This is a genomic window from Nostoc linckia z4, assembly GCF_002608075.1.
GTDB classification, from domain to species: domain Bacteria; phylum Cyanobacteriota; class Cyanobacteriia; order Cyanobacteriales; family Nostocaceae; genus Nostoc; species Nostoc linckia.
Map to the genome: position 1 here is coordinate 1 of NZ_LAHA01000037.1, position 57,671 is coordinate 57,671.

The 57,671-nt window shown below is 40.1% G+C and carries 46 protein-coding genes and 1 pseudogene (1 of these 47 running past the window's edge); 19 read left to right on the plus strand and 28 right to left on the minus strand.

Annotated elements, in window-relative coordinates; genetic code table 11:
* Positions 1-197: 197 nt before the first annotated feature.
* The 11 genes from VF06_RS24585 to VF06_RS24635 all read right to left on the minus strand — a co-directional run bounded on the left by VF06_RS24585 (position 198) and on the right by VF06_RS24635 (position 11,250).
* Positions 198-590 (minus strand): hypothetical protein, encoded by a 393-nt coding sequence (locus tag VF06_RS24585; RefSeq protein WP_099066016.1) that lies wholly within the window; start codon positions 588-590, stop codon positions 198-200.
* Positions 591-659: 69 nt separating this feature from the next.
* Complete coding sequence (locus VF06_RS24590) at positions 660-1,541, minus strand: STM4011 family radical SAM protein (protein ID WP_099066017.1); 882 nt, start codon at positions 1,539-1,541, stop codon at positions 660-662.
* Positions 1,542-1,578: 37 nt separating this feature from the next.
* Positions 1,579-2,349: a hypothetical protein gene (locus VF06_RS24595; protein ID WP_099066018.1), complete on the minus strand. Its 771-nt coding sequence runs from the start codon at positions 2,347-2,349 to the stop codon at positions 1,579-1,581.
* A gap of 183 nt (positions 2,350-2,532) precedes the next feature.
* Positions 2,533-2,787, minus strand: a complete 255-nt coding sequence (locus VF06_RS24600) for a hypothetical protein (protein ID WP_099066019.1) — start codon at positions 2,785-2,787, stop codon at positions 2,533-2,535.
* 45 nt (positions 2,788-2,832) lie between these two features.
* The gene (locus tag VF06_RS24605; protein WP_099066020.1) at positions 2,833-4,272 is read right to left on the minus strand and encodes an STM4012 family radical SAM protein; all 1,440 of its coding nucleotides are present in this window, start codon (positions 4,270-4,272) and stop codon (positions 2,833-2,835) included.
* A 15-nt stretch (positions 4,273-4,287) separates the two neighbouring features.
* Positions 4,288-5,088, minus strand: a complete 801-nt coding sequence (locus VF06_RS24610; RefSeq protein ID WP_099066021.1) for an STM4013/SEN3800 family hydrolase — start codon at positions 5,086-5,088, stop codon at positions 4,288-4,290.
* 1 nt (position 5,089) lies between these two features.
* Entirely contained in the window at positions 5,090-6,280 is a 1,191-nt protein-coding gene (locus VF06_RS24615; protein ID WP_099066022.1) for an STM4014 family protein, read from the minus strand.
* A gap of 61 nt (positions 6,281-6,341) precedes the next feature.
* Complete coding sequence (locus VF06_RS24620; protein ID WP_099066023.1) at positions 6,342-7,301, minus strand: hypothetical protein; 960 nt, start codon at positions 7,299-7,301, stop codon at positions 6,342-6,344.
* On the minus strand, positions 7,301-8,509 hold the full coding sequence (locus VF06_RS24625; RefSeq protein ID WP_099066024.1) for a WD40 repeat domain-containing protein: 1,209 nt from the start codon (positions 8,507-8,509) through the stop codon (positions 7,301-7,303). The genes VF06_RS24620 and VF06_RS24625 overlap by 1 nt, the downstream gene beginning before the upstream one ends.
* Before the next feature lie 104 nt (positions 8,510-8,613).
* Positions 8,614-9,978 carry a leucine-rich repeat domain-containing protein gene (locus tag VF06_RS24630; protein ID WP_099066025.1) on the minus strand — a complete coding sequence of 455 codons (1,365 nt, stop codon included), beginning with the start codon at positions 9,976-9,978 and terminating at the stop codon, positions 8,614-8,616.
* Between the two features lie 18 nt (positions 9,979-9,996).
* Positions 9,997-11,250 (minus strand): STM4015 family protein, encoded by a 1,254-nt coding sequence (locus VF06_RS24635; RefSeq protein ID WP_099066026.1) that lies wholly within the window; start codon positions 11,248-11,250, stop codon positions 9,997-9,999.
* Between the two features lie 260 nt (positions 11,251-11,510).
* Here VF06_RS24635 and VF06_RS24640 point away from each other — a divergent pair, with 260 nt between their 5' ends.
* From VF06_RS24640 to VF06_RS24680, 9 genes are all read left to right on the plus strand, one after another.
* Positions 11,511-11,759, plus strand: coding sequence for a DUF2997 domain-containing protein (locus VF06_RS24640; RefSeq protein WP_257208139.1), 249 nt, complete (start codon positions 11,511-11,513; stop codon positions 11,757-11,759).
* A gap of 11 nt (positions 11,760-11,770) precedes the next feature.
* The gene (locus VF06_RS24645) at positions 11,771-12,430 is read left to right on the plus strand and encodes a molecular chaperone GrpE (RefSeq protein WP_180267536.1); all 660 of its coding nucleotides are present in this window, start codon (positions 11,771-11,773) and stop codon (positions 12,428-12,430) included.
* Positions 12,431-12,562: 132 nt separating this feature from the next.
* The gene (locus tag VF06_RS24650) at positions 12,563-14,122 is read left to right on the plus strand and encodes an Hsp70 family protein (protein ID WP_099066028.1); all 1,560 of its coding nucleotides are present in this window, start codon (positions 12,563-12,565) and stop codon (positions 14,120-14,122) included.
* Between the two features lie 67 nt (positions 14,123-14,189).
* A complete protein-coding gene (locus VF06_RS24655) occupies positions 14,190-15,386 on the plus strand; it encodes a WD40 repeat domain-containing protein (RefSeq protein ID WP_099066029.1) in 1,197 nt (398 codons plus the stop codon).
* Between the two features lie 111 nt (positions 15,387-15,497).
* Positions 15,498-16,118, plus strand: a complete 621-nt coding sequence (locus tag VF06_RS24660) for a hypothetical protein (protein WP_096534786.1) — start codon at positions 15,498-15,500, stop codon at positions 16,116-16,118.
* Between the two features lie 122 nt (positions 16,119-16,240).
* Positions 16,241-18,331, plus strand: a complete 2,091-nt coding sequence (locus VF06_RS24665) for a WD40 repeat domain-containing protein (RefSeq protein WP_099066030.1) — start codon at positions 16,241-16,243, stop codon at positions 18,329-18,331.
* A 65-nt stretch (positions 18,332-18,396) separates the two neighbouring features.
* Entirely contained in the window at positions 18,397-18,999 is a 603-nt protein-coding gene (locus tag VF06_RS24670; RefSeq protein ID WP_099066031.1) for a hypothetical protein, read from the plus strand.
* Between the two features lie 8 nt (positions 19,000-19,007).
* Positions 19,008-19,796, plus strand: coding sequence for a GUN4 domain-containing protein (locus tag VF06_RS24675; protein ID WP_099066032.1), 789 nt, complete (start codon positions 19,008-19,010; stop codon positions 19,794-19,796).
* A gap of 37 nt (positions 19,797-19,833) precedes the next feature.
* On the plus strand, positions 19,834-21,021 hold the full coding sequence (locus VF06_RS24680) for a WD40 repeat domain-containing protein (protein ID WP_099066033.1): 1,188 nt from the start codon (positions 19,834-19,836) through the stop codon (positions 21,019-21,021).
* A 68-nt stretch (positions 21,022-21,089) separates the two neighbouring features.
* Here the strand turns inward: VF06_RS24680 and VF06_RS24685 are convergent, their stop codons facing one another.
* Complete coding sequence (locus VF06_RS24685) at positions 21,090-21,464, minus strand: DUF1257 domain-containing protein (RefSeq protein WP_099066034.1); 375 nt, start codon at positions 21,462-21,464, stop codon at positions 21,090-21,092.
* Between the two features lie 75 nt (positions 21,465-21,539).
* The gene (locus tag VF06_RS24690; RefSeq protein ID WP_099066035.1) at positions 21,540-23,177 is read right to left on the minus strand and encodes a Ycf46 family AAA ATPase; all 1,638 of its coding nucleotides are present in this window, start codon (positions 23,175-23,177) and stop codon (positions 21,540-21,542) included.
* 440 nt (positions 23,178-23,617) lie between these two features.
* On the opposite strand from VF06_RS24690, the gene ilvD reads away from it, so the two are divergent.
* A complete protein-coding gene (gene ilvD / locus VF06_RS24695) occupies positions 23,618-25,309 on the plus strand; it encodes a dihydroxy-acid dehydratase (RefSeq protein ID WP_099066036.1) in 1,692 nt (563 codons plus the stop codon).
* A 56-nt stretch (positions 25,310-25,365) separates the two neighbouring features.
* Here the strand turns inward: ilvD and VF06_RS24700 are convergent, their stop codons facing one another.
* Positions 25,366-29,541, minus strand: a complete 4,176-nt coding sequence (locus tag VF06_RS24700) for a GAF domain-containing protein (protein WP_099066037.1) — start codon at positions 29,539-29,541, stop codon at positions 25,366-25,368.
* Positions 29,542-30,125: 584 nt separating this feature from the next.
* Between VF06_RS24700 and VF06_RS24705 the strand changes: the two genes are divergently transcribed.
* On the plus strand, positions 30,126-30,806 hold the full coding sequence (locus VF06_RS24705; RefSeq protein ID WP_099066038.1) for a RibD family protein: 681 nt from the start codon (positions 30,126-30,128) through the stop codon (positions 30,804-30,806).
* 273 nt (positions 30,807-31,079) lie between these two features.
* Here the strand turns inward: VF06_RS24705 and psbA are convergent, their stop codons facing one another.
* The 3 genes and pseudogenes from psbA to VF06_RS24715 form a co-directional block, all read right to left on the minus strand.
* Entirely contained in the window at positions 31,080-32,162 is a 1,083-nt protein-coding gene (psbA, locus tag VF06_RS24710; RefSeq protein WP_099066039.1) for a photosystem II q(b) protein, read from the minus strand.
* 100 nt (positions 32,163-32,262) lie between these two features.
* Positions 32,263-32,397: pseudogene (locus tag VF06_RS39465) on the minus strand (photosystem II q(b) protein); the annotation flags it as partial.
* Positions 32,398-33,077: 680 nt separating this feature from the next.
* Positions 33,078-34,031, minus strand: coding sequence for a Rieske 2Fe-2S domain-containing protein (locus tag VF06_RS24715; RefSeq protein ID WP_099068374.1), 954 nt, complete (start codon positions 34,029-34,031; stop codon positions 33,078-33,080).
* Between the two features lie 407 nt (positions 34,032-34,438).
* Here VF06_RS24715 and VF06_RS24720 point away from each other — a divergent pair, with 407 nt between their 5' ends.
* Positions 34,439-35,095 (plus strand): TetR/AcrR family transcriptional regulator, encoded by a 657-nt coding sequence (locus VF06_RS24720; RefSeq protein ID WP_099068375.1) that lies wholly within the window; start codon positions 34,439-34,441, stop codon positions 35,093-35,095.
* A gap of 147 nt (positions 35,096-35,242) precedes the next feature.
* On the opposite strand, the gene VF06_RS24725 is transcribed toward VF06_RS24720, so the two are convergent.
* From VF06_RS24725 to topA, 5 genes are all read right to left on the minus strand, one after another.
* Positions 35,243-37,930 carry an HD family phosphohydrolase gene (locus VF06_RS24725; RefSeq protein WP_099068376.1) on the minus strand — a complete coding sequence of 896 codons (2,688 nt, stop codon included), beginning with the start codon at positions 37,928-37,930 and terminating at the stop codon, positions 35,243-35,245.
* 525 nt (positions 37,931-38,455) lie between these two features.
* A complete protein-coding gene (locus VF06_RS24730) occupies positions 38,456-39,394 on the minus strand; it encodes an ADP-ribosylglycohydrolase family protein (protein WP_099068377.1) in 939 nt (312 codons plus the stop codon).
* Positions 39,395-39,592: 198 nt separating this feature from the next.
* Positions 39,593-40,057 carry a type II 3-dehydroquinate dehydratase gene (gene aroQ, locus VF06_RS24735; RefSeq protein WP_099068378.1) on the minus strand — a complete coding sequence of 155 codons (465 nt, stop codon included), beginning with the start codon at positions 40,055-40,057 and terminating at the stop codon, positions 39,593-39,595.
* Between the two features lie 11 nt (positions 40,058-40,068).
* Positions 40,069-40,206, minus strand: coding sequence for a hypothetical protein (locus VF06_RS41210; protein WP_180267495.1), 138 nt, complete (start codon positions 40,204-40,206; stop codon positions 40,069-40,071).
* A 348-nt stretch (positions 40,207-40,554) separates the two neighbouring features.
* The gene (topA, locus tag VF06_RS24740) at positions 40,555-43,221 is read right to left on the minus strand and encodes a type I DNA topoisomerase (protein WP_099068379.1); all 2,667 of its coding nucleotides are present in this window, start codon (positions 43,219-43,221) and stop codon (positions 40,555-40,557) included.
* A gap of 189 nt (positions 43,222-43,410) precedes the next feature.
* On the opposite strand from topA, the gene VF06_RS41215 reads away from it, so the two are divergent.
* The 5 genes from VF06_RS41215 to VF06_RS24760 all read left to right on the plus strand — a co-directional run bounded on the left by VF06_RS41215 (position 43,411) and on the right by VF06_RS24760 (position 47,848).
* Entirely contained in the window at positions 43,411-43,644 is a 234-nt protein-coding gene (locus tag VF06_RS41215; protein WP_100793677.1) for a hypothetical protein, read from the plus strand.
* A gap of 76 nt (positions 43,645-43,720) precedes the next feature.
* Positions 43,721-44,014, plus strand: a complete 294-nt coding sequence (locus VF06_RS24745; protein WP_099068380.1) for a DUF8820 family protein — start codon at positions 43,721-43,723, stop codon at positions 44,012-44,014.
* Complete coding sequence (locus VF06_RS24750; RefSeq protein ID WP_180267494.1) at positions 44,001-45,068, plus strand: DUF6745 domain-containing protein; 1,068 nt, start codon at positions 44,001-44,003, stop codon at positions 45,066-45,068. The genes VF06_RS24745 and VF06_RS24750 overlap by 14 nt, the downstream gene beginning before the upstream one ends.
* Before the next feature lie 463 nt (positions 45,069-45,531).
* A complete protein-coding gene (gene rbp / locus VF06_RS24755) occupies positions 45,532-45,846 on the plus strand; it encodes an RNA-binding regulator (protein WP_096535928.1) in 315 nt (104 codons plus the stop codon).
* 397 nt (positions 45,847-46,243) lie between these two features.
* A complete protein-coding gene (locus tag VF06_RS24760) occupies positions 46,244-47,848 on the plus strand; it encodes an NAD(P)H-quinone oxidoreductase subunit N (RefSeq protein ID WP_099068381.1) in 1,605 nt (534 codons plus the stop codon).
* Positions 47,849-48,068: 220 nt separating this feature from the next.
* Here the strand turns inward: VF06_RS24760 and VF06_RS24765 are convergent, their stop codons facing one another.
* The 5 genes from VF06_RS24765 to VF06_RS24785 all read right to left on the minus strand — a co-directional run bounded on the left by VF06_RS24765 (position 48,069) and on the right by VF06_RS24785 (position 53,957).
* Positions 48,069-49,433, minus strand: a complete 1,365-nt coding sequence (locus VF06_RS24765) for an ATP-binding protein (protein WP_099068382.1) — start codon at positions 49,431-49,433, stop codon at positions 48,069-48,071.
* Positions 49,434-49,515: 82 nt separating this feature from the next.
* Positions 49,516-50,058 carry a methanogen output domain 1-containing protein gene (locus tag VF06_RS24770; protein ID WP_099068383.1) on the minus strand — a complete coding sequence of 181 codons (543 nt, stop codon included), beginning with the start codon at positions 50,056-50,058 and terminating at the stop codon, positions 49,516-49,518.
* A gap of 324 nt (positions 50,059-50,382) precedes the next feature.
* Positions 50,383-51,426 (minus strand): sensor histidine kinase, encoded by a 1,044-nt coding sequence (locus tag VF06_RS24775; protein ID WP_099068384.1) that lies wholly within the window; start codon positions 51,424-51,426, stop codon positions 50,383-50,385.
* Between the two features lie 6 nt (positions 51,427-51,432).
* The gene (locus VF06_RS24780; protein WP_099068385.1) at positions 51,433-52,584 is read right to left on the minus strand and encodes an FIST signal transduction protein; all 1,152 of its coding nucleotides are present in this window, start codon (positions 52,582-52,584) and stop codon (positions 51,433-51,435) included.
* Between the two features lie 56 nt (positions 52,585-52,640).
* Positions 52,641-53,957, minus strand: coding sequence for a hybrid sensor histidine kinase/response regulator (locus VF06_RS24785; RefSeq protein WP_099068386.1), 1,317 nt, complete (start codon positions 53,955-53,957; stop codon positions 52,641-52,643).
* Between the two features lie 745 nt (positions 53,958-54,702).
* On the opposite strand from VF06_RS24785, the gene VF06_RS24790 reads away from it, so the two are divergent.
* Positions 54,703-55,689, plus strand: coding sequence for a terpene synthase family protein (locus VF06_RS24790; protein WP_099068387.1), 987 nt, complete (start codon positions 54,703-54,705; stop codon positions 55,687-55,689).
* A 27-nt stretch (positions 55,690-55,716) separates the two neighbouring features.
* Positions 55,717-57,108 carry a cytochrome P450 gene (locus VF06_RS24795; RefSeq protein WP_099068388.1) on the plus strand — a complete coding sequence of 464 codons (1,392 nt, stop codon included), beginning with the start codon at positions 55,717-55,719 and terminating at the stop codon, positions 57,106-57,108.
* A 168-nt stretch (positions 57,109-57,276) separates the two neighbouring features.
* Here VF06_RS24795 and VF06_RS24800 read toward each other — a convergent pair whose 3' ends face one another.
* Positions 57,277-57,671: the final stretch of an ATP-binding sensor histidine kinase gene (locus tag VF06_RS24800; protein ID WP_099068389.1), read on the minus strand. 5,398 nt of this gene lie beyond the right edge of the window; only the last 395 of its 5,793 coding nucleotides appear in the window; its start codon lies beyond the right edge, outside the window; its stop codon occupies positions 57,277-57,279.

A 57,671-nucleotide genomic window follows, 5' to 3' on the forward strand; every position in this document is an offset into this window, starting at 1 on the left:
AGGGAAGGGGGAAAGGTGAAAGGTGAAAGGGGAAAGGTTTTAAATCACTTACCGTTTCCTCAGCCCGAAAGAAGCGCATTTTTGGGTTGGCAGAGTACTAGGGTAGCCCGCAGGGAATAATATGTTATCTATAGTAATTTAAATAGGACTTACGCAACGCCTATAAAAGTGGGCAGCGAAGGTTTCCCCATTCTCTTTTATTCCAAACTAATTTTCCACAAGCCAGACAGTGGATTCGACTGTTGGAATTGATTATCGCTGCCCCCTAGCCAATTATTGCCATATACTAACCCAAGACTGAATATTGCATTGATGGGATATTGCCCTAGCATTCCAAAGCCTTCAATATTGTTTGAGTCAGCGATCGCTTCCTGGTTCAACTGTATAGTTATTTGATTGCCATCGTCAAAATAAATTGTCGCTCGTTTTTTGTGAAAGCGTACCTGGACTTTGTATACCCCACCAGTTGCATAATAGTAAGCTTTGGCGGGTAACTTTTGACCATCGATATTCTGCCCTTTGAATTCAACTGCCATAGCAGGGGTGCTTAGTAGTAAGAGAAATGCTAAGACTAACTTTAAAACTTTCATAATTCTTGCTGTAGGGAGATGGAGAATAGAAATTATGAAATTACGTTTGGTGAATGCAAATTGGTATAATTATAGTCTACCGTTCCTTAAGGCTAAATTAGTCCATTGTTCGGGTATTCTTTCTAAAATACCAGAACCGAACACCTGATTCATGTTTAAATAATCGAGATGAATGTAACCAATATGACAGTGACAAGTTTGGTTAGTACAAGGTTGGTCAGATAAAGCTGTTGCCCAATCAGAATCATAAATATTACCAATTGGCGATTTAATAAAATGACAACGACGCATTGTCCCATCGCCATCAACAGAAATTACTGATTTTCCAGCCCGACAAGAATGACCAAAGCTAGGATAATGTTTGGTATTTAATTCATATAATGGGTCGATAAATTGGAAAAACTCTCTGTCTGATGGTGATAAATTGGGGAGTTCAGCTTTGACAGCATTAATCCACAGATAAACTTGATTTGGTAATTCTTGACGTAAAGCGGCTATTTCTGATTTAAACTTAGGAAAGCCCACAACTCCGACGCTAAATTTAACATTTTGGTGGTGTAATTGAAGGCATTTGGATAAAAAGCGATCGCGTGACACCCATTCTGAATGAAAAGTCGCCCAAAGTGCCAATTTTTCTTTATTACATTCCTCTACCCAATCTAGCTGACAAGAAAGATTAGTTTGAATTGCAGCTTTATTAACATTGGGTAAATTCGTTAATTTTACCAAAGCTTGCTGATACCAAGAATGGATTAAAGCTTCTCCCCAAGGGGTAAACAGAATTGAAAATTGATGTTGGGGATGTTGGGAAATCCAATTGACAAACCGTTCTAAAGATTGTTTATCGATTGCTAATTCTGCGGCTGTTTGTTGGCGTTTAGCAAAGGGGCAATATTCACAGCCGTAGTTGCAACTGATTAGAGAACCGCGATAGAGGATGGTGAGGTGCATATTAATTTAATATCTAAATAAATTTATTTAAAATTGATTACTCAGAAACAGAACAATAGCGGTCTTCTGGACTCTTTAATGTATCTGTGATGACTTCAACATCTAACAGTTTCAAGCGTTCAATCATTTCTTCAGTTAAACAACTATCATAAAGGTTAAGAATATCTAGCTGATTCACAGCAGGACAATTTAGTAAAGCTTCAGCACCATCATCACCTAAGTTTCCTAACGAAAGGTCTAAAACTTTGATTGTATTGATGACAGGAGAGTTAGCAAGAGTAACGGCAATATTATCGCTATATTCACTGTTACGCAGTCCCAAATAAGTCAATTTGGGAAATAGCTCGCCTGAGAAAATTGGCATTAAATCATCAATGGAAGAGTTACCACCATATTCCTCACTACCTAACCATAATTCTAAATGTTCTAATGCTGGTAGTTCCAGAGAGAGAATTTGAGCAATTTTGTCACGCCCTAATCCTCCAGTTTCTACAATTAGCGTTTTCAAATGCTCGTGACGTAAAGAAATAAATTTTTCCCAAGGCTCACCGTATATGTGGCGTTCATCTCCACCACGAACTAGCAACATTTCTAGATTAGGAAAAGCTTTTAAAATTAGGCTAATATCCTGAATAGGTGTCCAAGATATCTGGTAATCTATGTCATAAGGCCCGTAAAAAAGTGCTTTAATATTTTTTAAAATATTTGTAGGTAAAATGCGCCATAAGTCATAGTAACCTCTAAATATCAAAGCTTCTACTTTATGGATTTTTGGTTCTTTTAAAAAGTTCGTAACATCATCATCCATAACATAAGCTTTTTCAGCATGATTTTGCAGACCTATATTAGGGTCATAGCTTTCAACTTCCCGATAGTAGAATTCTGTAAAAGTATTATAGATATACCCCTCAATTAAGGTTTCGTCTATTCGCTCAAATAAGTCCCAATATTTATATTCTTGTAAAACTTGTTTAACTTGAGGTTCAATGCGTTAGCATAATAAATTATAGGCTGCTTGACGTACTTTTCTTGAAGAATCTTGCAATGACTGAATTACCAAATTTAAACCTTCTGCTTGATAATGTAATGCATCTTGAACAGCCGCTACCCGTATCTCAACATCAGGATTTACTAAACGTTTTCTAACACCTTCAATTCCACCTAAAACAGCACCTTGTATTGGTGGCGGTGCTTCTCCTCCAAGTACTGCATCAAATTCTCTAGGTTGATTTTGATTGTCTGTCATATTTTCCTTATTACTTGCTTCTATACAAATATGATTGAAAATCCACTATTTCAACTCATAATCCTGCATTAATTCCTGAACTTTCTCAGAAAATAACCATGCGCCGATAGTATCAGAACGTTCAATGCCAAATTCAGTTAAGTGTAAACTATCTTCATCTTTTATCGCCAAATTTAAAGTCAGCAATTCTGAAAGTTCTGGAAAATCAGCGTCTACTTGACTAGCAAATCGCTGACGATAATTAACGAAATTTAATCCTTCATCAGAAAGTAAAGATAATAAAATATATCGCCGACGTTGTTCTTCTGCATTTAGTTGAAAGCCGTAATGCGCGTATTCAAATAACTCATCGGCTGTTTGAATATATGCTTGCAAAATATCACGAATTCCCTTTGCACCCACCGCATATTCGTTGGAGTAGTGCAAAGTATTTGTGTAGGAACGTGCGCCACAACCTAAACCAACCATACCGTCGGCTTGACAGCAGTAGATGGGAGAGGGGGGAGACAAGGGAGACAAGGGAGAGGGGGGAGACAAGGGAGAAAGATTGCTACCTTGTCCCCCTTGTCCCCCTTGTCCCCCTTGTCCACCTTGTCCCCCTTGTCCCCCTTGTCGAAACATCCGCATAGATACTTGAGTATACCCTTCAGACAACAGGAGCGATCGCCCCTCGCGGTAACAAGCTAAACGAATATCGTCCCATTCTTTGTCTGTGCGTCCCAAACCTGTTAACGGCCGTACATACAAGGGATACAGATAAATTTCTTCTGGTTGAAAGCGCAAAGCAGTATGTATTGATTGCAACCAAGTATCGACGGTTTGACCGGGTAAACCGTAAATTAGGTCAATATTCAAAGTCGGAAATCCAGCTTCTTTTATCCTTGTCAAAGCTGCTTCTACTTGAGTATTAGATTGACGGCGCTGGGTTGCTAAGACTTCCGACTCGATGAAACTTTGGACACCAATGCTAACACGATCTATAGAGTGCGATCGCAACAGTTTTAACTTTTCCTCAGTTGCAGTTTCTGGTGAAACTTCCACAGAAATCGGAATTTCCTGTAACTTTGCACCCATAGTATTTTCAGCAATATCGAGAACAGTTGCGAGATGCTGAATGGGTAACTGAGTCGGAGTTCCCCCACCGATAGCGAACCTTGCAAATGACGCATCACCCAACACCGCTTTCATCCGTTGCGCCTGTCGCTGTAACGTGCGGACATATTGACTGATAAAATCTTCATTGTGGCTGACTGTGGTAAACAAATTGCAGAAACCACAACGCATTTCACAAAACGGTATGTGTATGTAAAGAAATAGTGCTTGTCTATCTTGCTGCGTCCAAAGTTCCGGGAGATATATAGGTGGGTTGAAAGGACGATAAGCTGTTTTATGGGGATAAGAATAAATGTATGCTTGATAGGGAGACTGGGCAATTTTAGATTTTAGATTTTGGATTTTAGATTGAGGATTTTGGGTTTTAATCATAAATTTTCAAGGTTTTCATAAAATAAACTCTGCATAGGGAACAGTCCAAACAACGGGATGGCTGAGTCGATGTCCAGTGTAACCATCTTCACCATAAGTTGTCCCGTGGTCGGAACAGAGAATGCAAAAAGTAGAATGTCTTTGGCGTATAATATTCCAGAGTTTGGCTAATTGACCATCTACATATTCCAAAGCTGCGGCGTGAGATTCAATGGTGTCGATTTTATCCTTTGCGTTGGGAAGGTAAAAGTAATTTGGTTGATGCAAAGCGGAAATATTTATAAATAAAAATATGCGTTGATTATGTGGCGTTTTTTCTAAAATTTCCTTCGCCAAGTTTACCTGATTTTCTGTAGATTCGGGATTAGTAACACCTAACTCTGGACTCCAGTAACTTTCGGCAAACATTGAAGGAAATACATTACCTATAGGATTGCGTTTGTTAAAAAAACCAACTCCACCAATGCAAACTGTATGATATCCCTTGGCAGCTAATCCACTAACAATATTTGAGCTATCTAACACACAAGTTTTATCAGTTGTGGTGGTACTTCCTTCAAATCCCAAAGCAAAAATCCGGGGGTGAATTCCTGGCGTTACAGGTGTAGGTAAAAAGCCTGCGAAAAAAGCATGATGCGCCGCGTAAGTGAAATTTCCAGGTGAATGACGTTCTTCCCAACCTGTTTTAGGTAAAACTTTTTCTAAATTAGGAGTCCGTTTTTGTGCGAGTAATTTTTTGGCTACATCGTAACGTAGTGTATCTAGAGTAATAAATAAAATATCATAAGTTCCCACGATTTGATTCATATTAAACATATTAAAAATTTTTCTTTATTCTCTGTGTTCTCTGCGTCTTTGCGGTTCGTTCCAAAACTGCCTTAACTTCACTCGTATAAGTATCCATCCCATCCCACAAAATTCCCGGTAGTAAATCGCCAAAAGCATTAATCTCTAATATTGCATGAGTTTTCCAATCTGGTAAAATTAGTAAATCAACTCCGCAATACAAACTATCAAGAAATAACGCTGCTGCTTGTTCGCAAGTTTGCTTCATCATCTCCCAATTTTCTACACCAACTTTTGCTAAAAATTCATCTGTATTTCCCCGTTCATTCCCTAAATGCAAATTTGTCATGGGACTTTTACCAAGGCGAACAACGATATGCTGTGCTTCACCATTGATAACCACGATACGCACATCAAAACCGCATCCTTGTAAATGTGCTTTGGGTAGCCATTCTTCAACTTGTACGCCTTCTGCTGTCAAAATGTTGATGATATCGGCGATTTCTTCATGATGAGTGTAGTGACTAATTTTACGGGAGTTGTAGAGTAGAGTTTCGCCATTTTCCCGCACTCGTTCGACGGTGGTAATAGCTGATTCAAAACGGGAATTTGCGCGATAAGCAACAACTCCAGAAGCGGCGGAACCGTGGGAAAGTTTGACGAATACTCGTTCTATTCCCTGGGTTTGCATTTGTTCGCGCAAATGTTCGTAATTGTGAATTTTACCTAGAGAACGAGGAACGGGGATATTATGACGGCTGAATCTTTCGTGACAAGCTGGTTTGTCAAACATCACAGCGATGTCTTGGGGATGGTTCATGAAGTACCCCTCCCCGCAAGCGATGAGGGTAGTAAGTTGTGTTTCCCATTTTTGCAACAGATACCGCCAGCCTAAATACCACTGTCGCGGATAGAGGATGAGTCCTTTGTCAAATTCTAATTTTGTCGCGGCTTCTGCACTGATATGTTGATGACTGGAAGTAGAAAAAATTTCCCTACTCCCTTCTGCGATGATGGCTTTATCGACATCAAAGTTTTTTTCTGGAGAGTCAAAGCGGATAATAGTATTGGGTGTATTGAATTGTTCGAGGGTTTGTTTTCCTGCTATTAAGTCGGCGTAATCTACTACGGTAGCTGGTGGTAAGTTGAAATGGGCGATCGCTTCTTGGAAGAAACCGACACGGCGGTTTTCAGGGTTGGCGATGAGGATGAAATTTAGCATTATCTAATATATTTTTTATTCGTGGAGGGCAGAATAGCGATCGGCAAATTCAGATTCTTCATTACTCATACAAAGCACAGTATCGTGACACGCTACATCCTCCTTCGATTTCATCCTGTTGTTCGTCTGCAATCACCTGACAATTAAGCTGTAACAATCGTTGAACCATACCCTCTGATACGCAATTATTAGAAATGTTGAGGGTATGAAGTTGATTTATCGCTGGACAATTTAACAAAGCGTTTGCCCCATAATCGCTTAAATTACCCATTGATAAATCAAGCACTAAGAGACGTTCAATCATTGGCGATCGCACTATATTCTCTGCAAGCAAGTCAGAAAACTCGCTGCTACGAAGTCCTAAGTAAGCCAAATTTGGAAATGATTCACCAAAGAAAATTGGTATCAAATTATCAATAATAAATGTTTCATTCCTTAGTTGCCTACCTAGCCACAGTTCCAAGCATTCTAGATTTGGTAATTCTAAAGCACAAATTTGAGAGAAATTTCTATCATCGATATCTGCTGTTTCGATGATTAGTGTTTTGAGATTTTTATGGATTAAAGTTTCGCATTCTAAGAGATATTCATAAAATTGACCGCGTACTTTTAGCAATTGCAAATTAGGAAATGCTTCTAGAATTGGACGAATATCAAAAATTGCTAGCTTAGATTTGCGATATTCATGTTGTTCTGCATCTCCTATAAATAATGCTTGAAGATTAGGCAGTTTTTCATAGGCATCGCAAAGTGCTTCTAAAACTATCCCAAAACAGATATTATTATTGTTCCAGTAATTTTCATATTCTATTTGACAAATCAAAGCTTGAATTTTGCTAGATTGAGGGTCTTCCAAGAGATTATAAAAACTCTCTAAATTTATATTTTTACTGCGATTTTCTGGTTGAATTTGAATCGCATAAGCATGATTTTCAGGGTTGCTAATACCAACTTGAGGATTAAATTGTTGGAATTTCCAGTTTTCCAGATTGAGAAAAAGTTGACTAATACTTTCTGACATTAAAACCTCCATACTTTGACTGTGTGATCTACACCACCACTCACTAATATTTGCCCATTAGAACTTAGTGCTAATGAACGAATAGCTCCTGCATGACCTTGAAATGAGAAAATTTTCTTTCCTGAAGCTAAATCCCAGACTTTGATATTTTGGTCTCCAGCAGTCAGAAAAGTTTTACCATCGGGACTGAATACGATAGAACGAACCCAACCAGCATGACCGTAAAAAGAAAAAATTTCTTCCCCAGTTTGCATATCCCAAATTTTAATTCTCTGGTCACTACCACTTACTAATGTACGCCCGTTAGGGCTAATTGCTAAAGACCGTATTGAATGGGAATGTCCTATAAGACTCCAAATTTCACGTCTAGAATTTAAATCCCAAATTTTGATACTTCTATCTTCACCGCCACTGATTAAAAGCTTGCCATCAGGAGATATACAAAGAGCATAAATTGAGCGACGATGCCCTTCTAAAATAGCAACTTCTTCACCCCAATTCCACTGCCAAATTTTGATACATCCATTTCCATCTGCACTTACAAAGCTTTCTCCATTAGGATGTATAGCCAGAGCATAAGTTATAGTTAAATTATTGCTTAATTTAGCAATATATTTACCTATATTTATATCCCAAATTATTATATTTTTATCTGCACCAGCACTAATCATCTTTTCTCCATCAGGACTAATAGCTACCCAATTAATATCAGAAGTATGATGATGATTAAACCGCAGATCAAATTTTTCTTGTCCTGTCTCTAAATTCCAGACTTTCGGCGAATTGATACTGTTATAGCGGCTATCACCTGAACCACATACCAAAGTTTTGTTATCAGGACTAATAGCTACAGAATGAACTTGTTGGTAATATGCTTTTAATGTATGAACGCACTGAAAAAATTCATAAGGATTAAAGTCTTGCAGTGCTTGTTTGACAGATAATTCCGTGCGCGATTGCAAAATCTTATAAGCCGATAATCTCACCTGTCCCGACTGATTATGTAGGGCTTGAATTACTATCTCCAAACCTAGATCGCCGTAATTCAACGCTTCGGAAAGTGCATTCACTTGTACCTCAACCACCGAACTTCTTAACCGGCTTCTTACCCCCTCAAGTCCTCCTAAAATTACACCATGAACTGGTGGTGGTACTTCTCCACCAAGTACTGCATCGTATTCTCTTGGTTTATTTGGATTGTTGTTCATCTTAGATAAACTGTATTATTTTATTGATTTATTCCCAGACTGAGTAATAGCGATCGCTAAACTGAGAATCTGCAATGACTCGACATTTCAAGTTTGAAAGTTGCTCATTCCCAAGTTGGAGAATAACGATGGTAGTATTTTTGTGACTTAGCATTTACTTTGCACTTTAATTTAGATAACTTTTGAACCATTTCTTTAGTTAAACGATTCTGACTCAGATTTAGAATTTGTAAGCGATTTATAGCCGGACAATTTAATAAAGCTTCTGCTCCTTTGTCGCCTAAATTTCCATCTGATAAGTCAAGCCCTATCAAGCGATGGACTAACGCTGAACGTATAAGTGCAGTGGCAATTTTGTTATAATCTCTACCTCCTCGGAATCCTAAGTATTTTAAATTAGGAAAAAAGTTACCTGAAAACATAGGTGCTATTTCAGTAGCATTTGGTTGAGTATTGTTAGGGCCTTTGAAGAAACCTAAATCAAGATATTCTAAAGCTGGTAATTCTAGTTTATAAATCTGCTGCAATGTTTCTTTATTTAAATATCCATCGACAATTAATGTCTTAAGATGATTATGTCTTACTGGGCTAAATTCTAGATGACCACCATTACGGATTTCTAGGAATTCTAGATGAGGGTAAGTTTTCAAAATAGCGCTAATATCACCAAGTCCTCTTGGTGATATACTAGTGTCGATCCATACAGCCTTTAAACCGCTTAAGTATTCATGAATATCAAACAAAACATCAACAACATACTTAAATTTCTTACCATAGCCAAATTGTTCATAACTAAGTTGAGAGATTAATACTTTTATCTGACTGATTTGTGGAGATTGCACTAATGATTGAGCTTGTTCGATACTTTTTAAAACATAGACATTTTCCGATGAATTAATTATGCCTAGTTTCGGGTTAAATTTATCGCTTTGCCAATCTTGTAACCTAGTAAATAACTGCAACTTATCAAAGTTTGACAATGCGTGCTTTGTTTTTAAATCTGACCTGTTCTGCAATAATTTATAGGCATAACTTCGCACCTGTCCAGAGGAATCCTGTAAACCAGCAATTACTAAATCTAAACCTGGTGTTCCGTAATTTAATGCTTCCGAAATTGCTGCAATTCGTGTCTCTATAGTTGCACTTTTCAGACGATTTTTAACACCTTCAATTCCTCCTAATACTACACTTGTCATAGGTGATGGAGTGTTACCGCCTAAAATAGCATCAAATTCTTGGGGTTGATGTTGGTGATTGTTAGAAAGCAGCGATCGCTCTTTTCTGGCTGCTAAAATAGCATCATAAAATTCCGAAATATTCAGTTGTATTTTTTGTCGTCCGGAACTTTGAATTACACTATAATAACCACATTCTTTTGCTCGTTCGCTATGAGGTAGATGATATAAGAAGTTTTCAAGCTTTTCTAAGAGAGCTTCGCCTTTAAGCTTTTCATATTTAAAATTAGACATGATGCACCTAGTGATAAATTACTCGGCAACAGAACAATAGCGACCATGAATGTAGCTATCATCATCTTCTTTTTTCTGATGATTTGCCAAAACACGCACATCCAAGCCAGATAATTTATGAATCATTTCCTGAGACAAAAAGCTTTCTGAAACATTGAGAATATCAAGATAATTAATAGCTTCGCAATTCAGTAACTCTTCAGCACCCGCATCACTCAACGTTCCCATCGACAGGTCAAGTACGCTGATAGAATTAATAATTGGAGAAGTAACAATGGCATTGACTATTTCATCAGTAAATTGACTATTGCGTAACCCTAAATAAGTTAAGTTGGGAAACTTATCTTCAAAAAGAATAGGATGTATATCTTCAACCCAACAGTCTCCACCGTAATCTTCACTGCCAAACCATAATTCTAAATGTTCCAATGCTGGCAGATTCATATTACAAATTTGTGCGACGGTATCCCGACTTAATCCCCCAGTTTCTACAATTAAAGCTTTGAGGTTATTGTGTCGCACTGGTGGACTAAAATGTAAACCGTCGCCACCACGAACTTGTAAAATTTCCAGTTTAGGATAAGCTTGTAAAATCGGGCTGATATCACTTTGCTGAATCCAAGAAATTTCGCATTCATTATAAGCAATATTGCCAATAAAAACAGCTTTGAGATTAGTTAAATATTTTTTGGCATCAACTAAAGTTTGAACAATCTCACTTGAATCGCGTTCATAAGATTCTGCCCACAAACCAAAGACTAAAGCTTCTAATTTGTCAGCGTTGGGTTCTTGCAAAAGCCTACTAATTTGACTCGGTAAATCCTCTTCATTATCATACTCATATCTGAGCGCGTAAGCTTTGTTAACAGGTTCAAGAATACCTATATTTTTCTCAAAATCTACAACTTGCCGATTAGCAAATTGAGTAATGTCAGACTCTTGATACTTCTCAAATCTTTCTTCCAAGTTCCAAGGTTTATATGTTTGCAATGCTTGTATAACTTGCGGTTCTATTCTTTGCTTTAATACTCGATAAGCAAAACGCCGCACTAATTTCGATTTATCTTGCAACGCTTGAATCAAAACATCCAACCCTGCATCACCATATTTCAAGGCTTCGCTGAGTGCAGCAATTCGCACATTAGCTACAGGATTTGATAAACAACGCTTAATTCCCTCAATTCCTCCAAGAACAACTCCATCTACAGGAGGCGGCGATTGTCCGCCAAGTACAGCATCATAATCTCTGGGTTGATTTTGATTGTCAGTCATGTTGCTTTACCTTTCAAGTCTTAATTAGGGTTCCCAAAAACTTTATTACAAGTTTGCTCAAGTTGCGATCGCCCACAATTTGTAACAAATAACACACTCATTCTCTTGACTCAGTTTCTTTGAGGCTTGTGTAATCTCATGAAAAATAGTACATTTGTTTTAGTAAATTAGTAAAGCCCTGACACATTTATTTGTTTGTGCTAGTGCCAGATGGTAATTGCAGTTAACTAGCAAAAGTGATACAACGGAATAACTGCGTATTGCTTGAAAACCTTGAAAATATAGATATTTTACTTATGGCTGAGTATCAAAAAATTGAGTATCGCATCGGTAAAGATGGAAAAATTACGGAAACAGTGATTGGTGCTTCTGGTGCAAGTTGTACCAGCACAACGTCTGGAATTGAAGATGCTTTAGGAGACGTAGAAACTCAACAACTGCTTCCTGAATATTACGAGGGAGAAGAAAACGTCACAGGAACAGAACAACAGTCTCTCAAACAACAATAGGAGAGATACAGATGCTTGCAGACATCATATCAGACCTCCAGGGAACCGGAATGTTTTCTCTGGAAAGTATTTTAGCGATCGCAATCGGATTTTTGGCGTTACTTTTGATTATTCCAGTAATTAACGCGGCGATCGCTTCTCAACCAAACAAGCGAATTGATAAGTTAGGGTTGGCGCAATCTCAAATCAAATTACTAGAAGATGAACTCCAAGCATCTCAACAAAAATACTTAGAATTAGAGCAAAAAATACAGCAACTTATTTCTGAAAAAGCCGCACTGCGTCAAGAAGGTGTGCGACTCCATGAAGAATTGCAACAGCAACGTCTACAACTAACAGAAGAATTTCGCACTTCCACATTTGAGCAATTGCAGACATTACTGACAAACTATCCCAGCATTCACCAAATGGTGAGTGTGAAACCAGAATTGCCCGTAAAAAATCTGCTTTCGATGTTTACTCCTCTAGATAATCTTCTTAGTAAATGGGGTTACGAACAGATAGGCAAACCTTGGCAACAAGTCCCTTATAATTCCCAACTTCATCAACCAGACAATGCTGATATTACCGAAGGCGAATTAGTTTACATTCGATTTATTGGCTATCAGCATCAAGGAAGAATTCTTTGCCCTGCTAAGGTTAGCCGGAGTTTGCCGGGAGGGGGGAAGTAGGGAAGTAGGGGGATGGGGAGATGGGGAGATGGGGAGATGGGGGGACACGGAGACGCGGGGACGCGGGGAATAACCAATGACAAATGACAAATGACAAATGACTAATGACTAATGACAAATGACAAATGACAAATGACTACAGTAATAATTGATTTTGGTACTAGCAATACTGTTGTTTGTACGACTGATTTGATTACGCAAAAACCACGGACGTTGCGATTTGATTCGATGTCGCGGCGGTTTGAGGTTGGGGGCGAACAAGTTAGCGTTGTGCCGAGTTTGGTGTTTGTGGAAGGGCAAAATAGCATTTTGTTTGGTGAATCTGTACGTGCCAAACGCTTGGGGTTTGCCCAACCGGAACGCTGTTTTCGTGCTTTCAAACGGGATTTAGCAGCGGATTTTGTGCCGCCTCCGCGACTTTTGGATGGTAATAGTTATAGTGCTGAGATTATTTCAGAACTGTTTTTGTTAGAAATTTGGCAACAAATTGAACAGCAATTGCAGCCAAGCCACGTTATTTTTACGGTTCCTGTTGGTGCGTTTGAACGATATCTTGACTGGTTTCGCAATTTAGCCGATAAGCTAAATATTCCCGCAGTGCAAATTGTCGATGAATCAACAGCAGCAGCCCTTGGTTATGCTATCAAGCGTCCTGGTACTGTGGTTTTGGTAGTGGATTTTGGTGGCGGAACGTTGGATTTAAGTTTAGTACGGACTGTCAGCGTCGCTTCCGAACAGCAAGCAGTACGCGCTGAAGTTCTTGCTAAATCTGATGCTTTTATTGGCGGTGTAGATATCGATACTTGGATTGTCGAACATTATCTGCAAAAAATCAATTCCTCCCGCGCTGAAGTAGGAGAAATCGGTTTTATGAATTTATTGGAAGTAGCAGAAAGGGTAAAAATTCAACTTTCGACAACAGATGAAGCGAAAGAAGCTTGGTTTGATGATGAAAATTTTATGTCCCATGAATTGCAGTTACATCGGGACGATTTGGGCGAAATTTTAGAAAATCAACAATTATTAGAACAGTTAAGACAAGCGATAGATGAAGTGTTAGCGATCGCCCTTTCCAAAGGTATCGCTAAATCTGCCATCGAACAGGTTTTATTAGTCGGCGGTACTTGCCAAATTCCGGCGATTCAACAACTAGTAATTTCCTATTTCGGCAGACAAAAAGTTAAATTAGATAAACCCTTTGAAGCTGTGGCACATGGCGCATTAGCATTAAGCGAAATGACAGCAGTTGATGATTACCTGCGCCACAGTTATGCTATCCGGCTTTGGGAACCCCACAGCAAAACTTATTCTTATTTTACTTTGATTGAAAAAGGAGCAAAGTATCCAGGGGCGCGTTCTGAAGCTTTAACTTTGCAAGTAGCCACCGAAGGACAGCGAGAAATTCGCCTTGATATTGGCGAAGTTGCAGAAGTTTCCCAAGCAGAAGTTGCTTACGATTCTCAAGGCAGAATGACTAGTAGCCACTTAATAAAACAAGATAGCTATCGTTCTTTAGAAACTCATCACCAACAAGTATGCGTCGCCCATCTCGAACCGCCCGGACAAACAGGAGTAGACAGAATCCAAGCACAATTTGAAGTCAACGAACAACGGGTATTAGTAGTAACGGTAAAAGATTTATTGACGGGGAAAATGTTAGTGGAGAGGGGGGCGATCGCCAAACTCAAATAATCTCCTCTCTGCGTCCTCTGCGCCTCGGCGGTTCGTTTAAAAAATAATCGTAATTTGGTAAATTGCAATGGCAAAGAAACAGAATCAACCTAAACAATATGATGCTGTATTAGGAACTCAAAATTCTGCCCCAGTTGGTAGTATGATTTTAGGGGGGCTGGAAGGTGTTAAAAGCCGCTTGAAAAGTGTAGATATAGAAGCGCAAACTGCCGCACTAAAAGAGGCATTAAATTATGGAGAACCAGGTTTAGACTTAGTAATTCAGGCTTGGCAATATGAATCAGAAAAATTAAAGTGGGCTGCTTATTCGTTACTTCGCCACCGAGAAGAAGCAAAAGTTAAACAGTCGTTACAAGAACATAATCCCTGGTTAAAAATCACTTGCCTCCGCACTTTACAGCAGAAGATACTGGTCACAGCTGTTGCCATTAGTCGAGATGGGAAAACTCTTCTCAGTTCTGGAAGAGGCATCACTGCTTGGGATCTGCATACCGGACAACTCCAAGCTTTTTCTATAAATAATTTTGATGTTAATTCTTTAGTTATTAGCCAAGATGGAAAAACTTTAGTTAGTAGAGGAGGAACTTATGACGGTGACCATAAAATCAAAATCTGGGATTTCCCAAGTGGAAAGCGTAAACAAACTTTAGAAGAATTTACTTACAGAGTTTTTTCTCTAGTTATGAGTCCAGATGGAAAGATGCTTGCCTGCGGTAGTGAGAATAGCGGAATTAATGTTTGGGATTTGCAGACAGAACAAATTATACGTACCATGAATGGACATTCACACTACTTAGTTCAAGCGTTAGCTATTAGTGGAGATGGAAAAACTCTTGTTAGTGGTAGTAATGACGCAACTATTAAAGCGTGGAATTTTGAAACTGGAGAACTTATACACACTTTTAAAAAACATTCAAATGGTGTTGAATCTGTAGCTATTAGCCCAGACGGACAGACAATTGTTAGTGGTAGTAAAGACAAAACAATTAAAGTATGGAATTTACAGACAAAACAGCTTCAGTTCACACTTGAAGGACATTCTGGGTGGGTTTATTGGGTAGTTATCAGCCCAGACGGAAGCACTCTTGTTAGTTGTGGTAGAGACAAAACTATCAGAATTTGGGACTTGCAAACTGGGGAATGCCTACGCATTCTCAAAGAACATACTGATTGGGTTTATTGTGTAGCTATCAGTCCCGATGGAAAAACTCTGGTTAGCAGCAGTAGAGATAAAACTATCAAAATCTGGGGTATTAAGTCCTAGAAAAAGCGAGTCGAGAAAAATGTCTATAGACTTCAGCCTTTTTGTACTAGCTACTTAAAACGCTAAAATTGAATAGTAATTTTTAAATGTGTAGCTGCAAATAAAAAAATTATGACTCGTCGTCATCTTTTGCAAGAAGGGCAATCTTACACATTTCGCTCCTATTTTGAAATGCCTTATGAAGCAGACGAAATTTTAGCGGAATTGGGTTATGGTTTGCTAAAAACACGAATGGAGTTACCACGTAGCGATCGCAATTTAGAACGTTTGCCGGAATTACAACAGCGAATTGATGAATCTTTACCACTAGTTAGCTTGAGCAGCGAGACAGCACGACGTGAAACACTGGTAGCACCTACATTGCTGGAAGTTGCTCGTTATTGTCAATGTCAAATCAGGATTGAGTATCCATTGACAGTAAACAACTGGTTAAAGGGTAATTTAGATTATTTCTTGAAAAGCAATCTAAGTTTATTGGTAGTTGAAGCGAAAAATGATGACTTAACAAGAGGCTTTACGCAGATGGCAGTAGAATTAATTGCTATTTCTGAAGTAGAAGAAGGTGAGATTTTTTATGGTGCAGTAACAATTGGTGATGCTTGGCGTTTTGGTCGCTTAGAAAAAACCAAGCAGCAGATTTTTCAGGATATTTCGCTGTATCGAATTCCCGATGATTTGCCAGATTTAATGAAGATTTTGGTAGGAATTTTAGAATCAAGTAGTAGCGTTTGATATAATTCGTGCTTTTACAGGGAAAAAGTTGAATGAAAAGTGCGATCGCTAAACTCAAATAATCTCCTCTCTGTGCCTCGGCGGTTCGTTTAAAAAAATAACTATCATTTTATATTAATACAATGGATAAAAAACAAAATCAACCTAAAGAATATGATGTTGTGTTTGGTGGCGATAATCCTTCACCATTAGGCGGTTTGGTATTAGGAGGCTTAGAAGGAGCCAAACACCGTTTATCAAGTAATCTTTTAGAAGAACGTATTGCTGCACTTTCTGAAGTCTTGAACTATGGAGAACCTGGTTTAGATTTGTTGATTCAGGCTTTAAAAGATGAATCAGAACAGGTTCAGAACAAAGCCTACCCTCTTTTGTTATCAAGAAAGGAAGAAAATGTCAAAGAGGCACTGAGCCAATACAAGCCTTGGCAATTTTTTGAATACTTACGCACCACAAGCGGACATTCACATCCAGTATATTGCCGTGCAGTTAGCCCGGATGGACAAATTTTAATAACAGGTGCAAGTGATGGTATTAGAGGTTGGAATCTAAAAACAGGAAAACAACTTTATTTTTTGTCAAATCCCTATCCTAGATATGTGAGTATTAGCTCTGATGGAGAGAATATTTTAAGTGTATTTTATGATTATAGTATACAATTTTGGGATTTAAAAACTGGTCAATTTCTTCAAAGTATTAACCTAGAAGATTCACGTCGTTCTACTTCTATAATTGTTAGCTCAAACTGGCAGATTGCTGTAGGTTTCAAAAACAAAAGCATTGATATCTGGGATTGGAACACAAAACAGCTAATCCGAACCCTCAAAGTTTATTGTGGTAAGCTTAGTTCTATAGCTCTGAGTTCAAATGGAAAAATTTTAGCAGGAGGTAGTTTTGACAACCGCATCCGAGTTTGGGATTTGAATACAGGAAAAGAAATTCAGACACTTGAAGGTCATGTACAAAGTGTTTGTTTTCTTGCAATTAGTCCCGATAATAAAACTATTGTTAGCTGTGGAGATAAAACTATAAAAGTATGGAATTTAGAAACAGGTAAGTTAATCAATACCTTTATAGGTCATAAACGTCGTATAGTTTCTGCTACTATTAGTCATGATTGGCAAACGATTATTAGTTATAGTACAGACAAATCTATCCTTCAATGGAATTTAAATACAGGACAGAAATTAGGCACATATCAAGAGACTTTTGAAAATGATTTCTCTTTATTAATCACTGAGCAAGGACAAAATTTTATTACTATCAGCGATCATATAGTGAACACATGGAATTTATATACAGGACAAGTAATCAACACATTCTCAGTAGCAGGACATTTAGGTTCAATTAGTTCTCTCGCCCTCAGCCCTGATGGATTAACTATTTATAGTTGCGGAGGTGGTGATGCAACCATCAAGTTATGGGATGCTAGAACAGGGGATAAAATTTCTACTCTCTTTGGTCATTCAGCACCAGTTCATTGTTTAGTTACTAAGCAAGATGACAGTATTTTATTTAGTGCTAGTAGCGACAAAACTATCAAAATTTGGAATGTAAAGCATCAGCAAGAAATAAGTACACTTGTTGGTCATTCCAATAAAATTTTTGCTTTGGATATTAGCCATAACGGAAAAATTTTAGCTAGTGGAGATTTAGATGGCAATATTAAAGTATGGAATTTGGAAACAGGAAAAGAAATTTATAATTTACAACAAAAGGCATACTCAAATCCTGTTATAAATAGAGTGTTTAGCCTAGCTATTAGTCCAGATGGTAAAAAATTGGTTAGTTGTACCGAAAGACTTTATCCAGTATTGCAAGTTTGGAATTTAGAAACAGGCGAAGAAATTTATTCACTAACAGATATATCCGTTGAGCATATCAAGATTAGTCCCAATGGAAAATATTTAATTAGTGGAGCGTATTATCGACAAAATATTGAAGTACGTGATTTACAAACAGGAGCAGAAATTCGTACTTTTCCAGGACAAGTAGATTGCTTAACTATTAGCCAAGATGGAGAAGCAATATTTGTCGGTAGTAAAGACAAAAGCATTCAAATCTGGAATTTAAATACAGGAGAACTAGTTCGCTCGCTAAAACCACACCCATTTCATTATGACAAAAAAGCAATAGCTATCAGCCAAAATGGGCAAATTCTTGTTAGTGGGAAGGGGGGTAATATTAATATATGGGGTGTACGAAAAGTTGAGTGAAAATTGCGATCGCCTCACCTCAGTGATTGGGAATACTAAGTAGTAGGCTCAACAGTAAAAACCTGATGAAAGAAAATACCAATCGCCCAAGAGTTTATGATGCTGTTCTTGGCGGTCAAGAAAAAGCGCCTCCTGGTGCTGTAGTATTAGGAGGACTAGAAGGTGTTAAAAGACGCTTGGCAAATCCGGTAATTGAACAAAGAATCGCAGCACTAGAAGAAGCACTCAAGTATGGCGAAGCAGGTTTGGAATTGGTAATCTGGGCGTTAGACGATAAATTATGGAAAGTACGCCAAGCAGCTTATTCACTACTAGCTTCTCGACAAGAACCTATAGTACAAGAAATACTTCAGGACTATAGTCATAAAATTGACAGATATGATGCTTTCGTAGCGATGGCGCGTGCTGGCGGAGTGTCCGATATCGATACACTAATGGAGAATCTAGAAAATGACCGCACTAGCGCCACCTACAAGTTAGTTGACTTTACACTGGGCTTAGTTGATACCCCTCAAGGTCAAGACCGAATTCGACATTACCTGTTCAATGGCACCCAGATACAACGTAATTATGCAGCACTTTATTTTAAACGACGCGGAGCAAAAAATATTTTAAAAGAAGCAGTAAACCAAGGGTGTATTGATAAATTGCAAGCATTTTCTAAATAAAAACAGCAATGTCAGAAAATCGCAATCAACCAAGAGAATATGATGCTGTGCTTGGCGGACAAGTACCACCTCCTGTTGATGGTGTAGTTTTAGGAGGTATTGAAGGTGTTAAACGACGTTTAAGCAGCGCCACATCTCCACAACAACAAATTCTCGCCGTTGCAGAAGCCCTAAAGTATGGCGAAGCCGGTATCAAGTTGGTGTTTGAGATTGTAAATACTGAATCTGAAAAGTTGCAATCTACAATATCGTCACTCCTGGGACAACAAGCATTAGCAAAAGTGCAGTCCCATCTACACAGTGAAATACCATTAATCTCTGCGGTTGATTTAAACTACAGTCGTTTGCAAAATTTACTTGCTTCGGGAAAGTGGAAAGATGCAGACCAAGAGACTGCTAGTATAATGCTGCGGGTATGCGATCGCCAACCACAAGGATTTTTAGATCCATCAGACATCGAAAAATTCCCTTGTGCAGACTTAAGCACGATTGAAACTCTCTGGCAAAAATATAGCAATGGACGCTTTGGTTTTGTTGTCCAAACCCATATCTGGCAAATCGTTGGCGGTACATCAAATCCTGACTGGGAAGTATGGTGTCGCTTTGGTAAAGGTGTGGGATGGTTTTCTCAAGGTGGTTGGTGCTATTGGAATGATTTGAAATTCGATTTGAGTGCGCCGGTGGGAAACTTACCCCGTGGCGGTGCATTTATTGGTTGGGGGTTAGGCGACTTTTGGACGGGTTGCAGAACCCTGTCTGCGCTTGCACAGAAATTAGCCAACTGCAAAATAGCTTAAGTTTGGGAACACTGATATAAGTCAGAGGTAAAAAGCGATGCCAGATAATACCAATCAACCCAGAGAATATGATGCCGTACTTGGCGGACAAGCACGACCTCCTGTAGATGGGTTAGTTCTAGGCGGAATTGAAAGTGTTAAACGAGGCTTGAATAGTCTATCTGAAGAAACACAGATAGCATCTCTTTATCAGGCATTAAAATACGAAGAAGCTGGCTTAGAAATAATTATTCTGGCTTTGAATAGTAAATCAAAAAAATTAAAGCTTTATGCATATAATATACTCCAAAATAGAAGAGAGCGCAATGTAACAGAAGTATTAAAAAATTATAGTCATTATCAATTTTTCGAGTGTCTCAGTACCATTAATCAGCATTTGGCATGGGTGAAATCTGTAGTTATTAGCCCAAATGGACAAACCCTTGTCAGTGGGAGTGGTGATAAAACTATAAAAATTTGGGACTTAAAAACGAAAGAAAAAATTTGTATTAGAACTCATAATTTTGATTACCCTACTTCTCTTGCTATTAGTCCTGATGGACAAACTTTTGTAAGTGGGAGTGGAAACAATATTATTCAGGTATGGAAATTAGATACAGGTAGAGAAATCTTTACCCTAAAAGGGCATGAAGACTCTGTATATGCGCTAGCTATCGCTCCAGATGGGCGAACTCTATTTAGTGGTAGTTGGAAATGTCTTAAAGTGTGGAATCTTGAAACAGGAAAAGAAATTTACACTCTTAGAAGACATCCATCCTGGGTTAGAGGAATTGCTATTAGTCCTAACGGTCGGAATTTTGTTAGTAGCGGTGATGACAAAATAATTAGAATTTGGGATTTGTATACAGATAAGGAATTAAATATCCTGACAGGACATTTATCTCACGTCAGTTCTATTGCTATCAGTCCAGATGGGCAAACTCTTATTAGTGGTAGTTGGGGTAGCATTAAATTATGGGATTTTCACAAAAGATGCGAAATTCACACATTCAGAGCGCATTCATCTTGGGTTAGAGCAATTGCCATTAGTCCAGATGGAAAAATAGCGTTTAGTGCTGGAGATGACAATACTATAAGAATTTGGGATCTTCAAACCAAACAAGAAATAAATACTCTTATAGGTCATTCTGGATCGGTTTATAGTCTTGCTCTTAGCCCTGATGGACAAACTTTAATTAGTGGTAGTCAAGATAAAACTATTAAAATATGGAGTATACCAGAGTAAATTAAATAAAAATCAAGTATCTGGCTCTGAATATCTAGGACGGGCAAGATGCCCATCCTACAAAGTTTTTACACCCAACGTCCTACAACTACTCGGACAGTTCCATCTGCTAATACTTCTTCGTCTTCAACATTAAAACCTTGTTCTTGGACTGTTGCCATCAAGGTTTTATGAGCATATTTTTGACTGATGGAATTAACAAATTGTTGTTGATTAATTTTTGCTCCCCAAAAGTCTGCAACTATTTCGTAACTCTCTCCATTACGGCGAAAACCCAAGTCATAACCGTTTTTTTGACGAATTACATACTCGGCTTGAGTTGTATCGCCCCGATATCCACGTACATTGGTGTTAGACTCCACTTGATAACCCAATTCTTGCAACACTTCATGAAGAATTTCACCGCGTTTGATTTGAACTTTAATAGTTGTGAAATGAGACATGATATCAATTTTGGATTTTAGATTTTGGATTTTGGATTAAAAAACTAGGGGCAGAAAACACATAGTTTTTCTATTTTAATCAACTTCTAAAGGGCCGATTCCTTGTTGAGTTGAGTAGTGCTTTAATTCCTGCACTAACTGAACATCATTGGAAGCTGGCCTTGCGCCTGCTTCTGCTGCCCATTGCTTTAAGGCTTCAATTTGATTGCGGGCGATCGCAGCTAAGGGTACTGTCTGCGCTACAGCCTGTAAAATATCTTCTGTATTGAAGTCTCGCCGCTGTCCCTCCACTCTTGTGGAAAATGCTTGGTGCATGGCATCAATAATTACTTGTTCAATTTCTGCACCGCTGAAGTTCGCAGTTTGTTTGGCTAACACAGCTAAATTAAATTCTCGCAGGCGGTTGGGACGTAACCGCTGCAAATGCACTTTAAAAATCTCTTGGCGTTCGGCTTGCGTAGGTAAATTCAAAAAGAAAATCTCATCAAATCGTCCTTTGCGTAACAACTCAGCTGGTAATATTTGCACGTTATTTGCGGTGGCGACAATAAACACTGGGCTGGTTTTCTCCTGCATCCAAGTAATTAAACTGCCAAAAACCCGGCGCGATGTCCCCGAATCCCCATCAATACCACTGGTAATATTGCCAAAGGCTTTGTCAATTTCATCAATCCACAAAACGCAAGGTGCCATCGCTTCAGTTAGCTGTATCATTTGGCGGACGCGGCTTTCACTTTCACCAACAATCCCGCCAAATAAACGCCCAGAATCTAACCTGAGTAAAGGTAAACGCCATTCATGGGCGATGGTTTTGGCTGACAGGGATTTACCCGTTCCCTGTATCCCCACCAACAGCATACCTTTAGGATTAGGAATACCGTAGCGTCTGGCTTCTTCAGTAAAAGCATCTTGGCGCATCTGTACCCATTGTTTGAGTTGATCTAATCCTCCCACTCGTTTGAGTGATTCTTGCGGTGTGAAAAACTCTAAAATCCCAGTTTGGCGGACTGCTTGCTTTTTTTCTTCCAACACACCATCGATGTCAGATTCATTTACTTGCTGTTTGGCTGCTAAGGCTTTTGCTAAAACTCTAGAAATACGAGTGCGGCTTAAACCTTGACAGGCTTTAACTAATTGTTCCCGCGCCAAACCGGAAACATTTAATTTCTCTGGTACTACTAACTGTTGAATTAAATAATCGATTTCACCGACGCTAGGTAAAGGAAAATCAACCACTGTTACCTCTTGCAGTAGTTCATCGGGAAGTTCTAAAGTATGACTGGTAGTGATGATGGTTTTACGCGATCGCTTTAACTCCCGCGTCAAGTTTCGTAACTCCCTGACAATGGGCGCATTCTTCTCTGTGGTGGGGTTTTTCACAAATGGATGCAAATCTCGCAGCACAAACATCGCAGCTGTTTGCGAGTCAGCTTTAGTAATGCGTGCCAATGCAGCCATCACCGAACCTTTATCTGCACCATTGTCACTCCAACCCCGCACAATATCCCAAAATAAAATTTGTCGTTTTGGCACAGAAAGCGATGCAACTTGCAACAGCACTTCCTCCACAGGTTCTTCTTCCACACAAATCACATACACTAAGGGATACCGTGCCCGAATCATCAAATCGAGTTGTTCTACCAAGGAGGCATATTGTTGATTCTCTCTGTGATGAGTTGAATCTTCTTTTCCATGTTGATGAAAGTTGCTCATTTTTCTTAAAAATAAGTTGAATCCAATACCAATTTGGGATTTGAGATTTGGCGCTACTTGAGATTAAAAGCCTTCGCTACAAGGGTGTTCCATGAATTTCAAACAACATTTCCTATACCAATTCAAAATTCACGCATTCAGAAATTTGAGCATCATCAGTAATATCTCATAAATAATTTAATAACAATGTATAAAGCCGCACTAAATCTTTACCTCTCTTTTGTTTAGCGTTCTTGGCGGTTCTTTTTCAAACTTAAGTGGATTTTTATAAATTATTAGTATTAATTATAACTAATTTGCGCTTTGTAATCAAGTAGCACGGTGTCGTAGTACCAAGTTTTTGATATTTTTAAAATATCAATTTTAACTAAACATATATTAGACATCTCAAAAAAAATTACCTATGATGCTTGTACAGCAATTCCCTCAAGGCCAAAGCAATGTCAGAGAATTTCAGAAGTAAAGTTGTTACACAAGGAGTGCAGCGATCGCCAAATCGGGCTATGCTGCGTGCAGTGGGTTTTCAAGATGAAGACTTTCACAAAGCAATTGTGGGTGTGGCTAATGCTTATAGCACCATCACACCCTGTAACATTGGTATCAATCAGCTAGCACAAAGAGCGGAAGCGGGAATTAAACTAGCCGGGGCGATGCCGCAAATCTTCGGCACAATTACCATTAGTGATGGGATTTCTATGGGAACCGAGGGGATGAAATATTCCCTAGTGTCACGAGAAGTAATTGCTGACTCCATTGAAACCGTTTGTAATGGTCAAAATATGGATGGTGTCATTGCCATCGGTGGCTGTGATAAAAACATGCCAGGAGCGATGATTGCGATCGCACGGATGAATATCCCGGCTATCTTTGTTTACGGTGGCACAATTAAACCAGGACACTACAATGGCCGCGACTTGACTATTGTGAGTTCCTTTGAGGCTGTGGGTGAATACAGTGCTGGCAAAATTGACCACAACGAACTGATGGAAGTAGAACGCCATGCTTGTCCCGGTGCTGGTTCTTGCGGTGGGATGTACACAGCCAATACTATGTCCTCAGCCTTTGAAGCGATGGGTATGAGTTTACCCTATTCTTCCACAATGGCGGCACAAGATGACGAAAAAGCCGATAACACCGAAGAATCAGCCAAGGTATTAGTAGAAGCAATTCGCCATCAACTGTTACCCCGGCAAATCATCAACCGCAAATCTATAGAAAATGCTATTTCTGTAATTATGGCTGTGGGTGGTTCAACTAACGCCGTGTTACATTTTTTGGCCATCGCTAGTGCAGCTGATGTAGAACTTAATTTAGATGATTTTGAGACTATCCGCGCTCGTGTCCCTGTTTTGTGCGATCTCAAACCTAGTGGTAGATACGTAGCCACAGACTTACATCAAGCTGGTGGTATTCCCCAAGTGATGAAAATGCTATTAGTGCATGGATTACTTCATGGAGACTGTATCACCATCACAGGTAAAACCATCGCCGAAATTTTAGCAGATGTCCCCAATGAACCACCAAGCAATCAAGATGTGATTCGTCCTTGGAATCACCCAGTGTATCCCCAAGGCCACTTAGCAGTTCTCAAAGGCAACCTTGCAACAGAGGGAGCAGTAGCAAAAATTACCGGAGTAAAAAATCCCAGCATTACCGGTTCTGCAAGGGTATTTGATTCCGAGGAACAATGCTTAGATGCCATCCTCGCAGGTAAGATTAAAGCTGGTGATGTAATAGTCATCCGCTATGAAGGCCCCAAAGGCGGCCCTGGTATGCGGGAAATGCTTGCACCCACCTCAGCAATTATTGGTGCGGGTTTAGGTGATACAGTGGGGTTAATTACCGATGGACGCTTTTCCGGCGGTACTTACGGGATGGTAGTGGGACATGTGGCTCCCGAAGCTGCCGTTGGTGGTGCGATCGCTCTGGTGGAAGAAGGTGATAGCATCACCATTGATGCTCATGCTCGCCGATTGCAAATCAACATAGACGATGCAGAATTAGCCCGTCGCCGCGCCAAATGGCAACCCCGTCCACCACTTTATACAAAAGGCATCCTAGCCAAATATGCCAAGTTAGTTTCCTCTAGCAGTGTTGGTGCTGTTACGGACTTGGATTTGTTTAATGAGTAGGGAAGGGGGAAGGGGAAAGGGGAAGGGGGAAAGGGGAACATTTAGCCTCCTTCAACCTAATTTTTGAGAAATTTTGCAATGGTTTCTATTAGTTCTTCTGGTTCCATAGGCTTAGATATATGGCAGTGGAATCCTGCTGCTATTGCCTGCTTTTCATTAATTTCGCCAGCATAGGCAGTTAAAGCGATCGCTATTATATTTCCCCCTTGTTCTGGTGGCAGATTTCTCACTTGTTGCACGAACATATAGCCATCTATCTGGGGCATTCCGATATCACTTAACAACACATCTGGTTGAAAATCTCCTAACATTTTCAGTCCTGCCATTGCAGAATCCGCCATCATAACATTTGCGCCTGACTGCTCTAGTACGAAGGCCACAAACTCGCGGCTGTCAGTATCATCATCTACTATTAAAATCTTGATTCCACTTAAATCTAAAGTTTGCTCGGTCTGGCTAACATCTTGATTGATTGTTCTTTGAGTCAGCATCAGTGGTAGTTTAACTACAAAAGTAGCTCCTAATCCTTCCCCTGGGCTTTGTGCCTCAACAGTACCACCATGTAATTCCACTAAGCGGCGTACAATTGCTAGTCCTAATCCCAAACCACCAAATTTTCTGGTAGTGGTACTATCAGCCTGACGGAAGTAATCAAATACATAGGGAAGAAACTGGGAAGGAATACCTTTGCCATTATCACTAACTGTAATTTCAGCTAACCCCTGACACTGTTCGAGCTTGATTTCCACTTGCCCTGATGATGGTGTAAATTTAATCGCATTTGTCAGCAGATTCCACACTATTTGCTGTAAGCGGTTGGCATCACCAGCTATTTGTCCGACATTTGGCTGGAGCATGGTCTGTATTTTAATTGACTTAGCTTCCGCCGCCAGTCTGACTGTTGCCATTGCATCACTAATTATTAAGGTCAAATCCACTGGAGTTACATCGAGATTCAGTTTGCCTTGCAGTATGCGAGACACATCTAATAAATCTTCAATTAATTGGGCTTGTAACTTGGCGTTACGCTCGATGGTTTTTAAAGCTTCAGTTGTTTTTGCCGAGTCTAACTTTTGAGACTGGAGTAGGCGCGACCATCCCAAAATAGGGTTGAGGGGTGTACGCAACTCATGGGAGAGAACCGCCAAAAATTCATCTTTGACTCGGTTAGCGGTTTCTGCGGCGCTTCTTGCTGTTCGTTCTGCTTCGTAGAGGCGGGTACGGACGATGGCCTGGGCACATTGTTGCGCCAGGGATAAAATAAACACTCGTTGCTCCTCATCTAACTGTTGCGGTTCGATGAAACCAAAGGACATACCTCCCACTGCTCGGCCCTCAACCATCAGGGGAATGGAAATCCAAGCATGGAAGTTGTACTCTTTGTACTGTTGAGACAGGTGTGGATAGCGGATTGCTCGTGTTTGTGATGGTTCTGCCCAAATGGGTTGTCCAGTCCGCACGGCTTCTGCCAAAGGTACAGGCTCATTGAGAGAAAATCGCTGCCAAGCGTTGATTTGGTCTGGTTCACAACCAACAGTTCGTAGGACTTCGAGTTCAGTACCAGTGTCGTTGAGTAGCGCAATCATGCCAAAGTTAGCACCCAGAGCCACAATTCCTCGATCTACAATTACATCCGCCACTTGCAAAGGAGTTAGCGATTCTGAAAAAGCAGCCGTCACGGACTGAAGCAGGGTAATGCGCTCAGCAGATCTGGTGGCGGCTTTTTGTGACTGCTGTGCTTCTAAGTAAAGGCGGGCATTATCAATGGCGATCGCCGCTCGATGGGCTATATCTTCTGCCAATGCTAAATCTGCCTGAGTATAACGGCGATGGTTTTGGTCTGTAATAAAGGAAATTGCGCCTAAAATTTGTCCGCGGGCAATTAATGGCGAGATAATGCCAGATTTTAACCTTAGTTGGCGTAAAATTCCCAAATGTTCGGCGTCTTGAGCCGCCACCACCAATGCGGCATCTGGAATTTCTGCCGCTATCTCAGTTTTTCCAGTCCGCAACACCCTACCAACTGCCTGAGAAGCGTCAATTTGTCTGGGATATTGCTGATTAATTGCCCAAGCCAATGCTACTTTTGTGCGATCGCGGTGAGCTACAGCAACCTGATGAATGAATTGATTGTCTTCTAACAAATCGATGACACACCAATCTGCAAAAAATGGCACTACCAAATTGGCAACACTGGCCAGAGTCAATTCATAATCCAATGATGATGCCAGTGCCGTGCTAATTTCTGCCAAAAATGCAGATCTTTGTTGGTCGGCTTCTGCTTCTTTACGGGCAGTTTGTTCTTGGACTTGCTGGCGCATCAATTGGGCGCGTTCTGCTTCCGCTTGTTTGCGTTCGCTAATGTCTTTATTGATACAAATTAAAAATATGGGGTTGCCAGCTTTGTCAGACACAGTTTTGGCTGTTGTCTCGATGTGTACTGGGGAGCCATCTTTTCTGAAGCAGGGAATTTCTCCACAAAAGTCTCCTGTGGCTTGAATAGACTGCATGATTTTAGCCATGATTGCAGTTTTCATGTCTGAGGGATAGAGAAAGTTCATTGGTTTGGCGATCGCTTCTTTTGCTGTATAGCCAAAGATTTGCTCGGCATTGCCCAACCAACGTTGAATCTTACCTTCCAAATCCGTCAAAAATACGGCATCGGGCATTTGTCGTAAAGCAACATCGGAAATCAATAGCTCTGCTTCGGCAAGTTTGCGTTCGGTAATGTCGTGCATCACCACAACTGCCGCCAGTTTTTTGCCCTGGCTATCCCAGATGGCCTGGCCGCTGGCAAGTAGGGTCTTGACTTTTCCTTGTTTGGGGGCGATGACCATTTCAACATTTTCTACTATCTCACCCTGTAAGGCTCGAAATAGGGGAATCTCATTTTTGGACATCCGCGTTTTGCCATCAGGCAAATACAGATCGTAGTACTGTGCCCATTGTTCAGGTGGTAGTGGTTGCTCCGGTAAACCATGAAATTCTCGTGCTGCGCGATTAAATAAAGTCAAAATTCCTTGAGCATTACAAGCCACTATTCCTGCCTGGACATTATCAAGCAACACTCTGAGTAATTCCTGTTCTTTTTCCAGGGCTGCTTCGGCTTGCTGTCGTTCTGCAATTTCCAGGTACAGTAATTCGTTTGCTTGGGATAATTCCGCCGTTCGTTGTTCAACTAAGCGCTGCAATTCATATTGTGCTTGTTGTCGTACTGCTTCTGTTTGCTGTTGCTCCAGTTCGGCGGCGATGCGTAGGGCAAAGATACTCAAGAGAAATTCTGCAAGCTGAACATTTGTTAAAGGCTTGGTATCCATAACGCCCAGTAGGCCCAGGGGTAAACCTGTGGTGTCAAAAAATGGAACCGCTACATAGCTTTCTATCTTGAAACGTTCCAAAAAGGGCGCATTGGGAAACAAGGCTCGGACTCGATTAGGATAGCAGCATAATTTTCGTTGCCGGAGTACTTCTTGGCAGGGGGTATTATCCAGCAGGTATCTAAAGTTGTCAATAATCTGCCCCTTGGCGCAGGTGGCCATTGTCCGGATTGCTTGTCTATCGTCTCCGTCCACCAAACCAATATACGTGTAATCAACCTCCAGCACTTTGCTCACATACTGTACTAAAGCAAAGAAAAAAGCTTCACCCGTAACAGCACCAAGACCTCCACTGACTTCCAGCAACGCTGCATCGATTTGAGCAATTTTATGGGTTGCCAATCGCAGTTCTAGTTCATCCATTACCATTGCCGCAAGATCCGCCAGCAGAACTTTTTGCTCATTTGTGAAGGCATCACGGGGTTGTGTATCCAACAAACAAACAGTGCCTAAATTCAAGCCATCTGGGGTCAGCAATGGCGCACCAGCATAAAATCGCAAATCTGGTTTATTGTGGACTAATGGATTTGATGCCAGAGGATGGTTTTGCTTGATGTCAAGAATGACTACTACCTCCTTAGATAACAGCCCCAAGCTGCAAATACTCGCATCTCGCTGCACCTCACGCATATCTAAGCCATAGGCAGATTTAAACCAGCCTCTCGATTCATCGATTAGGAAAACCAGAGCCATTGGTACATTGAATAAGCGCGCTGCCAAGGAAGTGATGCGATCGAAGGCAGCTTCCGGTGGAGTGTCGAGAATGTTATATCGTCGCAGTGCCTCTAAGCGTTCTACTTCATTTGCAGGTAAAGAGGCGGTTGTGACAATGGGTTTCGAGGGAGTTTCACTCATGAACTTGGAGACAATAGGCAACTAGAAAGCTAGGAATACAACGGCAATGACATTGCATGATTTATAAATGCTTAACCAAGCTAGTACCGCTGCGCGTAAGTCAAAAGTCAAAAGTCAAAAGACTGTGATTTGAGGCTTTTAGGCTGTTTTGTCTGTTTATTTACGCCGTGCTGCACTAGCCTTAGCAGAGCTTAAGGAAGTTATAACTTTAATTAGGTATTCTAGCTGTATAGATTTGGTAATGTACCATCGAAAAGCGCCACTAGTAGTACGCCAAGGCAACTTGGCTCTTTAAAGGGCAAAGGTGAAAGGGACTCATGTTTTTTATCCCTTACCCTTTTCCCTTTAACCTTTACCCAACCTCCACGTAACATTTTTGGGTTGGCAGACTACTAGAGCTTATCTTAAATTCTCATAGCAATTTGCATTCAAAAACGTAATTTCAAAATTTCCCAACTCCACCTCCCCACCTGTTCGGAGTTAGAATTACGTTCTAGATGCTTGCACTAAATGATATTCGTAATTAGTTTACTGCTAGTGTATTCCACTGAGTTGAAAACCGCTATAACTCTCACAACATAATTATGTCAACTATCCAAACAACTGTAATTCTTGCTATCACGGCTGACGGGAAAATTAGCCCTGTAGATTCTAAAGCACCGCGTAATTCCTATCCAGTAGATCAAGAACACTTGGAATATCAAGTTTCTTTGGCCGATTTAGTTTTAATGGGAGCAGGGACGGCTCGGAATGAGGGAATAGCTTTTACAATTGAGAATCCCGAATTGTTAGCAGTACGTCAGTTTCGGGGCCAGCCTCCCCAGCCAATTACTTGTGTTGTCACATCTTCACTGAATCTATCGCCAGATATGGATTTTTTTCGTCAGGATCTTGAGCGGTGGATATTTACAACAGGAGATGCTATCAAGGGTAGTTCTGATGCAACAACCTTAGACAAGCTCGCCAAATTAATCGAACTTGGCGATACAGACTTGGATTGGGATAGAGCATATGACTTAATGGCACAGCAGGGTATCCGGAAAATATTTGCTTTGGGGGGTGGCTCTTTAATAGCTTCTTTAGTGCACGCGGGGCGAGTCGATGATTGGTGGCTGACAATTTTGCCCGTCATCTATGGAGGAGCAAGTGCGCCTACTCTTGTGGAGGGTGAAGGTTTTCTTCCGAGTGATGCACCTAAACTAGAACTCATTGAAACTCGCCAAGTTGGAAGTGAATTATTCTTGCACTACCGCACACTCAAGTGAAAAAGTGTTGACTGTTGACCGTGAACTGTTAACAGTCAACAAATACAGGACTTACGCAAGTGTCACAAAAAATAAATTTTTTTTGCTTGTAGTAAGGACTTCAGTCCTTATTAGAGGACTAAAGTCCTTACTACAAACTTAAAATAATATGCGAGTTGCGTAAGTCCTAAAATATTATGTTCTGATATGAGTCCCGACACTAAAAAGCACCCTCCATCAAGGAGGGCGCTTTTGATTCTATTTAATTTTCAGTTCAGTTGACTAGGGCAACGATTAACCGTTGATAGCAGGAGCGCTGATTGCAACAGGAGCCGCTTCGGCAGATGCCAAGTCTAAGGGGAAGTTGTGAGCGTTACGCTCGTGCATTACTTCCATACCCAGGTTTGCACGGTTGATGATGTCTGCCCAGGTGTTGATTACGCGACCTTGAGAGTCAATGATGGATTGGTTGAAGTTGAAACCGTTCAAGTTGAAAGCCATTGTGCTTACACCCAAAGCGGTGAACCAGATTCCAATTACAGGCCATGCTGCTAGGAAGAAGTGCAAGGAACGGCTGTTGTTGAAGGATGCGTATTGGAAGATTAGGCGACCGAAGTAACCGTGTGCTGCTACGATGTTGTAGGTTTCTTCTTCTTGACCGAATTTGTATCCGTAGTTTTGAGATTCGCTTTCGGTGGTTTCACGAACTAAGGAAGAGGTTACCAAGGAACCGTGCATTGCAGAGAATAAAGAACCGCCGAATACACCAGCCACTCCTAACATGTGGAAGGGGTGCATCAAGATGTTGTGTTCTGCTTGGAACACGATCATGAAGTTGAAGGTTCCGGAAATACCCAAGGGCATACCGTCAGAGAAGGAACCTTGTCCGATGGGGTAAATCAAGAATACTGCTGTTGCTGCTGCTACAGGAGCGGAGAACGCTAGGCAGATCCAAGGACGCATTCCCAAGCGGTAAGATAGTTCCCACTCACGTCCTAAGTAGCAGAATACGCCAATCAGGAAGTGGAAGATTACCAATTGGTAAGGGCCACCGTTGTAAAGCCATTCATCTAATGATGCTGCTTCCCAAATTGGGTAGAAGTGTAAACCAATGGCGTTAGAAGATGGTACTACTGCTCCGGAGATGATGTTGTTTCCGTAGAGTAAGGAACCTGCTACTGGTTCGCGGATGCCGTCGATGTCTACTGGGGGTGCTGCGATGAAGGCGATTACGAAGCAAGCTGTTGCTGCTAGTAAGGTGGGGATCATCAGGACGCCGAACCAACCGATGTATAAGCGGTTGTTGGTGCTGGTTATCCAGTTGGCGAAGCGGCCCCATACGTTGGCGCTTTGGCGCTGTTGAATGGTTGCTGTCATTGTTTTATGATTGCGGTTAAATTTGATGTATGTATCAGGCGGTTTTGTTTTCGCCTGTGAGTATACTTTACACTGCTTTACAAAAATTAATCAAGTGCTGTGTTGCTGCTAGTAAGGTGGGGATCATCAGGACGCCGAACCAACCGATGTATAAGCGGTTGTTGGTGCTGGTTATCCAGTTGGCGAAGCGGCCCCATACGTTGGCGCTTTGGCGCTGTTGAATGGTTGCTGTCATTGTTTTATGATTGCGGTTAAATTTGATGTATGTATCAGGCGGTTTTGTTTTCGCCTGTGAGTATACTTTACACTGCTTTACAAAAATTAATCAAGTGCTGTGAATTTTGGAAAACTAGTTTTAATCATTAGTTTTACTTATTTAAACGTAAGCATCGAAGCTCAAAATATGCCGCATCTACCCACATACATAGAAATTTATAGTTCTATTTTGGTTGGATCGCCTACTTACCTGGGAATAATAACTTTGTAGATTACCGCTATTCCAAAAAATTAACCCTCAGGTTACCACTGGGGGCTTTTTTGTTTGGCAAAATGGCAGATGGGTCAATTAGAGGCTTGCTATGGTATGGAAGTAGGATACATTCCATGCGAAAAGTACTGACTTGCATTACCTCTGGTTAACCACCAGGGGTTTTTATTCTTCGTAAAAAACATTGTATGGAAGACTGTTGACGGTTGAGAGTCAACAACCTGAACCTGAATAATTTATTTTTTGGAGTTCCTTAAAACAAATTCACTAAGCTCTTACGCATTTGAATTACATATATTTTCATGTTAGCTGTTGACTGTCAAGTGTCAACAAACCTAATGAATGATTGTGCAATCGGCAAGCTGCTCCGCGTGTACGTTTATTCATACTTTTGCGTAAGTCCTAAAATAATCAAATTAAAAAAATAATTACCAATTACGATAGAGGTTTTCTGCGTAAAACATCACCTCTTCATTTGGCAATCGAATTTTTGGTTTTTGTCGGGGATACAAACTTTCAACTGCACCAGTATCCTGTTCTATAACTGTGGCTGCTGCTTGTAAAACTGAATTTTTAAAGAATAATTTCATCAAGTAATTTTTGATTTTAGCATACATCAAAATAAAGGTTTTAGTTCTTGTTTCTGTTTCTGGATAAAGAATATGAATTTGAGCAATATCACCAATGGGTGTTTTTGCAAAAAAAGCTGTAGTGGAAGGAAAAGCATATTCAAGTGTGTTACTGAGGTTTTGAGGAAATATCCCCAAAACAGGATTTTTAATAATTTCTCCTGGCGTGTTTTTTGCTCTCTTCAAATCTTGTGTTACTTTTGCATAATATCCTTTTTCTTCAAAGGAGCTTACATGACAATATGTGATTTTAAATAGCTCTCTATGAGTACCATTTTGGTGATTATAGTCGTAGTTAACCATTAGATTACTCAAAAAATCTCCATGAATACTTTTTTCACCAGTCACTCCTATAAACTCGTACTCATCTACAATCCTTTGATGCAAATCTGGGATAGGTAATCTAGGTTCAAATCCGCCATATGTCCAGATACAATCGTGACTAATAACTACCTCCAATGGCTTGACAATTGGCTGAGTGTCTTTTTTATCCCCCTGATAAAGTCTGCCTTGACTATCAAATTCCAGTGCATGAAAAGGGCAAGCGATAGTATCTCTTTCTTGACAAACCCATCCAGATGATAAGGGTGCTTGCATATGCGGGCAGATATTGTCAAGGGCAAACACTTTGCCTTTTTGGTTTTGCCAAATGACATAATCCTGACCATTTAAAGTGATTTTATGAGGTTTATTCACTCCTAATGTAGATTTATGTGCGATTAACCAAGGCGCACCAGGTAAAATTGGTTGCATTTTTCCTCCAAAATATTAGCAAATTATTTATCAACACAGAATTCAACTCCCTGTGTCTGAGGGAATACGTAAAGGAACTCCAAAAAATCAATTATTCCGGTGAAAGCTTTGACTGTTGACAGTTAACAGTTAACTGTTAACCGTCAAAAATCTTCTATGGAATATTTTTTTACTTGGAAGTCCCTCGCTGTTCGCTGTTAATTGGGATAATTAAAGCTTGTTTGTTAACAAACGAAGTACTACCGAGCATTGCTCGGCTAACTTCAACTATTGCATCGCTAGATTATGTAAAAAATCAACTAACTAAAAAATTAGTTAATAATCATTAATTTAATCAAGTTCCCCTTCTGTGTCAACTACTAACTAATTTTTTAGTTAAGATGTTTTCGTTAAACTGATGGAGTACTGTGGGTCGTTCAACACAATCAAAACTTTCAGGTAAAAAACCTCGCCAAGTGCGGGACGCAGAGGCTACAAAAAAGCAAATTCTCGATGCAGCGGAAGCGGAGTTTGCGAGAAATGGACTGAGTGGGGCGCGGACAGAGGCGATCGCCAAAGGTGCAGGCGTCACCACAGCGATGATTTACTACTACTTCCAAAGCAAGGAAGGATTATATCAAGCTGTGTTGCAACGTCCGGCTGTGGAAATGCACGAAGGATTGGGACAGCTAAATTTAGATAAGTTACCGCCAGAGGAGGCTTTGAAGCTGCTTGTTACAGAAGCGATCGCCTACGAAGCAGCCCACCCACACCGAGGAATGCTGTGGTTCCAAGAAGCAAACCAAAATCAGGGAAAGTATTTTAAACAGGGAAATTGGCAAGAAAATTTTGCGTATCTCATCAAAATTTTAGAACGGGGCATGGCAGAGGGTTGCTTTCGTCAACTCGATCCATTTCTCACCACCATACATATTATTGGCGTTTGTAATTTATACTTCAATGCTTACGAAAACATCAAGCACACTAGACCGGATTTAGAACTGCTAAGTCCAGAAATGATTCAACAGCATACCCAAGCAGCAGTCAATTTTATTTTGGCTGCTGTGCGATCTACTGAAAATTAATGAGTAAAAGGGACTGTTAGGGACTTTGGATTAGGTTTGAAATGTAAAGTCCACGAAAAGAAATTTTTTCTGGTTGTTGATGAAGCTTGACTTACTAAAACTAAATCTGGCGATCGCTAAAATTGTGAATAACATCAGTATTAAGACTTACGAATTCCGCACAGTGCTAGTAGCCTTCAACTTAGGATAAGCAATGCGCTTGTGATTAAATTGCTGCCAAACATCCACAAATATCTGAGCAATTTTTGACATTTCTTCCCGCGTTAACCCAGAATCTATGAGTTGATTGTCTTGCCATCTGGCACGCAAAATATTGTTCAGCATTGTTAAAGCTTGTTCTACGGAGACATCTTTAGCCGATCGCTTTTCTTCTCCTTCACCTACCTTGCTTCCCTTCACTGGTAGCGGACGTTTACTAGATGCTTCGAGCGATCGCAGCGCCGCTTCGCAAGCATCCGCCAGCATGACAATTCCTGTTTCCCGTGACTGGGGAATCGGCCCGTCGTAGCGGAAATCTGCTTCATTTACCCTTACATTTGGATCTTCTTGAGCCATTTGCTGGGCTTGGTGATAAAAATAAGCAATCAGCATTGTTCCCTGATGTTCTGGAATAAAAGCTTGAATTGCTGTAGGTAAAAGGTGTTTACGCGCCATCACCAACCCTTCACTGACGTGCTTTTTGATAATTTCTGCACTTTTCCAAGGGTCTTTAATTTCTGTATCGTGTTTATTTGGCCCCCCCATTTGATTTTCAATAAATCCCAGAGGGTCGTGCATTTTTCCGATATCATGGTACAATGCACCGGCTCTGACTAATTCAACATTGCATCCTAATTGTTTGGCAGCAGCTTCAGCCAGGGTAGCCACAAATAGCGTGTGTTGAAAAGTTCCCGGAGTTTCAGTGGCAAGTCTTTTCAATAAAGGACGGTTTGGGTTTGCCAACTCTGCAAGGCGGATGGGAGTGACTAAATCAAAAAATCTTTCCAAATAAGGACTCAAACCTAAAGCGATGACACTCCAAACAAAGCCTGACGAAGCAAATAACCCTGCTTCTCGGAGGACGATATACCAAGTTGAACCAAATACTTGGCCAATTAAGACTTTGACAATCAAGTAAATACCGCCTTGAGTTAAAGCGATAGCCACGCCTAATAAAGCCAATTCCTCACGCGATCGCAGTCTTTGGGCGATGCAACTACCTAAGATTCCTCCGCCTACACCAGCTAAAAGCGCAGCTTTGCTCATATCCAAGCTGATGGCTAATATTGGTGACAGCAGTGCCACAACTGTCAATCCCAAAGTATGGCCGTAGAAGCTACCCAACAGTAAACCAAGGGCACTCCAAGTAGTGTAGGGCAATCCCATAACGATGACTCCTGGTACACTCAAAGTGAGGAGTAACACCAATAGGCGATCGCGTTGTCGTAATTGGCAATCAATATGTCGTTCTACCCAGACAAAAATGCCAATGGCAACAGTAATAATGCATCCTAATTTCACCAATTCCACCCACTTCACTTGACGGCGAATCAGGTGATAATGCTGTAATACCTCAAAATCCCAGGCACTAATCTGCTCTCCTTGTTTGACAATCACCTGACCTTGCCGTACAGTTTCCATCACAGGTGACACCCCAGCGGCAGCTTTTTGAGCTTTTTCTCTGGTTTTTTCCTCATCTTTTTGCAGATTTGGCTGAAGTACAGCTAATAAGACTTTGCTGGCTAATGGTTCGGCATCTTCTGGGACAAAGGTCTGGATTTGTAAGTTGATTGCATCTTGTAGGATATTTTGTGGTAGTCCTTGGGGAATGCCTTGAGTGAGAATCCGCTCTGCACTTTGATGGATTCCCAATTGTGTATTTTCCCAGTTAGCATCTGACAAGTTTAAGAGCAAAGATTCCTCATATATTGTTTCAGGGCTAACACTCTCCAACTGTAAGAGTTTTGCAGTAGCTTGAGTGTATTTTTGACGTGCTGCGGAAATTTGGGCAATCAGTGAGGCAAAGCTTTTCTCAGAATTTGTCAGTTGGTAAGCTTCTAGTTCTTTTATTGCTTGAATAGAGTCAGTGTTTTGACTGACTTCGCTCCAAAGAGAATTTTCTTTGGCTGGTATTTGATTGGGTACAGCAGCGCTTCGTCCTGTGATTTTTCGTTGCTGGTTTCGATGATTTTCGAGAGCTAGTATCACTGCTTGCCATTCCGACTCAGAACAAGAACGGAGGTAGTGCTGGCTAAATTGAGACAAAGCTGTAGTATCAAAAAACGGAAAGGCTCCTGCAATGGTACGAATTTCATTACCATCATCTAGAAGTTTTTGTAAATTTTCATTGATGCGATCGTTGATTTGTACATTAATCATCAATACTGCTATAAAGCCTTTACTAGCAGCTCTACGCTCAGCTTCGGTTTTTTTCTTATCTTCAATGCTATCTGTATACGGCGCTCTAATTGTCTGTGGTGCTGGATTTCCAATTTGTATTTGAGTTTGGTTGTATAATCTATTACCAATTACACCTGTAAGAGATACTATAGCGATCGCTAAAATGACAAAGCAACGCTTTCCATGTATCCAGTTGCAAACAACTGTATAAATAGTACTGTGAGTGTTAGCTGATTTTGCCATTAAATTTAGCGCTCTTTTTTGTTTTTGGCGATCGCTTTTGTCATTGCTTTTTGAGACAAACAAGATTACATTTCTGAAGATAGCTTTTACAAGTTCCCTTCTATGGCTTGTGCCTTTAAATAGCTTTCCTTTACGGCGTAGCAATCTGTACCATCGCCGCCAGTAAGACAATTGCTGGGTCAAGAACTGCAAAAATGGCTCTGTGGTTTTCATTATCTCTGCCTGCAATTGCTGACTTTGATAAGTTAACGATGTTGATTTTTCCAGAATGGTTAAATCTATCCTTGGGAACCCTAAGCAAACAAGGGGGCTAGACCATCAGCATTTAACTTTAAAGTTTTTGCAGCCATGCAATCACGGTAGGGCTACCGGAAGTTAAAGCTTGAAAAAAGAACCACCTCTGGCTTGAGTAACGCCGTTGAAGCTAGAATCTCCTGTTGTTGTAGGCACAAGAGTGTCAATTAAGTTTCTGAACTTTAGAGCGTCAGCCCTAATGATAAGTTTTCAACCGAACATAAAGTCAGCGGCTTCAAACCTGGTTATATGAAACTTGAATGTTCATTAGCTTAGCTCAAGACAAAACAATCATCAGGAAATTTAGATCTGCCGCTACTACTGCAACTACGGTTGCGGAAGTTAGCTACAGAAACAAATCGAGGGTTTACTGAAAAATATTAGTATAGGATACTTTCAATATTGCGAGTTTGGCATCCGCACTGTTGTTCGCTGAAAATAGTATTAACGCAACCGAATAACACGAGGAGCTGCGTAAACTGAAAGCAAAGCTGCCTTGGAGATGGCACATTCCTCCTCTGTTAACTTTTTAGGATCTAAGCGGATGCTATTATACAATCCAGACCACACAGCCACAAGTGCATCAGCCAATTCTAACATTTCCTCAAAGCTTGTTAATTCGGACGTTGGAGAGTTGTTTTCTAAAAACAAGACTCGCCAATTTAAAGGCATTCCTGCTGTAGTGTTATACGCACCTGATAAAGCAGCTGTAATTACACCCGTAGAGTATGCTGTGGGATGCGTGGCTTGTTGTTTGGAATCACCTTTGTGAGTCGCTCGCAAAACTGCAAGACGAAAGTCTTCTAATGTACTCAGAAAACAATAAAATGCGATGGCAATTGTGTTACTGAGCGTTTCTTTACCAGTAAACTCAGCTTGTACCCTTTCTAATCCAGCGCCTTGTGCTAGTAAATTCTGAATTCTTAATAATTTTTTCGGTATTGAGGTAGGCGTTTCTTGCAGGAAGGCAATTATTTCGGGAATCAGTGTCAGGGGATCGAGTTTTTCAGTCAAAGCCAAAGCAATGGTATATCCTACTGCTAAGGTTCCATCCCTAACTACTGGATCTTCACCCCAGATTTTTAGGAGACTTAGCAAGTTTTTTCGTAACTTAATTGGATTTTCATGATAAAAAAGTGCCACTGGTAATGTGGCAATAATTATCTCTGTTGGAGTTAAATCAAGAGAAGCTTGTTGTTGACGGGCTATCCAATCATCTATATCTAATCTACCCAAGTTAATTAAACTTTGGGTACCGAGAATTGCCATTCTACCAAAATTGGGGTAGTTCTGAGGCTCTATTCCACCACCAGAGGTTACACTTCCTCCCAGGAATGCTCCGAATAAAGTACCTCTAAACCGACTGATAAGAGAGTAACGCATTAAATAAAGCTAGGAGTGAGGAGTTAATTATCAAAATTTATAATTCCTGACTTTGCTATCAAGATTTTAACTTCTAACTCTTAAATAACTCTTAAATAATTCACTAGTGCTTGTAAGCCCAACACCATCCATATCTTAACTCCAAACTCCAAACTCCAAACTCCAAACGCCTAACTCCTAACTCCTAACTCCTAACTCCTAACTCCTAACTCTTAAATAATTTACCAAAGCTTGTAAGCCCAACAAGTAACTTTGATGGCCAAAACCACTGATTTGACCAATTGCTACTGGGGCTATGTAAGAATAATGGCGGAAATCTTCCCGACGATAAATATTACTTAGATGTACTTCTACTGTAGGCAAGTTTACGGCAGCGATCGCATCTCGCAATGCCACACTTGTGTGGGTATATGCCCCTGCATTAATTAAAATTCCTTGATGTTGCCCCCATGCTTGATGAATAGCATCCACCAAAATTCCTTCATGATTCGACTGCAAGGGAAAAATTTTCGCCTGTAATTTTAATCCTTCTTCTTCTAACAGGCGGTTAATTTCCGCTAATGTCAACGAGCCATAAATTCCTGGTTCTCGCTGTCCTAGCAAGTTTAAGTTTGGCCCGTGCAGTGCCAGAATACTTAAGGGTTCTAAAGTCGAGCTTACCACTTTCGGGGCTACTAGCGACGGCGTGAGCGATCGTTCACAGGAATCGGAATCAGTTCCGGTTCCGGCTCAACCTCTGGCCCTAAAAGGCTCTCAATTAGCCTGCGTGCTAATTCCTTAAGCTTTTCTAGCACCTTTTCTATATAGTCCATGAACTGACCGCTCCTGAGATACTACCTCAATTTTGATTAACAATTACGCATTAAGTTGCGTACTTTTGCACCTCTAGCTTTTAACGTAGCTCATACACAATCCCGTTTTTGGGACATTAGCCACTTCTAAAATTTGGGGTTGTGTTTTCCCATACTTTTTAGAGTATCACACTTGCAACCTATAGAACTGCATCCTACCAGGGATGGGTATCTAGGGTCAAGAGTCAAGGGGAGCTGCTAATTTATCAAGCTAAAATCTGCTGGTTACAGATTGGGGGATGGATCAAGAAAATTTTGAACTTTGCAAGGTTGCTCAGTAAATTATCCAAAATCTCAAATCTTCAATTGTTAGCCTTCCGCCGTCTTTTTCTTCGTCGCTGTGGTCGATGACTTCGCTGTTGACTTAGATGCAGTTGACTTAGATTTAGAAGTTGTTGATTTTGTAGTTTTGCGAGTGGATTTTCCTGTCCCAGCTTTAGCAGCCAACAATTCCAAAGCCATAGCCAGCGTTATATCTTCTACAGATTGACCCTCTGGGATTCTGGCATTAGTTTTGCCATGCTTGATGTAAGGGCCATAGGGGCCGTCGTAGATATTCACTGGGTCGTCGTCTTCTGGATGTGTACCCAATTCGCGTAAAGCTGCCTTGGACTTGCTGTTGGTGGAACTGCGTCCCTTTTTTGGCTCGGATAATAACTCCAATGCACGTTCCAGGGTGACTGTCAATACATTATCTCCAGCTTTCAGGGAGCGATAATCTTTTCCTTCCTTACCCTGGTCGTGAACGATATAGGGGCCAAAGCGTCCCAAACTCGCTTGAATTTTGCTGCCAGTAACTGGATGAGTTCCTAATGTCCGGGGTAGTGCTAACAGACCAACAGCCATTTCCAGGGTAACGTTTTCTGGGGTGACGCCTTTGGGTAGAGAAGCTTGTTTCGGTTTGGGATTTTCCTCGGACTTGTCCCCTAATTGGACATAAGGGCCATAGGCACCAATTTTCACATAAATTGGTTCGCCAGTTTCGGGATGGCGTCCTACTTGGTCTGGGCCGGTGGTTTTTTGCCGCAGCAATACTTCTACCTGTTTGGGGTCGAGGTCAGCTGGTGTCAAGTCTTTGGGAATTGAGGCAGTGACAACACCTTCACCATTTTCAACTTCAATGTAAGGGCCATATTTACCAATGCGGACTTTGGCTGCTAAATTTTCCAGTTCTACAGTTCTAGCTTTAGAGGCGTCAATTTGGCTTTCCTGTTCCTTGACTAGGGTTTCTAGACCTTTGTCTCCCAAATAAAATTCCTGGAGGTAGGGCAGCCATTTAGCTTCACCTGTGGCGATGTCGTCGAGGGTTTGCTCCATTTTTGAGGTAAAGCTGGGATCGACGATATCGGGGAAATGTTTTTCCAGCAAGTCGGTGACGGCGAAAGCAGTGAAGGTGGGTATAAGGGCGTTATTCACCAATTGGGCATAACCCTTGTCGATGATAGTGCCAATGATGCTGGCGTAGGTACTGGGACGACCGATACCTTCACTTTCTAAGGTTTTTACTAGAGTCGCTTCGGTGTACCTAGCTGGGGGTTGAGTTTCGTGACCAACGGCTTCTAGTTCAGTACAATTGGGGCGATCGCCCACTTTCAGGCTAGGTAAAATTACTTCTTGGTCTTCCAGTGCTGCTTCTGGGTCGTCTGAGCCTTCAACGTAAGCGCGTAAATATCCCGGAAATTCAATGCGCTTACCAGAAGAACGAAAACCAGCGTCTTCCACTTGCAATTGTACGGAAATTTGGGTTTGCCGAGAATCAGCCATTTGGCAAGCCACAGTACGCTTCCAAATTAAATCGTAGACAGCGAGTTCGCGACCGCCCAAACCGGTTTCTTGGGGGGTGCGGAAAGTGCTACCTGCGGGACGAATTGCTTCGTGGGCTTCCTGTGCGCCTTTGGATTTGGTGGTGTATTGCCTTGGTTGGGGGCTGAGATATCGCTGACCGTAAAGTTTTTCTACACAACTTCTAGCAGCGGCGATCGCTTGATCTGACAAATGTACCGAATCTGTCCGCATATAGGTAATATACCCCTGTTCGTACAAATTCTGGGCAATTCGCATCGTATCGCGGGCTGAGAGGCGCAGTTTCCGGTTAGATTCTTGTTGTAGGGTCGAGGTAGTGAACGGTGGTGCTGGTTTACGCGTTACTGGGCGTTCTTCGATGTCAGTGACACTCCAAGTTTTCCCAGTCAGGCGTTCTTTCAGGGCTAGGGCTTGTTCTTCATTGAGTAACAAGACATTGCGACCTTGGACAATTTGTCCGGTTGCAGGGTCAAAATCGCCGCCACTAGCGATTTTGCTTCCTCCTAGCGTCACCAACTGGGCAGCAAAGGGTGTTTTATCCTTTTCTAAACTAGCTTTTAAATCCCAGTAAGTACCTTCATGGAAAGCCCGACGCTGGCGTTCCTTGCTCACCAAAAGTCGCACCGCTACAGACTGCACCCGCCCAGCAGATAATCCCCAGGCGATTTTTTTCCATAGCAACGGAGACAAAGTATAACCCACTAATCGGTCTAAGATTCGCCGCGTTTCTTGGGCGCGAACCAACTGCTCATCGATATTGCGGCAGTTTTTCAGCGCTTTTTTGATGGCATCTTGAGTAATTTCGTGAAACACCATCCGCTTAGTCGGAACTTTCGGCTTCAGCAATTGGTATAAATGCCAACTAATGCTTTCACCTTCCCGGTCTTCGTCTGTTGCCAGAATCAGCTCATCTGCATCTTTAAGTGCATCCTTGAGCTGAGTGACAATTTTCTTTTTGTCTTTCGGGACAACATATACCGGTTCAAAGTCGGCGTCCACATTTACCCCTAGCTGCGCCCATTTTTCCCCTTTGACGGCGGCGGGAATTTCAGTAGCCGACTGGGGGAGGTCACGTACATGACCCATAGACGCCTCTACCTTATAGTCTGATGGCAAGTAGTTGCGAATGGTACGAGCTTTGGTTGGAGATTCGACGATGACGAGAGTTGACATGGAAATTTCAAAAAAAAGAATAGCTGCTAAGCTAAACAGTCAAATTGAGGTAATTTTTACAAATTGTCAAGATAAAACGTCACGCTTAGGGCGGTGATTTAATCCTCACACAAACTGCCCGCTTGGGAGAAAATCCACCCTAAGTTAGGGTACAGTCCTTCCCAGAGTATAGGAGAGGGAAAGCTAGATGTGAATTTCCAGCTATTTCAATCTTTAACTTATCTATCGCATAATTGGCGAGTAGAGTTTTTAAAATACTCCGCAAGGGGAGTAAGGGAGTGGGGAGTGTGGGGAGTGTGGGGGGATGGGGGAGTGTGGGGAGAGAGAGGGGAAAGATTTCTTTTCCATCTTCTTCATCCTCCCACACCTCCCACACCTCCCACACCTCCCACACCTCCCACACCCCCAATGCCCAATTATTAAGAGCTTGTGCCAAAATTAAACCAAACTCAAGCAAAAAAGCGAAGTGGGTTTATGCCCATGTCAGGAAAGCAAAATCATGCTACCAATTCGTCAAGGTGATGTCATATTATTGCCGGTGCAGCAGGTTGAAGGACAAAAAATACCTCATCTAACTTTGGCAGAAGGCGAAGTTACGGGTCATAAACATCGAATTACTGAAGGCAAGGCAGAATTGTACGAGAAAGATAGCACGCTCTATTTACGTATTTTTTCTGACTCGGCATTGCTAGCTCATGAGGAGCATAAAGCTATTTCAATTCCCCAAGGTGACTGGATGGTGAAAATTCAGCGAGAATACGAGCCTGAAGGTTGGCGTTATGTCGCTGATTGAAAAGTTAACGCCTGAGCAAGAGGCTTTGATTCCAGTTTATCGGGAGAAGTGGCGGAAGATTGCACTTTCAACTGAGCGAATTGATAGAGAGAAAGCGGCGGAAGTTGTTAAAGCTGCTTATAAAAGTATGGACTTCGATGAGCCTAAAATTCTATTTTATGATAGTCCTTATGCAGCTTTGAAAGAATTTATGCTGCAATTAGATAACTCTTTATTTAACCAGAAAGCTTACAAGTTTCGAGAAAAATTTTTATTTCCAATACTAGATGAGATAGAAAACCAAATAGCAAATAAAGAGTTAGAAATTTTCATTAAACAAGAAATAATTGTAAATTCAATACTTGATATATGTGATATATATGCTTGGATTTTATCGAAAGAATTCGATCAATCTTTGTATATCTTTTATGAAAACTTCGATCTTAGTATTTATAACTTAAATTATATATCACCAGAACTATTGCTTGGTGAAGTTATTTGTATTGATTTCTGTATATCTGAATTAAAATGGAATGTCTCTCAACAACTTTGGTTAATCTTACAAAATCTAATGAAAAATTGTGGTTGGATTTTTCCAGATAAGAATATAGCCATTATATGCGATCGCCCCCTTCACTTGCGCTTCGACAATCAAAATCGCCTCCACGCTGAAGGCGAACCCGCAATAGAGTATGCTGATGGATTTAGCCTCTACTCCTACCACGGCGTAACCTTGCCTGAAAAATACGGTAAAGTTCACCCAAAGCAATGGCAACCTCAATGGCTTTTATCAGAGGAAAACGCCGAACTACGTCGAGTCTTAATTCAAGGTATTGGTTACGCTCGAATTTGCCAAGAATTACAAGCTATTGAATTAGATACTTGGGCTGAATACACACTATTAAAAATTGATGCTGATGTTGATGAAGAACCAATTTATTTATTAAAAATGGTTTGCCCAAGTACAGGCTTTATTCACGCCTTGCGAGTTCCGCCAAATATTAACTCAGCGCGTGAAGCGATTCGCTGGGTAAATTGGGGAGTAGATGCAGAGGAATTTGGCGTGCAAACATAAGACTACTTCAGGGACTCTCTCCATTGATAAATTGTTACTCATCTAAAAAATCCCAATTAACCTGAATATATCATTCAATTAAATTCCAAAAACACACATTATTAAAAGTGACTTGCCCAAGTACAGGCTTGATTCACGCCTTGCGAGTTCTACCTACCAAAAAATCAGACTATGAAGCAATTTGCTGGATAGAATAAGTAATATAACCCAAGGAATTTGCAGTACAAACCTGATTTGAGCAATCAACAGTAAGGTAAGAAATATAAATAGTAAGTATAGAGAAAAACGATGGATTTTACCATACATGAGGACAAATGCACGAATTTGGGCTTGGCCAAATGGAAAGTTATGGTAGGATAATTTTGGAGAAGTTAAGTTCGGCGATACGAATCTTGTTTTTAGTAATAATTGCAAGCGGCTCTCCGGATAAACATCTCTGCATCAATGGATTCTGGAGAGTTTCATGTCAATCTACGTAGGGAACCTATCCTACAGCGTCACACAAGATGACCTTAGTAAGGTATTTTCCGAATATGGTGCCGTTACACGCGTTCAATTACCCACAGACAGGGAAACAGGACGCGCACGGGGCTTTGGTTTTGTGGAAATGGAATCATCAGCCGCAGAAGACGCTGCTATTCAGGCTTTAGATGGTGCTGAATGGATGGGTCGTGTAATGAAAGTTAACAAAGCAAGACCACGAGAGGAGAAAGCTACTCGCTCTGGCGGTGGTGGTTGGCAAAAAAATAATAACAGTGGATACTCACGAGGGTATTAAGTTTTGAGACGATTGACAAAGGCAAAAGCTTTATTAGCTATGTCTACGACGGGCTACGCCTACGCCAAGCAAAAACTACACCAAAATTAGCAGTTTAGTAGATAACTGAAGCTACAAAAATTGTAAGTAAGCAGTTCAGAAGAGCCTGAACTGCTTATTTGTTTGAAACATCAATGTTGAATGTAAATTAGCAATCTAATACTCTTCAACATAATTTAATTCGATGGTCAGCATAGTAATTTGTCTAGCAACAAGCTGTTACTCTTTGTTGGAGCTACTTGCATCCAAGGGGGAATTTTAGCTTAAGAGAGAAATTTTAATGCAATTTTGGTAAAGAACAATAGATAGAATGAACAGAGTTAGCCTTAATGTCTAATCGCCAAAACCTATACATCTCATGGATTTTGCTAATCTTGCATCCCAGTTAAATGCTGGAACGATCTTACCAGAGGGAATTGTGATTCTCACCCTCTTGGGGGTTTTGATTGTTGATTTGATTTTGGGGCGTACATCCTCGCGTTCGATTGGATATCTAGCGATCGCGGGTTTATTAGCTTCGATTATCGCCCTGTCTTTTCAATGGGATGCTTCCAATCCCATCTCTTTTAGCGGCGGCTTTAACAGTGACAACCTGAGTATCGTCTTTCGCGGTATCATCGCGTTGTCTGCCGCTTTTACTATACTGATGTCAATTCGCTACATTGAGCAGAGTGGCACCGCTTTAGCAGAATTCATCGCTATTTTGCTGACTGCTACCCTTGGAGGGATGTTTTTATCCGGGGCTAGTGAGTTAGTCATGATTTTTATCTCCCTAGAAACCCTGAGTATTTCCTCTTACTTGCTAACAGGATATACCAAGCGTGACCCCCGCTCCAACGAAGCGGCTCTGAAATACTTGTTAATTGGAGCTTCCAGTACAGCAGTATTTTTGTACGGAGTATCATTGCTGTATGGGTTATCAGGTGGACAAACTGAACTAAGTGCGATCGCCACTGGCATTGCCACAGCTAAGGCTGGTCAATCTTTAGGTTTAGTCATTGCTCTAGTGTTTGTAATCGCAGGTATTGGCTTTAAAATCTCCGCCGCACCCTTCCACCAGTGGACGCCAGACGTTTACGAAGGCGCTCCCACCCCGGTAATCGCCTTTTTATCCGTAGGTTCCAAAGCAGCTGGATTTGCTTTAGCTATCCGCTTGCTGACAACAGCCTTTCCACTGGTTGTAGAAGAGTGGAAGTTTGTCTTCACTGCTCTGGCCGTTCTCAGCATGATTTTGGGTAACGTAGTCGCCCTAGCCCAAACCAGCATGAAACGGATGCTAGCTTATTCATCCATTGCCCAAGCCGGGTTTGTGATGATTGGCTTAATCGCTAGCACACAGGCAGGGTACGCCAGTATGATCTTTTACCTCCTGGTTTACCTATTCATGAACCTGTGCGGTTTTACCTGCATCATTCTGTTCTCCTTGCGGACAGGAACCGACCAAATTGCCGAATATTCTGGACTATATCAAAAAGACCCACTTCTAACATTGGGCTTGAGTATCTCCCTACTTTCCTTGGGCGGTATTCCACCATTAGCTGGATTTTTTGGCAAGATTTACTTGTTTTGGGCTGGTTGGCAAGCAGGTCTTTACGGTTTAGTCTTGCTGGGTTTAGTTACTAGCGTTGTCTCCATCTACTACTACATTCGCGTAGTCAAGATGATGGTGGTCAAAGAACCCCATGAAATGTCCGACGCCGTGAAGAATTATCCCCCAGTAAGTTGGAATCTGCCTGGATTTAGACCTTTGCAAGTCGGCTTAGTGGTTACTTTAATCGCCACTTCCATTGCCGGGATTTTGTCAAATCCATTATTTACATTGGTTAACCATTCCATCACCCATAGTGCAATTTTGCAAGCAACAATCAATAGCACTGTACAAGCACAAAATCCACCAATTGTGCCAAACTTAGATTCAGTAAGTCAGTCTCAACACGTAGTTGATTCGACTGCTAAGATTTAATCTTCTGCATCTGAATAAAACTCTGTGCTACCAAAGAAGCGCCTGTTTGTTAATTAGCAAACAGGCGTTTTTTAAATTCGATTTACTGAGCCAAGATTTATCGCAGTTGAAGTATATTTTAGGAAATAAGCTTACCCAAAAATCCATATACCAAGATACTTTAAAGCCTATTGCCTATTGCCTACCATAGAACTACATTATCAATCCAAAATCTCAAATTCTATGAACAAATAGGTATTTTAATAACAAATTCTGCACCTTTACCGGGAGTAGAAAAACAGCTAAGTTTGCCGCCATGTTTTTCCACGATAATCTGATAACTGATAAATAAACCCAGCCCAGTGCCTTGACCTACAGGCTTAGTAGTAAAAAATGGGTCAAATAGCTTTGAGCTAACTTGTTCGTCGATTCCCAAACCATTATCAGCAATAGTAACCATTATCGAGTTTTCATCGATTACTTCAGTAATAATTTGAATTTGGGGATTGTCAGTTGTTTGTGAATTGACTGCTGACCACCGACCATTGAGTGCCGACTTTTCCAAAGCATCAATGGCATTCACCAAGATATTCATAAATACTTGATTGAGTTGACCGGGGTAGCAAGTGACATTGGGTAGTTGCCCATATTTTTTAACGACTTTGATTTCTGGACACTCATCTTTAGCTTGCAGCCGATGATCCAAAATCATTAAAGTACTATCAATTCCCTCATGAATATTAACTTGCTTCAGTTCAGCTTCATCAAGTCTAGAAAAACTTCTTAATGATTTAACAATATCTTGAATGCGCTGTGTCCCCACCGTCATAGAATTGAAGAGTTTAGTTATATCTTCAATGAGGAAATTTAAGTCTATTTCTTCTATTTGTTGTTGAATTTCTAGAGGCGGATTGGGACAAATTGTTTGATAAATTTCCACTAATTTGAGTAAATCTTGAGTGTATTTATAAGCATGATGGAGGTTGCCATAAATAAAACTCACGGGGTTATTAACTTCGTGAGCAATACCAGCCACCATCTGACCTAAACTAGACATTTTTTCAGCTTGGATTAGCTGAGTTTGGGTGAGTTGTAGTTCCTTTAGTGTTTCTTGTAAAGCAGTTGTACGTTCTTCAACCCGAATTTCTAGTTCTTCATTTGCTTTTTGGAGTTCTAACTCCGCTTGTTTGCGTTTTTGAACTTCTTTTGCTAACTGATCGATTTTTTGGTTGAGAAGAAGGAAATTATTGCTCGCTAAATTTCTATTTTCCAACCGCAAAAGAATTAAAGCTGAAGATTCAGGAGACCAAGGTTGGATAACTGCTCCTTGAGTACGACACCTTAATGTTTGCCCATCATTTCTATTTAAAGTTAAAGAACCTAAAATCATAGCTCTACTAGTGGAACACGCTTGTAAATACTTGATAATATCGCTAGCAGGCTCAGTTACCAAATCAAAAAGCATTTTCCCTTGGAGTTCCTGACGGCGTAATTTCAGCATATCTGCTACTGCTTGATTGGTAGCTAAAACTTGACCCTCATTAGTTACTAAAAGTAAAGGTTCTGGTAAAACTATGGCAAGTTCAATAAATTGTTCAGGAGTCATGGGCTTGCAATTTAAACTTGGACTAAACTTTACCGCTCTACACCAGAGCTAGTATGGTGGAATTAATTTAGTAGCCAAGAGTTTACATAGATTCTACCCCTCTAAAGTATTCTCTACCTTCTACCTCTTCTGCCTCTGGGGTAAGTTTTAAATAAACGATAACTCTGCACCCAAAATCTCCCTGTGCTATGGTATTTTGCAATTGCACTTTCGCATATCCTAGATTATTCGCTGCGATGGTTCCAAAGACATTTGAAGTCATCATACACATAGCAGGACGATTAACAACTTTGTCCCCAAATGGACAAACGCGATTACCAAAAACAATTTTTTCATCATCCTGTTCAATAATATAAAAATCACCTTGAATGCGTTTTTTTAAATCAACTAAGACATCAGCTACTTGCTTTTGGGAAAGATGTGAGACTTCTAAAGCAGATTTATAATCTTGGTTAATCTGACTACCCATCCTTTCACCAACTACACTAATAAATCCAGAAGCCTCTTCTAAGCCAACTACATCCTGTAATGTACCAGATAATTCTCTGATTAATGTACGTAAAAATAGATCGCGTTCTAAGGGGAGATTCAGGCTACTTATTGAATGATTAAAGGAAGTTGACATAAACTTTAAAAACACAACTTTAGAACTACAGTTTTAGAGTTCCCAAAAATAACTCTCAAGTAACTGAAATCAAGAGTTTTAATTTGTGTTAATGGTTGAATTTCGTATAAGCCGATATTGATACGCTTCTATTATCCAAAGGAAAATTTATGTAAACTATTTTTTAATAAAATTGAGACAGTATGCTCTCAAGATTTTCTATTTTATCACATCATGGGAACGAGCGATCGCCCTCTGGGATCGCTTTTCTGTACTACGTCACGATCGCCATGACAAAATAGTACTTGCGTAAGTCTTAACATTATTAGAAAAGATTTAACTATCTTAATAAAGTGGGATGGTGATTATAAATTCCGATCCTTCTCCCAACACAGAATTTACTTCCAAAGTTCCCTTGTGTTTTTGCACAATGATTTGATGGGCAATTGATAATCCTAATCCTGTTCCTTTACCCACCGTTTTAGTTGTAAATAAATGGTTAAAAATTTTTTCTTTTATTTCAGCTGATATTCCGACTCCATTATCTTTAATCCGAATCAAAACATGATTTTTATCTTCAGTTAGGGCAGTATGAATTGTAATTTGATTGGGATTGCCCTTAATTTCATCAAAAGTCAATCCAGAATTAGACTCTTCTAAAGCATCAATAGCATTTGCTAATAAATTCATAAATACCTGATTGAGTTGCCCAGGAAAGCATTCTACTAATGAAAATTCACCATAATCTTTAATGACTTGAATAGCAGGACGATTTTTATTTGCTTGCAAACGATGTTTGAGAATAACGAGAGTACTATTAATACCTTCGTGAATGTTAAAGAGAATTTTTTGTTCTGTGTCTGCTCTAGAGAAAGTTCGTAAGCTCTTGCTGAGATTGGAAATTCGATCTGTACCTTCTTTGATTGAAGAAATGAGTTGAGGCAAGTCCTCACGAATAAATTCCAGGTCAATGGAGTTGCTTTTTTTTTGAATTTCCTCAGATGCTTGAGAATAAGTTTGCTGATAGATATCTAACAAAGACAATAATTTATCAATATACTCTTGAATCGGAGTTAAATTACCTGCTATAAATCCAATGGGATTGTTAATTTCGTGGGCGACATCTGCAACTAGACTTCCTAATGTGGACATTTTATTTTCCATCATCTGAAGATTAAAAACCATCATTTCTAGTTCTTGACTTCTTTCTTCTAATTTATTTTGATATTCTTGTAACTCATAAATTACTTGTTTCAGTAAAGATTCTTTCTTTTTATTGATATCTTCTAATCTCATGCGGTCTGCCTCAGACCTCTCCAACTGTTTTTTGATGATTCTATTGGTTTTTCTGAGTTGTTGAATTTCTTTTTCACAATCAAAACTTTCCATCAAATTTTACTGAACTCCCAAAATTAAAGTTACAAAAGTTTCATTGTGAAATTGCGTTTGATTCATGAGGTCTATAGGAGCAATCTCTCCATTAGAATAAAATCCACAGATAGGTAAATAATTGTCCAGACAAATTTTGGTATTTTCGTACTCTTCTTGTGCCCTAGTACCAAGTATTTGCCTACGAGCTACACATGAAAAAAATAAAACAGCACTTGGTTCTTTACCTGGATAATTATTTAAAGCATTCATAAATGATGCTTTAGAAGCTGCAAGAATATCTTCATAACCTGCTTCAGAAATTTGAATCATTGCTTGGTCAGGAATATCTGCAAAAAACGTGATACTACCAGATTCTGGTTCGTAAGCAATGGGCGCTCTAATATAAAAGTTGTCTGTATCTTGCTCAAATACTGCTAGGGGATATTCCATTGAAGGAGGAAGCAACCCTAGATAATGATGATAAAAATCCAAGGCTGGTTTACCATCTATTTCATAGAGAATATTCTTATCTACTTTAGTTACTTTGCTGATTTGGCCAATGGGATGCCAACCACTTGCAATACCATGAGAAAACAATATTTTGCCGCAAAAAAGTAGAATTGGTACAGAATCACTTAAAACTTCTGTTTGAAAAAATTGGTATGTATTTTGATATTTTGACTGGTCAGCTGCTAAACCGCCAAAGATTGGTACATTTTGACCAAGAGCTAGTTTTAAGCCATTTAATATAGAAACACCACTAGTTGTCAGACTCTCTGGATGAGTTAAACATAGGCTTGGTGCTGTTGTAGTTTTTGCTTTGGCTTGTTCTACAGCTTGTTTGGTTGCAGTAATTGTATCAGCTGAAATGTGGCGTCCAACTCCAGCATAAATTTCTACTTCGTCTGAGCAAAACAACATTAAAGTAATTGAGTCTTGCTGAAATTCTAAAACTGAAGAAATTTCACCATCTGTTGTTCCACCAATTAATTCAATTCCGCTAAAAGCTTGATGAATTTGCTGCAAAATTAGGGAATGCTCAAAGTCAATTGCAGCAAAAAGAATTCCAGCTTGGGGAATATCTCCTGCCAAAGAAGTGATACATTGTTGAATAACGTCCTTAACTGCTGATAGAGAATCTGGATCGTTACTGTGACCTACTACTGCTTTGAACATAACATTGATTGATATATAAATAATTATTTTCGTACAAGATAATAGTTGCGAAATATTTAAATTGGCAGCTTAATAATAAATTCAGAACCTTGACCTGGTGCTGAATTTACTTCCAGAGTTCCTTTATGTTTTTCCACAACAATTTGACGAGCAATAGATAGTCCTAATCCTGTACCTTGACCTACAGGTTTGGTGGTGAATAAATGGTCAAAGATTTTTTGTTGGACTTCAGGGGACATGCCCACACCATTATCTTTAATGCGAATTAAGACATAATTATCTTCTGTAAGGCTAGTTTCAATCAAAATTTTGTTGGGATTGGTTTCAATTTCAATATAGCTACGCCCTAAATTAGATTCTTCTAAAGCATCAATGGCATTAGCTAATATATTCATAAATACCTGATTTAATTGTCCGCTAAAGCACTCTAAATCTGGTAAATTACCATAATTTTTGATAACTTCAATATTGGGACGACACTCTGATGCTTTTAAACGATGTTTGAGGATCATAATTGTACTATCAATACCATCATGAATGTTGCAATAAACTTGGCGATCGCTGTCTGCTCTCGAAAAGTTTCGCAAGCTGGTACTAATATTACGAATCCTTTGAACACCTTCTTTCATGGAAGAAATTAATTGAGGTAAATCAGAAAGTATATGCTGCAAATCCATCCCTGCAATTTCTTCTTGAATTTCTGCAACTGGATAAGGATAATGCTGTTGATATAGCTCAATTAGCTTAGTCATTGCTTGGAAATATACCGAAGCGTGACCGAGATTACCATGAATAAAACCAACTGGATTATTAATTTCATGAGCAACCCCCGCAACTAACTGACCAAGTGCAGACATTTTTTCTGTCTGTACAAGCTGAATTTGTGATTCTTGTAAATCTTTTAATGCTTTAGACAACGCTGCTGTTCTTTCTGCAACTCGGTTTTCTAAAGTTTTTGTCAGATTTCGTAATTGCAAATGGGTTTTAATTCTAGCTAGTAATTCTTCTTCATGAAAAGGTTTTGTAATGTAATCCACTGCACCAATATTTAGACCTTTAATTTTACTATCTGTATCTGAATTTCCTGTCATAAAAATTACAGGTATATCGCAAGTTTCAGCATTTTGTTTCAGCTTTTTACATGTTTCAAAACCATCGATTTTTGGCATCATTACATCTAATAAAATTAAGTCAGGTAGTCTATATTCAACTTGTTTAAGTGCCTTTTCTCCATTAACTTCTGTTACAACTTTAAAGCCTGCATCGGTTAATATTTGAAAGACGATTTGTAAATTAGTAGTAGTATCATCTACCACTAAAATCAAAATCTCTTCCGAGACATTAGATATATTTATTTCTGGTTTATAGCTCATGTATTTAAATTAATTTAACTCCTTATTACTTGTCGAATGCGATCGCAAGCAAGCTATCTCATTTGCTTAACTGACTGAAAAATTTACAGTGTAACAATACTATAGTTCCCAAAAACTCTAATAACAGCAACATTCTGACATCAAAAATTGAGATTGTACTAGGGCGATCGCCACATATGGATATACCACCAGAATCTCGTTTTTTTTACAATTAGTCATTATTACCCTTGTTTTTTAAAGAACGAGCGCTAGCTAACAAAAATATTTTTCATGCTGTATTGAAAGTTTTTTTGTTCGTCAACAGTATTTATAATGATGCAGACAACAACGTAATAATTTTTATCAAAAAAATATAAATACAGATAATTACGGTTATTTTTTTTTCAGAAAAAAACAACAATGGCCAAGTAACTTGTGAAATATTCAAATACATCATATTTACCGCTATCAGCGGAGTAAGTATCAAGTTCATACTTGGGAAAACTTGTAACTATCGTGAATTTTTTCACAAAACTACGCCATAGATAAAAAAGCTATTGCCTTAGTTGCGTTCTCATTGATGTCAGGACTTACGCAGAAATCACCGAAAATCTAACCACAGAGAACGCAGCGAAAAGTATGAGCGGAGATTCGCAACCATCATCACTTTTCAAGACAGAGAACACCGAGAAATAAGAGTTTGCAATGTTTGTTGCGTAAGTCTGAGATGCCGATCGATGAAATTTAATTAGCTCAGGAATTTTTTATGGAAGAATTACTTTTTCCTGGTTTACACTGCCCATTTGCACTCAAAGTTAATCGGCATGTTGATGTTTTACAAGAGTTTGGTATTGAATGGGTGGTTCGCTTCAATCTCTTGGCCAATGAATCAACTTATAAGCGGTTTTGTAAGTCTAATTTCTTTTTATTAGCTGCATCTGCCTATCCTGACAGCGATATTGAAGAAATTAAGATTGCAAATGATTGGTTAAGTTGGGTTTTTCTTTGGGACGATCAATGTGATTTATCAGATTTAGGAAAAAAACCTGACATTTTAAAGCTCCATAATCAGAGATATTTAGAAATCTTAAATGGGGCAGCCGTTACAAGCGAAGATACAGCCCTTGTTCTTGCTTTAAGTAACCTCAGAGAAAGGATTCTTGCAAAAACGAGTGTAATATGGTTCCATCATTTCATCACTAGCTTTCAGGAATGGTTAGAGGCATGTACTGAGGAAGCAGCAATCCGCGCCAAGGGAATCGTACCAGATGTGGATACGTATATCATGACGCGTAAATCAAGTATAGGTGTCGATGCTTTTCTCACTTTGACTGAATTTTGCCATAATTTAACGATTCCGGACTTTATACGAAAACATGAAATAATTCTCAAATTGCAATTTCTTACAGGACATATCATTGCCTGTTGTAATGATATCTTTTCTGTATCTAGAGAAATGTTGAGTGGTGATGTTCATAATTTAGTATTGGTACTGCACTATCAACAGCAAATTCCGATAAATCAGGCAATTTATCGTGTAGTAGAAATGCATAATAATGCCATACAAACAATGATGAATTTAGAAGCATCTCTTCCCACATTTGGAGAAGAAGTAGATGCTGAACTTGCAAAATACATATCAGGAATGCACGCTTGGATACGCAGCAACCATGACTGGTATTCCCAGACAAGTCGCTATCAAAGTATCGAAAGGCTGGAACTAACACAAAATTATGAAGTGTTGAATTCTTGAGCGAGACTTAACCCGATCAAAAATTAAATGACATTACCTAATCTGATTAAAACTCCTTCGCTGCTACAAAAGCTGCAATGGATTACCGATCCTGTCGGTTATATGGAAAAAGCGGCTCAGCAATATCCTGATATTTTCACTGGTAAAATAGTTGGTTTTGGCGATACTGTGGTATTCGTGAACCATCCCCAGGCAATCCAGGAAATTCTCACTAATGACAGAAAGAAGTTTGTTGCTATTGGTGAAGCGAATAAAATTGTAGCTCCTTTAGTGGGAGAAGCTTCGCTTTTCTTGAAAGAGGGTATTCCTCACAAACAAAAACGACAACTCGTAATGCCTGCTTTTCATGGGGAGCGAATGCGAGCTTATGGTCAACAAATCTGTAACTTATCCACAAAGGTTTTTAGTCAGTTACTAGTCAATCAGCACTTCTTGGCTCGTAATTTCACACAAGAGATAACCCTACAGGTAATATTACAGGTTGTCTTGGGGTTGAATGAGGGAGAAAAATTCCAAGAACTGAAATATTTATTACCCGAATTGTTGGATTTGACTCGATCGCCAATAACCTCTAGTTTATTCTTTTTCTCATTTTTGCAAAAGGATTTGGGAGCTTGGAGTCCTTGGGGAAAGTTTCTACGCGATCGCCAGCAAGTTGATAAATTGCTCTATGCTGAAATTGCCGAACGTAGACAGCAACTGAATCCAGAACGCGCAGATATCTTATCTATGCTGGTGTTAGCGCAGGATGACACCGGTCAATCGATGACGGATAAAGAGTTACGCGATCAGTTGATCACTTTAATGCTTGCTGGATACGAAACTACAGCATCAGCGATCGCTTGGGGATTGTATTGGATTCACCAAAAACCTTTAGTTCGTGAAAAACTACTCCAAGAATTAGACACTCTCGGTGATTCCCCAGATCCCATGAGTATTTACCGTCTACCATATCTGACAGCTGTTTGTAATGAAACCTTGAGAATTCACCCCGTTGTTATGTTCTCTTTCCCTAGAGTAGTGCAAGAACCTATTGAACTCTTGGGACATCCTTTAGAACCTGGCACTGTGACACTTCCGAGTATTTATCTCACCCATCAACGTGAAGATTTATACCCCAAACCACAGGAATTTAAACCAGAGCGCTTTTTAGAACGACAATTTTCTCCCTATGAATTTCTGCCCTTTGGGGCTGGTGTGCGTCGTTGTATTGGTGAAGCTTTGGCTGTGTTTCAAATGAAACTAGTATTAGCAACAGTGTTGTCAAACTATCAACTAGCGCTAGTCGATGGTCAAAGAGAGCGACCCCAACGTAAAGGCTTTACCCTTGCGCCTTCTTGTGGAGTCAAGATGGTAATGACAGGACACCGAGTGTGTCAAGAGTCTTTGACGAAAATAACAGCTATCTCTGTATCTTAGAACACAATACCCTTGGGCTTTTGGGGGGATTCGGGAGTAGGGAGTAGAGTCACGACTCCCGACTTTTTACCAAACTCACGCAATACTGCTTTTTAAGCTGTCAACCGTCAACAGTCAACACTCAACACTCAACACTCAACATCAAATCCCATCCAGAGTAGGATAAACTTAACCTTGTTGCATTGGTATCTCAATCACGAACTCTGTGCCTTCTCCTATTGTGGAATTACAAGTTAAATTACCTTTGTGTTTGTCCACAATAATTTGATAGCTAATGGACAATCCTAAACCTGTACCACTTCCCACTGACTTAGTTGTAAAAAATGGGTCAAAAATTTTCTGACGCAGGGCTTCTGTGATACCAGAACCGTTATCGGCAATGCGAATTACCACTGTATTGGAATTTGCTAGTTGAGTAGAGATGCGAATTTTTGGAGAATGATTTTTTATTTGTTGTTGAGCTTTTGATACTCCCAAATCTCCATTAAGATTTATTTGTTGCTCACTTACGGATAATTCTTCTAAAGCATCGATGGCATTACTTAAGATATTCATGAATACCT

Excerpts from the sequence above, each read along its gene's own strand:
- ilvD (WP_099066036.1), top strand. The coding sequence starts at position 23,618 with ATGTCAGAGAATTTCAGAAGTAAAGTTGTTACACAAGGAGTGCAGCGA.
- VF06_RS24770 (WP_099068383.1), bottom strand. The coding sequence starts at position 50,058 with ATGTCAACTTCCTTTAATCATTCAATAAGTAGCCTGAATCTCCCCTTA.
- VF06_RS24795 (WP_099068388.1), top strand. The coding sequence starts at position 55,717 with ATGACATTACCTAATCTGATTAAAACTCCTTCGCTGCTACAAAAGCTG.
- VF06_RS24680 (WP_099066033.1), top strand. The coding sequence starts at position 19,834 with ATGCCAGATAATACCAATCAACCCAGAGAATATGATGCCGTACTTGGC.
- VF06_RS24625 (WP_099066024.1), bottom strand. The coding sequence starts at position 8,509 with ATGAACAACAATCCAAATAAACCAAGAGAATACGATGCAGTACTTGGT.
- VF06_RS24595 (WP_099066018.1), bottom strand. The coding sequence starts at position 2,349 with ATGGATGATGATGTTACGAACTTTTTAAAAGAACCAAAAATCCATAAA.
- VF06_RS24590 (WP_099066017.1), bottom strand. The coding sequence starts at position 1,541 with ATGCACCTCACCATCCTCTATCGCGGTTCTCTAATCAGTTGCAACTAC.
- VF06_RS24605 (WP_099066020.1), bottom strand. The coding sequence starts at position 4,272 with ATGATTAAAACCCAAAATCCTCAATCTAAAATCCAAAATCTAAAATCT.
- VF06_RS24685 (WP_099066034.1), bottom strand. The coding sequence starts at position 21,464 with ATGTCTCATTTCACAACTATTAAAGTTCAAATCAAACGCGGTGAAATT.
- VF06_RS24760 (WP_099068381.1), top strand. The coding sequence starts at position 46,244 with ATGGATTTTGCTAATCTTGCATCCCAGTTAAATGCTGGAACGATCTTA.
- VF06_RS24765 (WP_099068382.1), bottom strand. The coding sequence starts at position 49,433 with ATGACTCCTGAACAATTTATTGAACTTGCCATAGTTTTACCAGAACCT.
- VF06_RS24780 (WP_099068385.1), bottom strand. The coding sequence starts at position 52,584 with ATGTTCAAAGCAGTAGTAGGTCACAGTAACGATCCAGATTCTCTATCA.
- VF06_RS24650 (WP_099066028.1), top strand. The coding sequence starts at position 12,563 with ATGACTACAGTAATAATTGATTTTGGTACTAGCAATACTGTTGTTTGT.
- VF06_RS41210 (WP_180267495.1), bottom strand. The coding sequence starts at position 40,206 with ATGGACTATATAGAAAAGGTGCTAGAAAAGCTTAAGGAATTAGCACGC.
- VF06_RS24610 (WP_099066021.1), bottom strand. The coding sequence starts at position 5,088 with ATGTTTAATATGAATCAAATCGTGGGAACTTATGATATTTTATTTATT.
- VF06_RS24750 (WP_180267494.1), top strand. The coding sequence starts at position 44,001 with ATGTCGCTGATTGAAAAGTTAACGCCTGAGCAAGAGGCTTTGATTCCA.
- VF06_RS24730 (WP_099068377.1), bottom strand. The coding sequence starts at position 39,394 with ATGCGTTACTCTCTTATCAGTCGGTTTAGAGGTACTTTATTCGGAGCA.
- psbA (WP_099066039.1), bottom strand. The coding sequence starts at position 32,162 with ATGACAGCAACCATTCAACAGCGCCAAAGCGCCAACGTATGGGGCCGC.
- rbp (WP_096535928.1), top strand. The coding sequence starts at position 45,532 with ATGTCAATCTACGTAGGGAACCTATCCTACAGCGTCACACAAGATGAC.
- VF06_RS24715 (WP_099068374.1), bottom strand. The coding sequence starts at position 34,031 with ATGCAACCAATTTTACCTGGTGCGCCTTGGTTAATCGCACATAAATCT.
- VF06_RS24665 (WP_099066030.1), top strand. The coding sequence starts at position 16,241 with ATGGATAAAAAACAAAATCAACCTAAAGAATATGATGTTGTGTTTGGT.
- VF06_RS24655 (WP_099066029.1), top strand. The coding sequence starts at position 14,190 with ATGGCAAAGAAACAGAATCAACCTAAACAATATGATGCTGTATTAGGA.
- VF06_RS24670 (WP_099066031.1), top strand. The coding sequence starts at position 18,397 with ATGAAAGAAAATACCAATCGCCCAAGAGTTTATGATGCTGTTCTTGGC.
- VF06_RS24690 (WP_099066035.1), bottom strand. The coding sequence starts at position 23,177 with ATGAGCAACTTTCATCAACATGGAAAAGAAGATTCAACTCATCACAGA.
- VF06_RS24635 (WP_099066026.1), bottom strand. The coding sequence starts at position 11,250 with ATGACTGACAATCAAAATCAACCCAGAGATTATGATGCTGTACTTGGC.
- VF06_RS24620 (WP_099066023.1), bottom strand. The coding sequence starts at position 7,301 with ATGTCAGAAAGTATTAGTCAACTTTTTCTCAATCTGGAAAACTGGAAA.
- VF06_RS24745 (WP_099068380.1), top strand. The coding sequence starts at position 43,721 with ATGCTACCAATTCGTCAAGGTGATGTCATATTATTGCCGGTGCAGCAG.
- topA (WP_099068379.1), bottom strand. The coding sequence starts at position 43,221 with ATGTCAACTCTCGTCATCGTCGAATCTCCAACCAAAGCTCGTACCATT.
- VF06_RS24790 (WP_099068387.1), top strand. The coding sequence starts at position 54,703 with ATGGAAGAATTACTTTTTCCTGGTTTACACTGCCCATTTGCACTCAAA.
- VF06_RS24630 (WP_099066025.1), bottom strand. The coding sequence starts at position 9,978 with ATGTCTAATTTTAAATATGAAAAGCTTAAAGGCGAAGCTCTCTTAGAA.
- VF06_RS24775 (WP_099068384.1), bottom strand. The coding sequence starts at position 51,426 with ATGGAAAGTTTTGATTGTGAAAAAGAAATTCAACAACTCAGAAAAACC.
- VF06_RS24660 (WP_096534786.1), top strand. The coding sequence starts at position 15,498 with ATGACTCGTCGTCATCTTTTGCAAGAAGGGCAATCTTACACATTTCGC.
- VF06_RS24725 (WP_099068376.1), bottom strand. The coding sequence starts at position 37,930 with ATGAAAACCACAGAGCCATTTTTGCAGTTCTTGACCCAGCAATTGTCT.
- VF06_RS24585 (WP_099066016.1), bottom strand. The coding sequence starts at position 590 with ATGAAAGTTTTAAAGTTAGTCTTAGCATTTCTCTTACTACTAAGCACC.
- VF06_RS24785 (WP_099068386.1), bottom strand. The coding sequence starts at position 53,957 with ATGAGCTATAAACCAGAAATAAATATATCTAATGTCTCGGAAGAGATT.
- VF06_RS24675 (WP_099066032.1), top strand. The coding sequence starts at position 19,008 with ATGTCAGAAAATCGCAATCAACCAAGAGAATATGATGCTGTGCTTGGC.
- VF06_RS24600 (WP_099066019.1), bottom strand. The coding sequence starts at position 2,787 with ATGACAGACAATCAAAATCAACCTAGAGAATTTGATGCAGTACTTGGA.
- VF06_RS24705 (WP_099066038.1), top strand. The coding sequence starts at position 30,126 with ATGTCAACTATCCAAACAACTGTAATTCTTGCTATCACGGCTGACGGG.
- VF06_RS24615 (WP_099066022.1), bottom strand. The coding sequence starts at position 6,280 with ATGCTAAATTTCATCCTCATCGCCAACCCTGAAAACCGCCGTGTCGGT.
- VF06_RS24645 (WP_180267536.1), top strand. The coding sequence starts at position 11,771 with ATGCTTGCAGACATCATATCAGACCTCCAGGGAACCGGAATGTTTTCT.
- VF06_RS24700 (WP_099066037.1), bottom strand. The coding sequence starts at position 29,541 with ATGAGTGAAACTCCCTCGAAACCCATTGTCACAACCGCCTCTTTACCT.